Genomic DNA, 57671 nt, shown 5'->3' with positions numbered 1-57671 from the left:
CTGGCGTTTGCCGACAGTTATATGGCTGTCCTGATCTCCGTCATCTTCGTCGGGCTTGGTTCGGCAGCTTTTCACCCGGAAGGTTCCCGGGTATCCCATATGGCCGCAGGACCTCGGCGGGGTCTCGCTCAATCCATCTTCCAGGTGGGCGGCAATGCCGGACAGTCTCTTGCTCCGCTCTTGACGAGATGGATTTTCATTCCGTTTGGCTTGTTCGGCGCCATTGGATTCACCGGCATTGCAGCCATGGGGATTGCCGTACAGATCTATATTGCACGCTGGTACGGCCGCATGCTGCAATCGGGAGGTTATCTTCGCAAACAGGCGGCAGCCCGTCGTGCTCCAAATCCCGCACTTCGCAAAAAGATCGCTGCTGCCATCACGATTCTGATTTTGCTCGTCTTTGTTCGTTCATGGTATGTCGCTTCCATCGGCAGCTTCTATGCGTTTAATCTGAAGGAATTGTTCAGCCTCTCCACAGAGGATGCACAGATCTACATCTTCCTGTTCCTGGCCGCTGGCGCACTTGGCACGTTCTTCGGAGGTCCACTCGCAGATCGCTTCGGCAAACGCAACATGATCTTTCTGTCGATGGCCGGAGCCGCTCCACTGGCGCTGCTGCTGCCATATGCCAATCTGTTCTGGACCGGGGTGCTGCTGACCATTATCGGATTCATCATGCTATCCAGCTTCTCCGTGACCGTGGTTTATGCTCAAATGCTCATTCCCGGCAAAATCGGAACCGTCTCCGGTCTGATCACCGGGCTCGCATTCGGTATGGGAGGACTCGGCGCACTTGTCCTGGGAAACTGGATCGACGTGTTCGGTGTATCTCCAGTCATGCAAATGTGCAGCTTCCTGCCGCTGATCGGCATATTCACCTTCCTGCTGCCTTCGGATAAGGTACTGAAACGCTGGGCAGATGAAAACGGCAGTGAGGAATAAAAAAAATACTGATACTACGCTTATGTAACCTTCATAAACGCCAAAAAGGGTTCCCGCTTCAATCTGGTATACAGATTAGCGGGAGCCCTTTTATTTATTGAATGGTTTATTACTTCAAGCGCTGAAGAATCAGCCTTTTTTTGTATAACATTTTACCCGCTTCGGCAACATCCCGAATCGTATTTTTGTTGCTTACCGAACCAAACACCATGCCGGCAATCGGGATAAGCTGGAACAGCTTTTTCCAGCCGAAGGATTCACTATAGGAATTGAAAACCTCACGCCAGCCCTGCATTTGCGAAACGACCTGCACTTGCTTGTCCGGATTATCGTACTCGGCCAGTTCATCGATAATCGCCTTCTTGCCTACGATGTCGGCCGAGGAGAATTGCAGGCACTTCACAATGAATATCCGTTCCTGGGGATCGTCGGGATCATATCCGTAACATAAGGCCATCTCTTGCAGCACCTTCAGGGAAAGCCCCATCACCATCGGGATATCCGCTGCGATCGTTACAATGCCGCCAATTCCTGTTGCGGCACCTTGTGCTGCGGCAAATTTGGTTCTGCTCTCCGTAATGTTGTCAGCAACGCGGTCCAACACTTCAAGCGGTAGATTCTCCACACTATGAATTTTGGCGGTCCCTTCTGCTTCGGCATCCTCTTCCAGGCGATAGGTATGGTCCGCCATGGAGTAACCCGATTTCTCCGCTTCTTCTTGAAGCAGCTTGGCTACCTTCTTTTTCTGAACGAGAAATTTGCCGCCGTTCTGTACATACTGCCCAACTTCGTTCAGGGCATCGCCAATTTTCTGTTTGATCGCTTTTGGCATGACTTTATCCAGCATCGCAAATGGCAAACGCCCGATTTTATCCCATATGAACAGATCCTTCTGTTCCTTTTCCCACTTTAAAATCTGCTCAAGCTCCTGATCCAATGTTTCACGTGAATCCATATGTGATCCTCCTGTATGTTCGATTAATTCTTCAGCTAAGGATTGTATACGTTGAAAAAAGGTTCTGGTTACTAATCGTTATGATTTTGTCTGTATACCTTAGGGGAGACTCCATAGGCCTTTCGGAACTGACGGGTGAAGTAGTTGCTATCGTTAAACCCACATTCATAGGAGATCTGGGTTATGGTCAGACTGCTGTGTTTCAACAAGCTGCATGCTCTCTCCAGCCGGAGGGTCAACATGTATGCAATTGGCGTCATCTGATAATAGGAGCGAAAGATCCGATTCAGGTGTCTTACCGAGATATTGGATTTACCTGCGATCTCCTCCAGTGTCAGCGGCTCCAAATAATGATCTTCCATATAGGATATGGCATTGGCCAAGTGCATCAGATGGTTGCCCTCCATCCCCTTTTCCTGCGTGTCATAATGTCTCGACAGATAGACGACCAGCTCCGTGAACCGGGATAGCAGCATCGTCTGATACCCCTGCAGCTGGCCATGATACTCCTCAATCATGACCGCAATCAGCGATTCCACATACTCCAGACTGGGAATGGGAAGCGCCAGCTTACCAGGATAGGACTGAATATTACGATAGTAGGGTTCCAAGACAAATAACGCCTGAAACCCATTCGATTTCTTCAGATCAGGTCCAATGGATGCAAGCATCTCCGGTCTGAACATAATATTGCAGATTTTAAAATCATGAGGGTCCTTGTAAGCATGAGGTGTGGAGCCGTTAATGACAAAGGCATTCCCCTTTTTAATAAAATACTCCTCCGTATTTACGACATGCGTGGCATTACCGTTCAGCACAATCACGAGCTCCGAAAAATCAACGTGCTGATGCAGTTCAGTATCCTCCTCATGCCCACCGTACTGAATATAAAATGGAAATTGCAAGTCAGATGTAAACCAGTTCAGATACGTGCTGCTCAATCGTTTCTCCTCCACGATTCCGGTTGAATTGATGTCTATATCATGCTACTCCAGGACCGAAAAATCAAGGTTTCCACTGTACTCCCCCGATATAATTCATCATGTAGAGACGCCAGTGGATGACGAATGGAGGAGGTGTATACGATCAGAAACACATGATCATGATTCTGCTCTACGGGCAGTATGATCTTTTTTTAAAACCACAATTGTAAACGCATTCAAAAAAAAAAAAACAAAAATATCTCAGGGGGTTAGCATGGTTAAATCGATAAGAAACATGCCCAAATGGTCAGTCGCGCTCACACTCTCGTTAAGCTTGCTTGCAGGATGCAGCAGTGAAGGTTCAACAAATGGCAGCTCCAGCGGTGATGAAACCGCTCCTGTAACCTTCACTTTCTTCGGTGCAGATGCCAATCCGAATTGGAGCAACATGCAGGATGATGTCGGAAAGGAAATTACCAAACAAACAGGCGTAACCCTGAATGCGGAGTTCGCCATGTCGGATCCATCCCAGCGTTTGGCACTGATCGCAGCAAGCGGTGATTACCCGGATCTGATCAGTCCCAAAGGAGATCTGGACAAATTAATCGATGCCGGGGCCATGCTTGATCTAACTGATCTGATTGAAGAGCATGCGCCCAACCTCAAAAAACTGTTTGGGGATGAAATGAAGCGACTTCGCTACAGCAACGATGATCCCTCCATTTACGTCATTCCGACATACTCTGCCATTGATGGGGTCAACTTCGTCGCAGGTGGCGGCTTCCAGCTTCAGCATCGAGCCGTGAAGGAAGCTGGATATCCTGAGATCAAAACGTTACAGGATTACGAGAATGTCATCCGCAATTATCTGGAGAAACATCCTACCGATGAAAATGGCAACCCAAACATCGGCATGACGCTGAATGCGGACGACTGGCACATTCAGATTACCGTAACAAACCAGGCTGCCGAAACGACCGGCAAATCAGGCGACGGTGAATACTACATCGATCCGGAAACCTATGAGGCTTCTTATCATTTCCGCACCGAAGGTGAAAAGGAATATTTCCAGTGGCTGAACCACATGTACAATACCGGTTTGCTGGATAAGGAGTCCTTTGTGCAAAAGAATGACCAATATCTGTCCAAAGTCGCTTCTGGCCGGGTCATCGGCCTGACCGATGTGGACTGGGGCTATGCTGACGGAGAAAAGGCATTGAAAGCTGCGGGGAAAAATGACCAGACTTACGGACACTATTCCGTCATGTTGTCGGATCAATACAAGGATAACCGTTATCAATCGACGGGCTTTATGGCTGGCTGGGGTGTAGGTATTACCGTAGACTGCGAAGATCCGGTCCGGGCGATCAAGTTCCTGGACTACCTTGCTTCAGAAGAAGCCCAAGTACTGAACAATTGGGGGATTGAAGGCAAGCATTATGAAGTCAAGGATGGCACCCGTGTTGTCCCCTCTGAAGTACAGGAACGTATCGTAAATGATAACATTGCGTTCAGCAGAGAATCGGGAGTCGGCTTTTACACAAACCTTGGTGCTCATTATGGAGACGGCGCCAAAGACTCTACCGGCAATTATTACACCAAGAACTTCCCGGAACAGATTGTAGAAAATTATACGGATGCCGACAAGGAAACACTCAAGGCCTATGGTGCCACCACATGGATGGATTTGTTCCCGAATGAAAAGGACTTTCCGGCAAAACCTTGGGGAGCCGTATGGAACATCTCCGTACCGAGCGAGGACGAGATCAACATAATCTCTAGTAAGGTTAAGGACATCACATGGAAACAGATCCCACAGGCCATCATGGCCAAACCGGAGGATTTTGAGACCATCTGGAATGACTATCAGCAGATGCTGATCAACGCTGGAGTTGAGAAAATGGAACAGGGATTTACCAAGTACGTACAGGACCGCGTTAAACTTTGGAATGAATAGGAGCAATACATGATGAAATACAGCAATCCCGTGATACCGGGCTTTTATCCTGATCCGAGTATCTGCCGAGTAGATGAAGATTATTATCTGGTGACCAGTACCTTCGAATACTCTCCAGGAGTACCCATATTCCACAGCCGAGATCTGGTCCACTGGCGGCAGATTGGCCATGTGCTAACCTCTGACCAACAGATTCTACTGGGAAATGCATGGGTTTCTGGAGGAATCTATGCGCCAACCCTTCGGCATCATGACGGCTGGTTCTATATGATTACTACTAATGTAAGTGCAGGTGGCAACCTGTATGTACGCAGCCGTCAGCCTGAAGGTCCTTGGTCGGAACCCATTTATGTCGATCAGAAAGGTATTGATCCCTCCCTTTTGTTCGATGAACATGACCGGGTATACTTCCAATCTGCCTGTAACGGTGCAGAAGGTGAAGGCATCTATCAGTGCGAGATCGATATCGAAACAGGAGAACGTTTAAACGAAAGCCGGTTAATCTGGAAAGGAACAGGAGGAGCCGCGCCTGAGGCACCCCATCTGTACAAAGTAAACGGCATGTATTATCTGATGATTGCTGAAGGTGGCACGGAATATGGTCATATGGTGACCATTGCCCGCAGCAACGATCCCTATGGTCCATATGAAGCATGTCCCTCCAACCCCATCTTGTCCAATCGAAGCATGAAGACCACCATCCATGCTACAGGGCATGCAGACCTTATCCAGATTCAGGATGGAAGCTGGTGGGCGGTCTGCCTCGGCATTCGTCCTGCTTCCTATCCACTGCGCCATCACCTGGGACGCGAAACGTTCCTCGCCCCAGTCACATGGACTGAAGACGGGTGGCCAGTCATCGGTCATAACGGACATATGGAACCTGTCATGAATGGACCACAGCTGCCGGAGACTCCGTGGCCTTCGCCAGCAGTTCGGGATCATTTTGACCTGCCCACGCTGGGACTGGACTGGGTGTTCCTGCGAAATCCTGCTCCCGGCAGCTGGTCACTAACTACGAATCCGGGTCACTTGACCTTATGTGGTAACCCCTTCTCCCTTCATGATCAGGGGAATCCCGCATTTGTTGGGCGGCGCTTAAGTCATTTCCAATGCAGCATCGCTGCCGGGCTGGACTATGAGCCCCTACAGGAAGAAGAAGAAGCCGGATTAACGGTCTTCATGAATGGAAAATATCATTATGATCTGGCGATTAAGCAGATGAATGGACAGAAGAGAGTTATTTTCCGCCGAACCGTAGGTTCATTACAAACCGAACAGGTTCACGAATGTGGAACAGGCCCAGTCAGATTAAAAATTCGGACAGATCGCAATCAATTCACGTTTTTCCTGCAGCAAGGCATGGGGGAGGACCTCCTGATTGGTTCTGGTGAAACCCATCTGCTCTCTACCGAAGTGGCAGGCGGGTTCACCGGAGTCATCATCGCCATGTACGCCCATGCTCCATCCGGAGCAGGTACGCCAGCTCATTTCGATTGGTTCGACTATGAACCGCAAGAGGAAACACAGGACTAATCATTGGTAAATATGTATCCAAACACACCAAAAACCCACCGTCCAATCTGGCCACGGTGGGTTTTAAGTTTAGTACAGCAATGAAGTTATTTCTTACAACATCAAACTTACTAGGTTCATTTCATTCCGAAAATGATTGGTCTTACTTCCCGGAAGGCTGTGCTTCAGCAGTATACCCAGCTGGAATGTCCGTCTCTGCCGTAACTTCCGTGATAACCATCGGATACATCATGTCTGGATCCGGCTGAACGATGGAATACAGCACGATGGCACGTCCATCCTTCTCCAGTTTGACGTCATCAATCTTCAAACCGTAGCCAGGATGAGGCATTTCAGCAGTGAGCTTCACCTTGGTTGTTTTGTCATCAACCTTTGTTGTAGTCACTTCTGGTACGATGGCTTGCTGGCCTTCGCCCGGAGTCTCTGGAGCAGGCTCAGCCGAGCCACCATTGCCGTGCCTATCCACAAATTCAAGTGCATTGAAGATCATGCTTGCAGCCTCCATACGGGTAAGCGACTGATCTGGACGGAAATTACCGTCCTTATCCAGTTCAATGATGTTCATGTTCAACAGGTTCTGGACTGCAGATATGGCGTCCTTACCGATTTTATTTTCGTCCTTAACAAGATTATACTTCATGATGACCGGATAATTCCCGGTTGTGTTAATACCCTCATGAAGCAAAATAATAAACTGCTCGCGTGTCATCTTGCCTTGTGGATTCAATTCTACCGGAATGGACAGACCATTCTGGGTTGCAGCCTGTACAGCATCTGCATACCAGGTATCCGGACTGATTTTATTTTGGGCGGATGCCGCAGCAAATTCATTTTTCAGTCCAAATGCCTTCACGATCAGTTGAACGCCCTGTGGCTCCGACAATGCCTGATCCGGACGGAACAGATCCGCCGTTACCCCGCTGACAACCCCTTTGGACTTCAGGGAATCCACAATCGTTTTTTGTCCTTCATCTGTTACGTCCGAGAAAGCGAAAACAGAAGCACCTCCTGCCGTCAGAGAAACGCAAAGCGCGAGTGTTGCAGCCAATCCTTTTTTATGTTTCATTTCCTGGCACCTCCTAAGTTTAGTAAACCCTATTTTTGGTTTCTTCAATCCTACAGACGGGATACCTTCAGAAAATGTTTCAGAGAATTCGACATTAGGGTAATCTTGTGCAAAAAACTACATATACATGTCTGCATGGCCTGCGAACTTTCACTTTCATGCCCTTCTTCCCGGCTTCGTTGACAATGATTCGAATTAGCGCAAAAATAAGAAAAGAAGAAATCATTCATTGACGGATAAATAGCAAACTGGATCGCATAAAGTAAGAGGGCACGACGCGCTAATTTCAGGTGTCGGCCCTTTTCTTGCCTCCGTACCTTACCTAACTTCCACCTGAACAAAGGAGAACCCGAGATATGTCCAAGACAGGATTGCTTCGAAGCTATGTCGTCACCAACTGGCCCGTGTATCTGACTGCCGTTGTGCTGATCATTGCCTCCAATGTCGGTCAGGCCTCTTTGCCCCGTATTCTGGGCAGTTTCACGGACCAGCTCATGCAGAATACGCTCCAAATGAATACGGTCATCCGTTACAGCCTGTGGCTTCTGGCCATAGCCATCGCCTACAATCTTCTCTTCGGAACAGGACAGTTCATGATTATGCGACTTGGACGTCGCTTCGAATTCATGACGCGCGAACGCATTTTCGGCAAGTTTTCCGAATTAAGCGAGCACTATTTTTCCAAGCAGGGAAACGGGAAACTGCTCAGCTATGTGATGAATGACGTTACCTCCGTACGCGAAGCCATTTCCAACGGGGTGACGATGATGACAAATGCCACATTCCTGCTGATCTCCTGTATCGTCATGATGCTGCTTAGCGGAATTCCAATGAGCCTGATTCTAATCAGTATCGTCCCCCTGCTGGCCATACCCTTTCTGGTTGTGTTTTTTGGCCCACGCATTCGCAAGCGCTCTCGTGATGTACAGGACGCTCTTGCGAGCATGACCGAATCTGCGGAAGAGCAGCTCGGCGGAATTCGCGTGACGAAGACGTTTGCCATTGAAGACGGTGCCCGTGCACGATTCGGCGCAACTGTAGATGCCATTAAGGAAAAGCAATTGCGACTCGTTCGCCTCTCTTCCCTGTTTCAAGCGCTGCTGCCATTGCTTGGAGCCATATCGCTCGTTGTTTCCCTGCTTGTCGGCGGTATTCTGACGATGCAAAATTCAATTACACTCGGAAGCTTTGTCGCGTTGACGCTATATTTGCGAATCATCATGGGACCCCTTCAGCAGATTGGCAATGTCATTAATACCATGCAGCGATCGGGAGCGTCCCTCGAACGGGTTAATGATCTGCTGACAGAAAAACCGGATGTAAGGGAAGTTCCCGGGGCCAAAACACTGAATGCCGTGAATGACATTACCATTGAAGACTTGTCCTTCTCCTACCCCGGGAGCTCAGCTTCTGCACTTAAGCACATCAGTCTGAAGATTGGGGCAGGACAGACCGTCGGCATCGTGGGCAAAACCGGCTCAGGCAAAAGCACCCTGGTCAAACTGCTGCTTCGTACATATGAACCGCCTGAAGGCACGATTCGTATGAATGGCACAGACATTCGGCAGCTGTCGCTGGAAAGTCTTCGTTCCCGCATTGCCTATGTCCCGCAGGATGGTTTCCTGTTCAGCACCACCATTCGTGACAACATCGCATTCAGTGACCGGGAAGTACCGCTGGATACCGTGGAACGCAGTGCAAGGCAGGCGATGATCTACGATAACATTATTCGCTTCCCGGATCAGTTCGACACACTGCTCGGTGAACGTGGACTAACATTGTCCGGCGGTCAGCGTCAGCGAACCAGCCTGGCTCGGGGACTGATCAAAAAGGCTCAGGTCCTCATTCTCGACGACAGTATGAGTGCAGTTGATGCTGTCACGGAAAGCGGCATTCTGCGAAGCCTGAGGGAGATTGGCAAAGGCAAAACTACCCTGATTATCTCCCATCGCATCAGCGCCGTCCGTCACGCGGATGAAATTATTGTGCTGGATGAGGGATATATCGCTGAACAAGGCACGCACTCGCAATTGATGGCCGCAGAGGGCCTGTATGCTGCGACCTACCGTTTGCAGGAGGAGGGATTGCATCATGAAGGATCATAAGACTGGCGCCCATACCGAAGCGAACCCCGTACCTCAGACCTCATCCGGGAACAATACTGGTTCGGGCACAGAGCAAGAACTCAGCAAGCGTTCATCGTTTAAAGCGATGATGAGCTACGCCAAACCTCATCGATTTGCTTTTTTGGGCATCTTTTTATGCTCCTTGCTCGGGATCTCCGCCGACCTGCTCCAGCCGTATCTGGTCAAAATCGCCATTGATGATCATCTGGCGATCGGCCAGACCAGCGTGGGATTTCTTGTAAAGCTGGCTGCCGTTTATCTGGCACTGGCTGTAATCAGCTTTATTTTTACCTATATACAAAACAACTTGCTGCAGCATGTCGGTCAGAACATCGTCTCCCGCATTCGCAAAGATCTCTTCCGGCACATCTCCAAAATGTCCATGTCCTTCTTCGACCGCTTCCATATCGGGAGTCTGGTCACGAATGTGTCCAGCGATACGGAGACGATCAGCAGTTTCTTCACCCAGGTTCTGCTCAGTCTGATTCGGGATGGCATGATGCTGGTGCTCATTATCTTCTTCATGTTCCAGCTTGATCCGGTGCTCGCAGGTTACTCGCTGATTGTACTGCCCGTTATCGCCATTGTGGCGATCCTGTTTCGCAGCAAGCTGCGCCAGGCCTATCAAAATGCACGTACCCGTCTCTCCCGCCTGATTGCCTTTACCGCAGAAAACCTGTCCGGCATGTTTCTGATTCAGGCTTTTCACCAGGAGGAAGAGCAGAAGAAACGCTTTACAGAGCAAAACAAGTTACATTTGAAGGCCAACATTACACAGGCCCGTTCCAATGTCATCTTCAACCGGACGTTTGACATTCTGGGTAACGCCGCCCTGGTGATGATGGTATGGCTTGGCGGACGCGCCGTGCTGGGTGAATCGCTGCAGGTCGGTGTGCTTTATGCGTTTATCAGCTACATCCGCCAGTTCTTCCAGCCGATCAACCAGATTACGATGCAATGGAATACGTTCCAGTCCACTACCGTATCCATGGATCGGATCTGGAACATTCTGAATACCAAACCCGAGGTCGCAGATCCAAAAGCAGAGACCGCCTCTTCACTTAACCCCCGGGACGTGATGGGACAAATTGATTTTAACGATGTGTCATTCGGCTACAGAGCAGACCGTCCACTCATTCAGCATCTGAATCTGCACCTCTATCCAGGGGAAATGGTCGGCATTGTGGGTACAACGGGAGCTGGCAAAAGCACACTGATCTCCCTGCTCAATCGGTTCTACGATGTCAATCAAGGCAGCATTGAAATCGACGGCACGGATATCAGACAGCTGCCTCAGGCCAAGCTGCACCGTATTGTGGGGCTTATTCAGCAGGAACCTTTTCTGTTCTCAGGCTCCATTATTGACAATGTCCGCATGTTTCGGGAGGATATTACGAGAGAACAGGCAATCGAAGCCTGCCGTTTTGTCGGGGCACATGCCATGATCTCACGACTGCCGCAGGGATACGATACCCGCCTCTCGGAACGCGGTAGCGGTCTGTCTGCCGGGGAACGTCAGTTAATCTCTTTTGCCCGCATTGTCGTATCCCAGCCCCGTATACTCATTCTAGATGAGGCAACCGCCAATCTGGATTCCCATACCGAGCAGCTGGTGCAGCAGGCACTGGAAACGGTATCTCAGGGTCGAACCACGATTGTCATTGCACATCGCCTGTCTACCGTCATGCACGCAGACCGGATTCTGGTCATGGAACATGGCGAAATTGTCGAGGAAGGTTCGCATCAGCATCTGATCGAAGCCGAAGGCATCTACGCCGATCTGTACGCCCATGCACGGGAGACCGGTGGGGACACGGCAATTTCGGGGTAATGAATGCCAATATGTGCCGCCTGCGCTGCAGTGCGGCATGATTTGTTTTTGGAGCAGATGATAATAAGGAGGAGTGACATTTGCAACGTGAACCAGCTGAGTTTGGTGATCAGCATTTATGCTATCGCCGGAGCACTGTGCTCTGGAAAAGCGCATTGTGTCTTATATTTCTAATGTTATGTGTAGCTCTACTCTGGATCAATTATGTTGAATACGCAGGGAAATTGCAGACATTGCCCTACACGATTGCTGCCATTATTGGCATGTGGATCGTGGGTCCACTATTTTTCCAGTTTGTATCTGGATTAACCAGACGATCCACCGTGTTATTATCATGGAATGATGAAGCGCTCGTTACACAGGGAAGGACCGTTTCTTGGCATAAAATTCATCATATAGAACTTGCATCATTCGGGGCCAGCAGTTGGATGTTGTCCCCCGGCCCCATGCTCGCCCTGCATCTGAAGGATGGTAAACGGCTTCACATCCGGACCGGCCATTTACTTACCTCCAAAGAATTGCTCCGAGCCGAAATTCTGCTGCAATTGAACCTGCGCGAAAACCAACAACGAGATACTTGAAGCTTACTTCTCTCATTCTGTTCTTCATTATGCGTGTTATTTAACGCAAAAACGGGTTGTATACCATATAGGAGAATATATACCTATCTTGAAGGAGTGCAGATGCAATGAAAATTCAATTGATTCGTCATGCCACCCTGTGGCTTGAATATGCCGATCTGAATATCCTGGTTGATCCAATGTTGATGGATCCTGAAGAGATGCCTGCTTTTCCCAACACACCTAATGATCTACGTAATCCGAGAGTTGCCTTGCCGGAAACAGAGACCGATTACACCAATCCGGATGTGGTGATTGTTACCCATACCCACATCGATCACTGGGATGCAGCCGCAGCGGAACGGCTCCGCAAGGATGTGCCTTTGCTGTGTCAGCCTGGTGATGAGAACGTATTTATAGAAGCCGGTTTTACGAGCGTTCATGCGGTGGATGAGAAATATGAGTTCCATTCCGTGCGTTTTGCACGAACTTCAGGCCAGCATGGCACAGGGGAAATCGTAGAACGGATGGGCAAGGTGTCCGGTTTTGTACTTGAGGCCGATGCTGAACCCGTATCGTATATTGCCGGGGACACGATCTGGTGCGAAGAACCCGCCGAGGCTATAGAGCGATATCAACCGGAAGTGATCGTTGTGAACGCAGGGGGTGCCCGTTTTAATCAGGGGGATCCCATCACCATGAACGGACCGGATGTAGCTGCAGTGAAACGGCATGCACCGGATGCACATGTTATCGCCGTTCATATGGATGCCATTAATCATTGCATGATGTCCCGCACAGATCTGGCCAGTTATCTGGCTTCCGAACATTTGGACTGGCAGGTTCTCATTCCCCGGGATGGCGAAAGTTTCGTATTTGATTCAAAATCGGAGCTGGTGTAACAAGCGTTAATGTGAATAGTAGAAAAAGGATGTTCCCGTCACGTAATGGCGGAAACATCCTTTTCTTCAATTACACTTATTTTTATTGAATTTTCAAACGAATCACGTTCCAGGACGCCTTCGCCAGACTTGCAGTAACCAGCGTGCCCGACACTTCTGCCCCGCCGCGGTTATGTGGAGCCACCCGATTCGGTTGTGCAGCCGTATTTACGGCTTTGAGGTCATCACTTTCCAGTACGATATGCTCCAGCAGGCTGCATTGTCCGAAGCTGCGCAGATCGACTTCAAGCTGGAGAGAATCCTCCAGATGACGGTTCACGGCAAATACAGTTACTTCACCCTGCTCTTCATTATGTACCGCAATCCCTTCCAGGTACGGCACATCCGTAATTTGTTTTGTATCGTATTTCGCTGATTGAATCAATGGCACAAGTGCTGTTCCACGTCCAAAAACGGAAGCGTGCATGAATGGATAGAAAATGGTCTGTCTCCAGGCAGCACCACCTGTGTCCGTCATGATCGGCGCGATAACGTTGACCAATTGTGCGAGGCAGGCCATCTTCACGCGATCCGCATGCTTCAGCATGCTAATCAGCATACAGCCCACAAGCAACGCATCTTCATGATTGTATACATCCTCAAGCTGTGGAGGTGCAATCTGCCACGGGTCCAGCTTTCTATCACTTTCATTGGAATGGTACCATACGTTCCACTCATCGAAGGACAGATACATTGTTTTCTTGCTGCGCTTCTTCGCTTTGATATAATCACAGGTTGCCATGACGGTCTCAATAAACTGATCCATCTCCAGCGAACGCGCCAGGAACGTAGGTGTATCATCATCCGCGTTGCCATAATACTGATGGAGTGACAAGTATTCTACGTGATCATAGGTATGATCCAGCACAGTTGCTTCCCATTCCGGGAACGTTGGCATGCCCAGTGACGAACTTCCGCAGGCAACCAGCTCAATGGTTGGATCAGTCCATTTCATGACTTTCGCTGCTTCCAGGGCAACCCGTCCATACTCTTCTGCCGTTTTGTGACCGATCTGCCATGGGCCGTCCATTTCGTTACCGAGGCACCATGTTTTGACCGCATGCGGCTCCTTGTAACCATGCTTGATCCGCAGATCACTATAATACGAACCTTCCGGATGGTTGCTGTACTCCACGATGTTCCGGGCTGCATCTACGCCCCGTGTCCCCAAATTGACGGCCATCATGACTTCGGAATTGGCAAGTTTGGACCAATCCACGAACTCGTTGAAACCGAATTCATTGGTCTCAATGGTTCTCCAAGCCAGCTCAAGTCTGCGTTTACGTTCTGCCACGGGTCCTACGGAATCTTCCCAATTGTAACCGGATACAAAGTTCCCCCCAGGATAGCGCACAATCGGCACTTGCAGCTCCTTGACCATCTCCAGCACATCCGTACGGAATCCCGCTTCGTTCGCAGAGGAATGCCCCGGCTCATAAATACCACCGTATACGGCGCGTCCCAGATGCTCAATGAATGAACCGTATAAACGTTTATCGACTACACCAATCGTGAAATCCTTGTCTACCGTCATTTTCGCTTTTACCATCGTGAAGTTCAGCTCCTTAAGATTAATATAAAAATTAATTTATAATCTATGGATCAACGTTCATATTTATATTAAAATCGATTATAGCCCTAATTTCAACCTGAATTTTTAAAAATGTTATTCTTTTTGATGGATTTATGTTTAACTTAATTCTATATTCTATAATGGAGGAACCAAAGTGATTAGAGCAAATACGGATACCGAATGGCTACCCTTATATGAAGCACTTGCCAGTGAAGTGCGCTTGCAGATTATACGACTTGTTGCCGAGAACCCGATGAACGTAAAAGATATCGCCGCCTCACTTGGACTAAGCAGTGCCATCGTAACGATGCACGTTCGCAAGCTGCAGGATGTCGGCATCATTCAATCCAAGATGGTCCGTAAGGACGGCGGTACCCACAAAATGAACAGCCTTGCGATTGACTGGATCGGCATCTCCATGCCGCAGGAAACCGGTACGTCGAGCAAGGTGCATGAGGTTGCTGTGCCCGTCGGGCACTATACCCACTTTGACGTCTATCCCACCTGCGGCCTGGCTACAGTCAATCATGTGATCGGGCAATATGATGACCCGCGGTACTTCCTGGATCCTGAGCGGATGCATGCCAATATTCTCTGGTTCGGGCGCGGATTTGTGGAATACAAAATTCCAAATTACCTCTTGTCGGGACAACAGATCAACTCGATTGAATTATCGCTGGAGATCGGTTCAGAGGCGCCTTCGGTCAATCCGAATTGGCCCTCCGATATTACCTTTATGCTCAACGGAATACAGGTCGGTGAATGGACTAGCCCAGGTGATTCGGGGAACGGCCGCGGTGTATTTACGCCAGACTGGTGGAGTGAAAGTGTCAATCAGTACGGCATGCTGAAAGTGCTGCGGATCACACAGGAAGGTACGTTTATTGATGGACAGCGCGTCTCTGAAGTAACACTCGCGGATATTCCGGTCGAGCGCAATCAATGGACATTGCGGTTGTCGGTAGAAGAAGATGCCCAGCATGTAGGAGGTCTTACCTTATACGGTGAGGGATTCGGCAATTATAATCAGGATATACTGTTCCGTCTCTACTACCAGGATTAGAGCTCTTAAAATAAAAAAACCAAAAACCTTCCATCTGCCTATTCGGCGATGATGGAAGGTCTTTTTGTTGTATCCAGGTTTCCCGTCACTCGGTTTATTCGAATTCGAATTGAGCCCAGTAACTATAATGAATAACAAGCTTTACAGTGCACTTCCGCCATACAGGAAGCGATATTCCCAGTGCTTGCCTGAGATGTCACTGGTCGTTACTCCGCCACCAGCATTGGAATAGGTGTGCAATATTTTTCCGTCGCCAAGATAGATTCCGACATGCGTAATTCTTGCCGTAGACTTGTTAACTCCAGCATAAGAGGAAGCTTTCGTACCTTTATACGACATAAAGAACATCAAATCCCCACGCTTGAGTTTTTTCCAATCCGTCTGAACGGTACCTTTGCCTTTTACATAAGTCCCCTGCTGACGTGAATCTGCAGGAAGCTTGATCCCGAGTGCATCGATAAATGACTGGCGGACAAAGCTGGAGCAGTCAAACGTAGCCGTACTGTTTCTGCTCGCTCCGAACTCATAAGGCGTTCCCCAATATTTCATGCCAGCAGCAATAACTTTCTCCACAGCTGCGCTGCCTGTTACAGAAGTGCTGCTGGAACCCGATGTCGTTGTGCTGCCGCTAACGGCTTTTGTGTATTTAGAAGAAGAGGATATGTATCCTGTCCGGTTGCTGGAATCTTTTACTTTATACCATGCTGATCCAGATTTCTGAAGTACGGTAATGGTTTCCCCTTTGCCCACCATACGAACAACACTCGCAGAAGATGATGGTGAAGTACGCATGTTAACTCCCCAGATCACTTTCAGTTTGGCGTTTTCGGCCGTTGCTGCGGATACCGGTGCCGTTAGTGCTCCTGTCGTCAGACTTCCCATCAGCATCGTTGCTGTTAGACTCGCGGTAATGATTTTACTTTTCCAGTTCATGATGTCGTGTTCCCCCTGATGTTACAGAATTTTAACCTGGCTTCGTTCTCTCCGGGCTTGCCCCATTGTAAACGGGCTGTCCATCGTGATCATCAGACCAAAGTCCTGTATTCACCTCAGGCTTATTGAGTACTAAGGATCAGGAGTTAAACCGGCATCAACTTGAAAAACAGCATGAATATTAAGCATGTTCTAAAGGTTAAAATATTGTAACTATTTGATACCACCTCGTTTCCAGCTATTACAGTCCTATAGATTCACCAAATCAGGTAATAGGTCATTAGACCTACAATTAAAATCACATATTCCATAAGTGGTAAACATTACTACCTGTTAAAAAAGCAAGAATCAGCTTCAATTCGCCTATTTTGTACCAAGTGGTTTCAAATGATCGCCCCCTCTGCCTTACTTTTAACAAGGCATGTCCAGCCCAGAGTACAAAAAAAAGACTGTTACTTCTGACGCTGCTCGCGCCTGAAGTAACAGTCTCTCGAATGTTCTATACTTTGAATTTATTGATCTGTTCTTGCAACTCTTCTGCCATTTTGGAGAGAGAACCAGCCGAGGATGCAATCTCTTCCATGGAAGCCAGCTGTTCTTCGGTTGCCGCAGATACATTGTGTACCCCGCCTGATGCTTCTTCCGCAATATTGGAGATTTGATCCACATATCGAACCACTTCATCCGTGCTTGCTGACATTTCTTCCGATCCGGCAGATACTTCCTGAATTTCACCAGCGACCTTGTTCACTGCTTCTGAGATTTGCTCAAAGGCTTGTCCTGCCGCAGTTACCATCTCTATTCCGGCTTCGGTTTCACTGCTGTTCACTTTCACTGCCTGTACCGCATGGTTCGTGTCATTCTGAATGAGCTGCACCAGGTCCGTGATTTTCTGTGCGGATTCCGATGATTCTTCGGCCAATTTACGAACTTCTCCGGCAACAACGGCGAAACCTCGTCCGTGTTCACCTGCACGTGCAGCCTCAATCGCAGCATTCAAAGCGAGAAGGTTGGTTTGACGAGCGATATTGTTAATGACTTCCGTGATGCTGCCAATCTCTGCAGAACGTTCTCCAAGCCCGGTTACGAGCTCCGTAAGTGAAGCAATGGAAGTACGAACCGATCCCATTTGATCCACAGCCTGCTGGATAATCATATTCCCTTCAGCCGATTGATTCGCTGCATCTACAGCAGATACGGATACACTCTGAGCAAGCTCTGCAATCTGTTCTGAACCAATGGCCATTTCGCTCATTGCCTGGGAAGAACGTTTCACGATATTCACCTGGTCAGATGTGCCCACAGCCAGCTGTTCTACGGTTGCGGAGATTTGCTCCGATGCTTGCGTATTTTGCTCGGCACTCGCCAGCAGTTCTTCCGAAGAAGCAGCTACCTGCTCGGAAGTCACAGATACGGACTGAATCATCGCACGCAAGTTGCCCGTCATGGTATTGAAGGAAGCAGCCAGCGTGCCAAGCTCATCCTTGTTTTTCAGCGTGATCATTTCGCCCGTTAGATCACCGTTTGCAATCAACATTGCCGATTCGTTCATCTTCTTAATTGGTCTCGAGATGATGCTTGCAATGAAGAAAGCAATAAAGAGTGCAATCAGGAAGGCAATAATCGTTACCACCAAAATGATAATAAATGCGCTATTTGCTTCTTCCAGCGACTCAGCTGTCGCTTGTCCTGCTAATTCATTACTCATCGTAATCAGCTGCGCAATGGTATCATTGGCTGTATCCCATAATGGAAATGCCTCTGAATGTAGCCTGCTGGCTTCATCAAAGTCGTTAGCCATACCCCGTTCGACAAACTCAGGCATTTTGGCCAAGTATGAATCGTAGTTTGTGCTGAATTTATCATACAGTGCCATCGCTTCGTCACTACCCTTAATAAGCTCTAGCAGTTGTTTTCGCTCATCCTCAATCTTGACCTGAAGCTGCTCTAAAGATTCACTTATCTCTGCGATTGAATTCTCATCCGTCTCAACAATGGCAGCAAGAGCCTGACGCTCCACGTCTGAAACGTCACCATTCATCATCCCGAGAAGGCTAACGCTCGGCATCCACGACTGGTCGATCTCTTCCGAAGTATTGGACATATCATAGATTTGAATCAAGGCGTAACTACTTACAAAGGCAAGCATTGCTACCACAATCATAAACCCCGTCAACAATTTCATGCGAATCGTCAACTTTAATTTCCCCAACGCGTTTCCCCGCGTGCTTTTCATATTCCCCACTCCCAACTTGGCCATTAACCAATACGTATGAATAATATATCGACACCTATCGACACGAATTGTAGATATTCGAAATTTAATTTTCATCAATTTCATGTAACTTCGATATAAAAACAAAAAAAAGCCTCAAGTCTTTGGCACAGCCAAAAACTCAAGACTTTCATGTATATATCGTCTAATCCTCGTCCCCACATCATAAGTGCTATTCTAACGGAAAACTCTCCGATGGATATGGATAAAGAAATCAGGAACTGACTTCGTATAGTTACGCGTTGTGATCAGAATGACACTGACCAGACTGCCCAAAATGAATCCACCAAGAATATCTCCCGGATAATGAACTCCTACATATACACGCGATACCCCAGTCAGCACGGCAAGCAGCAGCATCCACCATCCGAAACGACGTCCGATGAAAAACGAAGCGGCAGCAAGTGCAAAGACAAACGAAGCATGCTTGCTTGGAAAAGATGGATCCGGTACATGCGGCACCAGCTGATGTACGTTCCCATCCACAAATGGTCTTGGATGACCAACGGCTGGAGAAATGCCCCACTTGGCAAGGACAAGAGCCACAATAGATGCTACACATGCATAAAAAACAATACGCTGCTTGGCCGGATTACCCAGGAACCATACAATAACCAGAAGGGCAATCATAATCCACACGGCATATTCTGCTGAAGTGATCATAAACCAGTCCAGAAGCGGAACCCGGTCCGCAAACTGGTTGATCCAGTTAAAAACAGATTGATTCATAATTGCGTTAATACCTCCATGACATAAAACGTGATTCGTTTTTACACTATAATACCCACCAACTATTTGTCAAACAATGCACCGACTGACCGAATATTCGAAATCAAAGGGGACATTCTCCTTACTTTTTGTTAAAATAGTCTGGGTTACATATCAGTTCAACAATAGAAAGGTGAAGATTATGCTTAAAAAATGGTTGTGGGGGACAACCCTGACCCTGGCACTTGCCGTAACAGGCGTCCTCGTATATTACGGATATTCCATTGTACACTTTGCCAATAGCATCTCAACCGCTTCAGGTACCTCCTCATCGTCCACATCCAATTCTCAAGCAGACCTTGGTACGGACACTACAACAACACCAATTCCCAAGTGGGAAGGCAAGGAACGCGTTAACATCCTGCTTCTCGGGGGTGACTCCAGAGGGGATGATGCAGGGCGCTCAGATTCGGTCATGGTGGCTTCCATTGATCCTGTGTCCAAACGGGCGCATTTATTCTCTGTCCTGCGAGATACATATGTGGATATCCCTGGGCATGGCAAAAGCCGGCTTAACGCAGCTTTTTCCTACGGGGGCGCTGAATTGACCAAACAAACGGTAAGCAATCTGCTTGGCATTCCGATTCAGCATTACGTATATACGGACTTCATCGGCTTCATGGCCCTTGTCGATGCTGTAGGCGGCATTGATATTGATGTGGAAAAAGACATGTACTACACCAGCAAAGCTGACAAACATATGTATGACATTGATCTCAAAAAGGGACTTCAGCACATGGACGGCAAAACGGCCCTCCAATATGTTCGTTTCCGGCATGATGCCACATCCGATTTCACACGCACCGAACGGCAGCGTATCTTCATGACCGAGCTTGCCAAGAAGCTGCAAAGCACCACCTCCCTCTTCAAAATTCCGGAGATCCTGGAGGCGGTTGCCCCATATATTGAGACAGACCTCAGCCCTACACAGATGCTGAAGCTGGCCTCGCTCGGGTTTGACATTAATGTCAATGAAGTGGACAAACAGCAGATTCCACCTAATAAATTGTTAACCAACGAGCTTGCAGGTTCTGCTCAGGTTCTGGGCGTGGACAAAAATAAACTCCAGGCATTTATTCAAAATCTTTTCGAGGAAGATGCTCAGGCAGAGCAACAATAAATAGAAAAGCGGCGGCCTTTAGGGCCGCCGTTTTTTTATCCTATTTTCACCATTTAATCTCCTCTTAATGTTGAAATAGTACCCTTTAATGATGTTGTGTATTGGAAGGAGGCGGGCCATCTTGGGAAAACCGCGTATAGAAGAGTGGACGCAGCTGCGTGGGATCGCGTTTCTCGCCATCGTCATGCAGCATAATATTGCGGAATATATCTATCGTTCAGATATCGAACAGCCGGATTCCGTCATGCTGACCATGATCTATCATCTCACCCGGTTCGGAACGCCGACCTTTGTCTTTTTGTCCGGTGTGATGCTTTTTTATCATCATCGTCAGGTGAAGCCGGAATACCGTCCATTCATCCGAAAACGATTTGGTGATATTTATGTGCCCTTTATTCTCTGGACACTGATCTACTGGCTGTCTGTTCGCATTTTCACACCTGCATTTTGGCTCTCGGGCACGCCGGATGTACGCAGCCTGATCCGCGAGCTTTTCATCCCTCAGACAGGATATCATCTCTGGTTTGTCATCATGATTTTTCAGTTTTACGTGTTATTTCCTTTGTTCAGGCTCGGTGTGCAATTCGTGAACAGCCAGCTTACCAAAATCACCAAAATAACACGCATGCAATCCGTTCTATTGCTTGTTCTGCTTGCAGCGGGAATGTATAGCTTGCTGATGAAGTGGTCCTATTACGACATGGCCAGCTGGACAGCGGCACTTGCGAAGCCCTGGTCGACATTGCTGGAGTATCGTTCCTACTCCTGGGTGATGTACTGGTTCTACTTTTTTCTCGGGGCAGTTTGCGCTTGGGCTGTAGACACTTGGAGAAACTGGACCATTCGTGCGCTCCCATGGATGATCAGTCTTTTCATTGGCATGTACTTCTGGCTGGGTTACGATGTGCTTAGAGGGTCTGGGGATGTTGTCAATCTTAATATATCGACATATCTGAAGCCGACAACGTTCATTATTATTATGGCGCAGATGTTCATGTTATATGGATTCCTTGTCCTGTTACGAGGCAAAACAACGAAGTTCCTGGGCGCGCTCACCTGGATCGGCCGCTATTCGTTCGGCGGTTATCTAGTGCATGCTCTGGTTATCTATGCGATCGCCTACTTCACCAGACCACTCCAGCTTGGCGGCTGGCATCTGCCGGTAACCTTGCTGTCATTTCTGGTGACAACTGCCACAGCACTGGCCATTAGCTATGGACTATCCCGATTACCGGGTTCCCGTTATACGGTTGGTTTACAGCGTAAGCGGAGCCGGAACTCGTCTGTTCAAGGTTCGGATACTGTAGAGCCTCGGATTAAAGCCGGACCTGTTACACCGCTGAGTGCAAGTGCAAGCCGTTCTTCCGAAACAAGCTAGAAGGGTTGATCACATAGCATAGACTAGTAAAAGTAAACCTCAGTCAACCTCGTTGTACATCTATGTTTACGAGAAACAGGGCGCCTTTCTTCCAAGGAAGATAAGGCGCCCTGCATATACATAGATTAATCTGACTCAGTTGAGGCCGGGTGCCCTGGTGCATGTTCCCGTGGAATGGAATGTGCCCCTCCCTTATGGTTCACAAGTCGCTGCAGATCACCCGTCAACTCTTCCTTCAGCTTGTCAATGAGTTGTGTTTCACTAATTCCATGTGCTTTGGCAACTTCAGCAAGAGACTTGCCACTTTTCAACTGCTCATGAAGCTGTTCCGGCGTAATGCCGATAAATTGGGCAATCGCCTTGTGGTTCAAGGAAGGATGTTTTCTTCCATGACTTGCAAACTCCCTACGCAGCTCTCTAAGCGGGGTATTGATGACCTTTTTCAACTTTTCATCCATGCCAGCCTTGGCTGCTGAGACCTGCTCCTTGGTTAAGCAGCCTTCTGCAGCAGCTTGATCCAGACGTTTCACAAGGGATGGTTTAAGCTTCTGCAGCAGCTGCTCTTCGCTTAGCCCTTTGCGCTCTTTGGCAATCTGGGTCAATGTCTTGCCTAGCTCCATCTGCTCCTTCAGGTCTCTGAGTCCAATGCCGAGCAGATCGGCAGTTTCACCAATCATAAATAATCCATGGCTTGCCTGCATACAAGGATGTTTGTCACTCTGGGAAGCTGCCGGAGTCGTCATTCCGGCGCCTTCAGGCTCCTCTGCCGCACTGGCTGAGGCAGCATTTCCCGTTGCTGCTAATATGAGCATGGCTGCCAAACTGCTTGCAAGCCATGTTTTCCATTGGTGTTTCATTTCTCTTCCGCCTTTCGTATGTCGAAATACTGTGGTCTACCCCTAGTTTGAGCCTAATCCACCCATTTTTATCCCATAAAAATACAAAAAGTCATCATATATTTCACAATTCATCACAAAAGATCCTATTTTTTTCAATTCATATCCGCTATACTGGGTATAACTCCATGATCTAGTCGAATAGTCCTTAATTATTTTATTGCGGGAAGGGCGTAAGGAAACGATGTGGAGAGAATGGCTTGATCCGTTTAGATCCGATTTGGAGGTGGTGTTCGCTGCTGCCGAGCAGCTGGTTCAGAACTATCCTGAATCCCTGTCAGAACATGCACTGGAACAACTTCACTCTATTAATCCCCTGTTACGCGATTCAGGTCACAGTTATATTGGCTACATTATTCCGCTCTGGATGCAGATTTCAGACGGACTCTCCCCACAGACTGCACACAAGTTAAGCACGGCCTGTCTGATTCATATGTTGTATTTTCTCAATCAGGATGAAGTGATGGATGAACGTCCTGACGACAGCACATTGAAGTTATCCTTGGGTAATTTATACTACATGGATGCTCTGCATATCTACTCGGACTTATTTAGCCCGACTTCCCTGTTTTGGACGTATTTCAGACAATATGTAACGGACTGGGCTGTTAGTGTTAACGGCGAGAAGTCTCTGGATTACTTCAAGGAAAACCCGCTTCTGATCGCCCAAAAGGCAGCCCCCCTTCAACTTGGAGCTGCAGGTGCTCTTCTTTTCCTTGAACAAAAAGACCGAGTTATTGCCGTATGTTCTGCTGTTAACATCGCACTTATGACCCTCCAGATGACAGATGATTTCAATGACATGGATCAAGATGCGGCACAGGGAAATTACAACAGTTTCCTTTCTCATATTTCTTCTGCTCTACAACTAGCTTATCCTTTACAGCCGCTAAGCGAGCGTATCCGGGATAATATGTACAGCACGCCAATCATGAACTCTTATGTAGACATTGCTTACCGATATCAAGACATCCTGGCATCGTCTAACTTAGGAATTCCGCACCTCTTGACCTTTAATACGCACTTATGCCAAACACTTGTACAAGCTGTCGAGGCAATCAAGCAGCACAAAAAAATGCTTCATCAAGGCGGGTTTCATTACTGGATCAGTGAACATGGCTTAAACCCACAGGGGAAGTCATGAAACTGTGACAGTTCATATTCCATATAAGAAGGGATTGTTGAACGATGATGGTATCTGAGAGAACACTGCATGAGGATATTATTGAAAAGGCCTGGACCGATGAACATTTCAGACAGCAGCTGCATTCCAATCCAAAACAGGCACTTCGCGATGCATTCGGTATTGATATTCCGGACAACGTCAAGATCCGTACAGTAGAAGAACAGCAGAATGATTATGTTCTTGTCATTCCGCCCAATCCCTCCAAGGTGAATTATGACGTGAATTGCGGACCTTGGAGAACCTAAACACCCAAATTAGCGGCTCGGGCCGTCATTACAGGTAAAGGGGTAGAGGACAAAAAAGCTGTTGTATCTTCTGCCAGTCCGTCAATCGACGAACTCGGCAAAAGATACAACAGCTTCCGTTCCTACCCCTTTTGTGCTTGTAAATGATATCTCGCCATGCATCGCTTCCACAATTCGGAAGGTTACCATCATGCCAAGTCCTGTTCCCTTGATTTTGTTGGAGAAGTAAGGCTCTCCCAGGCGGACCAAAGCTTCCTCATCCATGCCTTCCCCATTATCCCTAACGTGAACTTTAATGATTCCATCTTGGGCATATGCCCATATATCAATCTGGCCCTGACCTTGCAAAGCTTCAATACTGTTTTTAATAATATTAATAAAGGCCTGTTTGAACTTGGAGGAGTTGCCACGAATCCAGAGATCTGGCGGAATATCCGTTGTTATTTTACCGCCTTCCAGATTGGCCATCGGCACCAGAATCCCTTCAATATGCGTAAACTCTTCAGCAATATTAAGAGAAGCGATATGATCAAACTCCGGTTTGGCAAACGTCAGAAAGTCCGTAATGATCCCTGATGCCCGGTCTAGCTCCTCGAGGGCAATTCGCACATACCCCTTGTTTTTGTTGTCTTCCTGTTCGGTCATCAGCTGTAGGAATCCTCTTGTCACCTGTAGTGGATTTCGAACTTCATGGGCAACCGAAGCGGCCAGCTCACTAATAATCTCCATCTTCTCGGATCGCTGCAATTCATTGTTGAACAGCTCCAGTTCCTTGGAGTATTCAATGACCTGTCTATGCTTTTCCGCAAAACGACTGCCCAGAATGGCAATAAGCGCTATGATAAAAGCAACCATCGACCACTTCCACCATATCAGATGATACGTGCCATTACGCTGATAGTACCACAACAATTCCGCTACGCTGATCAGCGCAAACGTGCTGTATCCTGCAGCCAGCAGTATCGCTTCTTTGTTTCTTCTAAGTGCTTGAGATATGGTGCCTATCATCAATAATGTCAGCAGAATAACCAAAATGACGCCGATTGCCTTTTGAACAAGAAATACATAAAGTACGTCCCATTGACCACTCGAGATGAAATACAGGAGCAGTGCCATGATTGCAATACCGGAATACACGAGCTGGAATTTTCTTAACTTCGTGAAGATTCCATAAGGACCCGCCCCAATAATCTGTTCGAAAAAATAACATAGTGCAGGCATTCCCGCCAGCATCGCCATATCGAACAATATGGAGTATAGATCCCCGTAAATCTGGTAGAACGTATACAGAAATTGTGAATACGTAATGATCATCGTTCCGATGGAACCCATGACAACACATAGCGAGATCCATAATCCCTTATGGAATTTGCCAAAGAAGAATGTGCAGCTTAGCATGGTCATGGCTGTGAACAGAAAGGTTGCCCCTAAGATGACATCCAACAAGCCATTATGAATGTATCTCTCCTGCAGATTAGTATATCTGCCTACCTCAATCGTCCCGAAGATTCCGAGTCGGCCGTTGGTATTTTCAGTCCATATATACAGTTGCTCATCTGAATTTTCAATGGATAGAGGCAATAATACCGCGTTGTTGTCGTAATTATAATGATAGTTCTCATACACCTTGCGATCCTTAAGATAGATCACAATATGTTGACCTTTAATATTTTCAAAACGAATGGCGGAATTATCCTCACTCAGTTGTGGAATGGTCAAGCGAGTCCATAGTGACTCCGTAGAAGGATTAACCGTGGTATAATCCGGCTTCTCCAACCCTTGCCGCTCCCAAACTTCATCGGGTCTTCCCACTTCGCTGATAAACCCCTGATCGTGCGCATTTCCCCATTTTACTTCCCATGTCGTAATGGGGACAGGACTGTTATCTTCCTGTACACTTGCCGCGCCTACTCCCTGCGGCCAATACATGATGAATAACAGGCTGATCCATAGGACAATGATAGCTTTGGGCACATTTTTCATTCACAGCACCTCAAAGTTCATATTTTGAGCATTTAGCAACCCTCGAATGATGCCAAATGCTGAATCTATCCCCTAACTCTATCATTTATGATTCGCCATGATTTAACGTGTCACCTTCTAATGGCAAACGAAAAAAATCACATTTTAGTTCAACTATATATTTATTTCCATTTTATAACGAAGGAATCCAGTTATCACTTGTTTTACTCGCGTAAATCTTCGAACTGGTTCTCTATCATTTCGCGTTCCGTCCGTTCATAGGCATTCCGAAACTTCAGCCACTGCTCCGTTTCCTCATCCTCATAGATCGTCCATATATCCGAAAAAAGAAAATCACGCAGCTGGACAACTTGTCCTGCCCATATGCCACCAACCCAGAACAAACCGTCCGGTCTGCGAATGACTGTACGCGAAAAGCCGGGCGTAGATGCCTTTTGTCCAATTCGGATTCGACTGATCATATTGCCAAGTGTATACCATTCCAACTGGAATCCCTCCCTGTTTCATCATGCTCCATCATAACATAGGCCTTGCTTGAAAGCTGTACCAGCTGCTCTACGATTCAATTCGCTTCTATGGGTGTAATGGTTCCTCAAAGAAACCACTCACCTATTAAGGAGATGATTGAAATGAATGAGCCACACAAAACGGTAGAAGTAGAACGGAAAGATATCCAGCAAAAATCGGATTCCAGCATGGTCGCCTCCACTTTTATTAAATATGCGGCTTATGTAATCATTTTTTTCGGCTTCCTGTACTTTCTCGTCAAATATGTATTCCCTAAATTTTAATCATTCATATTCGGTGCACCCCAGGGAATGCTAAAACGTGCACGATTACAACGATTGCGGTTTGGGTAACTACGGGGTAAGAACCTTTGAAGATATCAACACAAAAATACATGCAGTCAAACACATTTAATTCCTGAAAGGAGCTGCTACTTATGACAGACAGACCGATTAGTAATGACGAAAGCGACCGTTATTATGACCGATATCAGAGATCCCGTGATATTCCGCCCGAAACGGAAGTGCCCGAGGGCGATATGGATACATTTGACGAAGTGTCCGGAAGACGAATTGAAACCGATGAGACGGACCTGCCTCCTGTAGCTGCAACGACAGTAGAGGATGAGGAGCTCGAATCACGGCTGGCAGAACCTGCACTGGAATCTGTACCTGATGCCGATCTCCTGCAGCCAAATAGCCCAGTTGACCCAGCTGCACCTGATCCGGACGCCCTTCATGGTACCGATCTGCTCAATGGTGCAGGAGCCGATGCCAAACCGCAGGATGATATTCTTCCAAGACGTTAAGATTGGCAAACTCCCCTTGCATGAATTAGGAGGTGCAGCATAATGAAGGATGATCACCATAAGCATGTCGAGACGCCGGATAATCTGGTGACCGAACGGGACATCGATCCTGATTTTGGACTATTTACGGAAGATTCATTTCCGGATGCTCTGGAGAAAGAGGATCAACGTGATGCTGTTGAGCATGCTATTCCTAAGGAGAAATCCGACTCTGAAGAATGATACAACTGTGCCATGTAATTCATCAGGCTGAACAATAGGGAAATCTCTCATGAAGAGGTTTCCCTTTTTAATGTATATTACTTGCCCACATATATAGTCACATCAAAAAGATGGCTGCTGTATTGCTACAGCGCCATCTCTCCCCTTAAGATCCATCTATCGATCTGCTGTTACCGCTTTCTCCGATGCTGATTTTCCTGAACCCGGAAGCTTATGCTCCAGACCCGACCATTTGGCTACAATCGCTGTGATTAACAGTGCCAGTCCGTTGATGATAAAAATCCAGCGAATAGGCAGCCATCCACCAAGAATACCACCAATGATGGGTCCTGCCATCGTACCGATCTGGGACGCCGACTGATTCAGGCTAAAGGCCCTGCCTCGGAAACCCGGGTCCGTCGCCTGCACAATCATGGCATTGATGGCCGGGAACACGGCCGCGAAGAACAACCCATATACAAACCGCAAAACACCAAAACCAATATAACCTGTCGTGAAAAATTGCAGCAGATTTCCCACTGCCCCGCCGATGAGTCCAATGATCAATACTTTGCCGTAACCGATGCGCTGACCTATCTTCCCCCATCTCGGTGCCATAATGACGGTAGCTATACCTACCGCTGAGAAAATAATACCTGAGCTGAGTGATGCCCGGTCCGGCTGAATACCCATCTCCATGACATAGACCGTGAGCAGCGGCTCAAGAATCATGACGGAGAAGGTACAGATGCCCATCATGCCAAGCACGGTAATAAACAGACGATTCGCTCTGGCTTCACGAATATCATCCATGACATGGGAACGCGGCTTGTTGCGATTGAAATTCTCCTCTTTTACCCAGAAGGTTGCGATCACCGCAGAGACGAGCACCACAATGGCTGAAAATAAAAAAGCATTCCGGTTGCCATAGTAGTGGCTCACCACACCGCCAATTAGCGGGCCAATGATCCCGCCTGTAGCTCCAGCCGTGGACATGATACCCAGCGCATATCCTGTCTTTGCTTCAGGCGTGTTCGTACCCACAAGGGCAATGGCAGCCGGAACGAAACCAGCCAGCAATCCCTGAAACAGCCGGACTACGATGAGTGAATATGGGTCCTGTACAAAGTAGTTGATCAAATACAAAACCGCAAGGCTGTATCCCGACCGGATCAGCATTGGCTTGCGTCCGTATTTGTCTGCCAGGGAACCCCAGAACGGAGACACCAGTGCACTGGCCAGAAACGTGATGCCAAAGGCCAGCCCAGACCAAAACTCCAGGTGATCACGAACGCCGAGATCGCCACTCAGAAACAAGGGCAAAAACGGGATGGAGATTGAATAAGCGGTGCTGCAAAAAAATACACCAATCCACAAAATCACCAGATTACGCTTCCACGAGAAGTTCATATACCCGCACGTCCTTTCCGTTTACTGACGCCCGGGACTGCCGTGGTTTGGAGCGGACGGAACAGACCCGTACGTCCCTGCTGCGGAAGCATTTTCCTTATTTTACACCTATGCTTCCATGAAGGCCATCCCTGGTACCTGCAAAAGTAAAGCCTGGATTGCCTTCCTGTCCCAAAAAACGGTATGATAGTTGATGGATTATCCCAAAATAATTCCGATGAAACACATTAAGCAGAGATGCAAGGGGGAACATTCTCATGTCTTTACGATGGAAAAAAACAACTGCTGCATCGCTGATCATGGCGCTGCTGCTTATTGTTATTAGCGGCTGCGGACGCCCTTCGAGCGGCGCCACGGAACCCGTTCCGGCTCCGCCTGAAGGTGAAAACCCGGTAGCCACGATTGAAATGCAGGACGGGCAAAAAATCGTGATCGAACTCTATCCGGAAATTGCGCCCAACACGGTTTACAATTTCATCTCACTGGCCAATCAGGGTTTCTATGATGGCCTCATCTTTCACCGCGTCATTCCAGGCTTCATGATTCAAGGTGGAGACCCAGCTGGTGATGGTTCAGGCGGCCCCGGATATGCCATTAAAGGTGAATTCACATCCAACGGGCACAAAAACCATTTGAATCATACTCGCGGGGTTATTTCCATGGCTCGTCAATCTGATAACCTAGACTCGGCCGGTTCCCAGTTTTTCATTATGTTAGCTGATGCGGATTACCTGGATAATGCTTATGCAACCTTTGGCAAAGTCACAGAGGGTATGGACGTAGTCGATGGAATCGCAGCTACGGAAATAGGTGCAGGTGACAAACCGGTCACCGATCAAGTCATGAAAAAAGTGACCGTGGACACGCATGGACTGGAATATCCTGAACCTGTTAAAATGCCAGAGTAATAAAGGCTTCAGGTACATCACAAACAAAAGCTCTGTCTTGCGATAATACGCAAGGCAGAGCTTTATTCAATGATAGCGTTTACATAGGAGGATTAAAAAAAAGCCCTCTACGCACATATATACACAGCAGCTCTGCAACCCGCTGATCTCACAACATCCACCCCAACAAACGGAACCAGCCAATAATCGCAATCCATAGCGGGCAGCTGAAGGCAACCCCCCATGCAAGCCCTTTCAACAAGCTGCGGTCAACTTCCACGAACAACGACTCCTTTCTCCAGGGAATAGTCGCAGTATCGGTAATACTATATGATTTTATACCCGTTTTCATTCGTCACGGAACAGCTGATTTCCTTCTTTTCTTGACTCGTTTCATGGAATGGATTCGGGGAACCTGATATACTATGACTACGGATCGAAACAGGGAACCTGATTTACGTTTGAGAGGAGAATTTTCCATGGCAAAATCCAAAAAACAACCTGCTGCTCCCAAAGCAGCTCAGGATAAACCAACGACGCTGAAGGATCTGCTCAGCAGCGAAGTACTGGAGAAGCTGAAGGCTCAGGCTGATGAAGCCAAGGCTGCCGAAGCCCAGCGCAAGGAAGAGGAACGACAGCAGGCGGAAGAAGCTCGCAAAGCGGAACAGAAGCGTCGGGATAATGACTTCGAGTATTTATTGAATAACAGCTCGCTGGACTGGAAGAAACATAAATAACATTCCTGCATGCGATTCGCATATTGACGTCATTTCATATTCAAACTCAGATTCAGGACCGATTCTCGGTCCTGTTTTTTTGGGTTGGACAAGTATGAAGGAATCTGATTCACCTCCCTTGTGCCGGGTATGTAGAGATAGAGAGTAACACTGAAATCTTATGGACGTGGAGGGATCAGGATGAGTGAACAGCGTTTAAAAGGAAAAGTGGCGATTGTAACCGGCGGTGGTTCCGGTATTGGGCAGGCTACCGCGATTCGTTTTGCAGAGCATGGAGCCAAAGTCTACATGCTGGACCGTACGCCAGAGAAAGCGGAAGAAACGAAGCAGACCATTGAGAAGGCCGGCGGTGAGGCTTATGTAATCGAATGTGATATCTCCAAACCAGACCATGTGCAAAAAGCGATTAATCAGGCTGCGGCTGAAGCCGGCAAACTGGATATTGTATTCGCCAATGCCGGGATCAACGGCACAATGGCTCCGATTGAAACAATGGAACCGGAAGACTGGGATCAAACGATGGAGATTAATATGCGCGGTACGTTTGCAACCGTCAAATACGCCATCCCCCATCTGAAAGACCGCGGAGGCAGCATCATCATCACCAGTTCGATTAACGGTAACCGGGTATTCTCAGGTATCGGGTTCTCTGCATACGCTTCCAGCAAAGCCGGGCAAACCGCTTTTACGAAGATGGCTGCGCTCGAACTGGCGCGTTACAAGATTCGTGTCAACGCCGTCTGTCCTGGTGCCATCGATACCAACATCGATGACAACACTTATCCTTCAGATGATCTGAAGGATGTACAGATTCCCGTGGAATTCCCGGAAGGTCATGAGCATCCGCTCAAGGGTGAACCTGGCACATCAGAACAGGTAGCCAACCTGGTGCTTTTCCTGGCTTCCGACGAATCTTCCCATGTCACAGGTACACGGATCTACGTGGATGGTGCAGAATCCCTCCTTCGAGGATAAGTTATCCGTCCCATCGTAGCGAATTCAATAAACCAAACATCCCGCATGTCTCCTGAGCCTCAGGATACTGCGGGATTTTCATTGTTCTCCTTTTGCCAATCACACCGCAGAACTTCTCTCCTTCTTCACCCGGTTCTTCACTCGCTCCGGAATGGCAAAGAACAGCACGTACATTAGTGAAAACAATACGGATGCCAGTACTTCCTCCCCAAGAATATATAACGGGTAAGGTCCCAGAAGATCCAGTACAGATGCCGTCTCCGGTTTATGACGAAGAAACATATAGTTGGCTTCCAAAAGCACATCCATTCCATATACAATCAGCGCAGCCACATTAACAAAAACCATTGAACCCACAACCGATCTCCAGCTTGGACGAAGCTGTTCTACCCAGGTCATATAGAGCAGCGCAAGTATAATACAGGCATGAGCCGTAAAAAATTGAATAAAACGAAAATGTGGAACGGTATAACCCAGGTTGGGAGTTACGATCGCCATCAGTGCTCCTGCAATCCCTGCAAATAATAACGCCGAATGCAGTAAACGACTGCGTGTTAACAACAGCACGGCTGACAACAAAAGGGACAGACTGCACAGTTCCAGTGGCAATGATGTTCTTACACTCCACACACCGCCGTAGACATACCATAACTGAAGCAGACCTTCACAACCGATCATGAAGATGGCTAAAGCGAATCGCAGCAGCCTCCGTGTGCGTTCCGGCCATGATCTCAAGTGGTTTCTAAACAGATACAGCAAGATAATCACCATTGCCGTGCAGCCCATCGCCCATATATGTGGATTCGAAAACATGATAAAAGGCCGTTCATCATAAGGGTCAAGCCACTGGGGATATCCCATGTTCTTCTCCTTCCCATTACCGACAGTCACATCTTGAAATGTAATATTTTTCATTTTGGCATTAATCGAAGCGAAAGTCTATCCGTTTAATGTTACAGATATGTATTGCTTTATAATTATCTTTATGTTAAGATAAATGCAGAACAAAACAAACAAAAAGTTAGCAACTTAATAAAAGTAAAAATCAATCTCACACATAATTAGAATACCTCAAATCCCAATTACCCAGGAGGAATTAACAATGCAAATCAAAGGACTTCACCACGTATCCGCACTGACCGCACATGCCGCTGAAAACTATCGCTTTTATACCGATGTCATGGGCCTTCGCCTGATCAAAAAAACAGTAAATCAGGATGACGTTTCCGTATACCATCTCTTCTATGGAGATGAAAAAGGTAATCCCGGCACCGAGCTAACCTTCTTCGAAATTCCGATGGCTGGACAGACACGCGAAGGCGTGAACAGCATCTCTGCTACTTCGCTGCGCGTTCCTAGTGATGCTGCCCTCCAGTATTGGATCAAACGTTTTGACGAGTACGAAGTACCTCATGGTGAAATTATGGATCGTGGCGGCCGCGCAACACTCTCATTTACTGATTTTGAGAACCAGCGTCTGATCTTAGTGTCTGATGAAAACAACACAGGTGTACCTGGAGGCAAACCATGGGATCAGAGCCCGGTACCGGCTGAATACGGTATTGTTGGTCTTGGTCCTGTACACCTCACCGTTCAGGATGCATCGTTGACGGCGACAGTTCTCACAGAGCTGCTTGGATTCCGTCAAAATGGAACCTACCCTGCTTTTGTTGCAGGACAACCGGATGTACTTGTATTCGAATCCGGTGAAGGAGGCAGTGGTTCCGAGGTCCACGTGGAGGAGCGTAATGACCTGCCGATCGAAAGACCAGGACGTGGCAGCGTACACCATGTTGCCTTCCGGGTGGATAATGAGGAAGAATTAAAACAATGGGTGGAACGTGTTCGCAACTTCAGCTTCCCTAATTCCGGCTTCGTCGATCGCTTTTACTTCCGGTCCTTGTACTTCCGTGAAGCAAACGGCATCCTGTTTGAACTCGCGACGGATGGTCCTGGTTTTGATACGGACGAAGAACTTGCTCATCTGGGAGAATCGCTCGCTTTGCCTCCATTCCTGGAAGGCCGCCGGGCAGAGATCGAAGCCAATCTCAAACCTCTCGATACCGTAATTCGTTAAGCAGCTCATAACTTTAGATCATTTCTCTCAAACCAAAAACGATTATTGCATGCGCCGGTGGTTCAGGCTGAACCGTCTAACGCAATGACAATAATCGTTTTTTTATAAACAATAAAATATTATTTAGTCAGATACGAAGTAGTCAATGGAACGAACAGAGAAGAGCCGGGTTCTTCGTCAACGATCTCCACAAAAACAAAATCAGCCTCGGAAACATCAACATCTACACTCTGCAATCCACGATCTGCTGCAACAGTGAGTGTTTTCAGCGTTGTATTATTATGATCTATAATTCTGATCTCGTGGGTACCCGCAATGGCTGCCAGTTCCAGATGTAACTTGGAATACTTTTTTTGTGTCATGATCTGGAAGCTTTCGCCTTGTTTTACGGAGTCCGTATGAAGATATACATCTTTGTAGTCTTTCCCTTTATACGATGTGTCGCCCGGATCCTTGGTGTGCCACGCGGATGTTCCAAGCGCAGTTGCTCCAAGTGAACTCAATGTTAACTTATTCTCTTCGGGTGCATTAGATCCGTTGCTATTGCCGATCAGAATCGAAGAGGTTGCACTGTCATAAGTAATTTCCGTACCGAGTAATGTCCCCACTGCTCGCACAGGTAAATACGTTGTTCCATTGTAGGTTATTGGCAGTACCGTCTTGCCATTGGCATCCTTGGCTGTCACTGTTGCTCCATTCATTTTCAGAGAAATCTTGCTGTTCAGATAGGCCTTAATTGGTTCAAGCCCTGTTGCTGCCAGTGCCCCTGTACCAATACCGAGTGTCAGTGTGCCCACCATCAGTCCGATTACGGCTTTTTTCTTCACTGTAAATCCCTCCCATACACAAATTGTTTGTCCTTTATACATTTAAACGACTAAAGTGGTAATGTCAACCACTTTAATTCAATATTATGGAAATATTTCTGTATAAGGACAGCACAAAGCGAGGCTGAGTATCCCCGTTTTTTTTCAGCCCCACCATTCCTGCCCTCGCCTAATAAGGCAGAAGCATAAGTTATTCTTTTATGACAAGCATCGATCCCTTAAATCTTCTACTCCGTGAATTCAATCAAACGATTCATAATACTCGTCTTCATACGCTTCTGTGCTGTATTCAACATTCTCGGCCTTCCATTCGCCATCCTGGTATGCATAGGCAAATGTCAGATCTCCGTCGTACCCAGCCGGTCCATAAGCACCGGATGCCGTGACTTCCAACTTACCGTTCTCCACACTGTAATACACGACATCGCCGAATTGAAGTTCATCATTATAGGCCATGCCATCCGTTTCTTCCTCAATCTGAGAAGGTTCTAACTCCACCCCATCCAACGCTACGTCAATGGTCACTTTCCCAGGCGTTACGTTTATTTTGGACTTCATGTGCTGCTTTACAACCTCATCCAAAGGCTGCATATTCATCTCTTCCAGCGTATCCGGATCTATAATGTGTGCCTGACCCAAATAAATACCCGTCCCGTGTCCGGCGGTGAACAGCACGATAATCTCCTTTTTGCCATCCCCATTCAGATCTATTTCATGTATTTCAGGTTTGTAAGAACCGCCTTCTCCCTGCCAGTTGCTGAATTCACGTGTCTGTCCATTCACTTCAAGAATCATGCCGTTATAAATATAACCCGAACCCTCCACTTGCAACGGGTATAATCTGACCTTTTCATTTTCCGGAGCAACGGAAACGTTCTCTTTTTTTACAGGAGTTTTCTCTATTGAGGTAAAGGATGTTTCATTGGTTTCTATATTGGATGCCACGACCCCATCGGTCTGGCTGGATTGATCATCTATGTTAAGCTGTTTTTGTTCATTGGATGTTCTGGCAGCTGAAGTTGTACTAATCGTAACAACCGCCAAAACGATCATCAGCAGGATACCTGTCCAAGTTTTCAATATACTGGGCTCCTTCTTTTAAAAATGGAATACTACAACTATTATATCGTCATTTATCGCCCAGTCGTTGCGAATTTGTTAATGTTTCATAAAAAAAACTTTACAAACCTCAAATTTTGCGAAAGAATGTTCGGGTTTATCCATATTAAGAAAAAAAGCACTCCGGACACAGCTCAAGGCTGCATCCGAAATGCTTTTGTTTTATCCATCAAACGATCCGTTAATTGTCTCAATTCTTCAGCGGAAGATGAGATTTCCTCCATGATTGCCGTCTCCTCATGAGCGGCATCCATAATCCGTCTGGCCTCGTCCGAGAACGAGCCGGCTTTTCCTTGAATCTGTTTCACGTGACCATGTGTTCGTTCAACCCGAACGGTCTGCTCAGCAATTTTGGAGCCGATCTCATGAGCGCCCTTCATGAACACCTCAACCGTTCCCGTCAGCTCCTGCAGCGTCTGATCGACGTTAATGGTGCGCTGGGACTCATTCACGACAAGCCCGTGCTGCTCATGAATCAGCTGTGCCGTATCGCGAATACGCTGCTGAACACGACTGATCAATTCGTTAATCCGGTGAACCGATTGTGTACTCTCGTCCGACAGCTTGCGAATCTGCTGGGCAACTACAGCAAAACCTGCTCCCTCTTCACCGGCACGCGCTGCCTCAATGGATGCGTTAAGGGCCAGAAGCGCTGTCTCTTCGGCGATGTTTTTGACCGATTGCGTAATGGCTTCAATATCTGAAGCTTCCTTCTCCAGAAGCACCATGATGTCGCGGGAACGATTATGCGATACGGTCAGCTCGTCCATTCCTTTCATCAGATACGAGAATGTCTGCTTCGTATGATCCACCGACCGTTCCATCTGCCCTGACATCTCTGTCATTCCGATCGATTGGGTATGCATGCGCTGAAAATCATTCAACATCTCATCTGCTGTAATCAGAGAATGTTGTGAGGTCTCTTTTTGTTCCTCTACCCCTACGGCAATGTGATCCACCGCTTCTGACATCATTTCGATCTGTTCGGCTGCCTGGGTAATGGCTTCACTCAGCGATTGCGCATTCTGTGAGGTCGTACGTGTACTGTCCGAAATATCGTTTACAATGCTTCTTAGATTAACGACCATCGCACGAAACGCATCATATAAAACAGCAAGCTCGTCCTGCGTACGGCGCTGCGGAATTTCAGCTGTCAAATCTCCTGACGAAACTTGCTGAGCTGCTTTGGATAAGTGAACAATAGGGCGTGTCAGCCAGCGTGAGGCAAACCATCCCAGAATTCCGTTCCAGCACACCCCTAGGATCAATACTAAGGTGATATACAACCAGCTCGGCATGGAGAAAGAGAGCCAGTCCTGGAGGAAAAATATAAAAAAGCCGCTAGTTCCGTATGTAATAATCGAAATTAGTACCAGACCTGCGACTGTCTTTGCGCCTAAAGTCCATTTCATGTTCACACCTCGTAGTCCTTTTTTCCTATTTTACCAATCATCAACCAAATATCATGTGATCTACATCACTGAAAGCGCTAAATCAGGAACCCATCTTGTCCCGCACGAATACCTTTTCATCCTTGTGGTGCATAATTTATAAGATAAGTTTGTGACACTTCGATTCACCCAGTACCAAGCCAGGTTAAAACCCCTAATTTTAATTATTATCGGCAACTTGGGTAAAATCATTTAGCCTGGCATCCATTTTGCTTAAGTGATATACTGAGTGCGCTTCGGCATCGCCGGAGCTGACCTATTTTTGGATGCCACTGGAGGCGAAAGAAATGTCTACAATGTCCACACGGACGGAGAAAGATTTTATTGGTGAAAAAGAAATTCCTGCTTATGCCTATTACGGTATACAGACGGTGCGGGCCGTGGAAAACTTCCCGATTACCGGCGTACCCGTGCATCGGGAGCTGATTACAGCCCTTGCTGCCGTGAAGAAGGCTGCCGCAGTCACGAATATGGAGCTGAAAATGCTGCCGCCGAAAATTGGCGATGTCATCGTGATGGCCGCTGAAGAAATGATGAAAGGTCATCATCTGGATCATTTTATAGTTGACTCCATTCAGGGCGGTGCAGGCACCTCCATGAATATGAATATGAATGAAATTTTGGCCAATCGCGGACTGGAACTGCTGCTGCAAAACAAAGGGGACTACTTCCACTGCAATCCCAACAACCATGTGAATATGTCCCAATCGACCAATGATGTCATTCCAACGGCACTGCGGATTTCTGCGTATCAGTTGTCTGAAACACTGCTTGATACCATGCAGCGTCTGAAAGATGCTTTTCTAAAAAAAGAACTGGAGTTCAATGATGTTGTCAAAGTAGGACGCACCCATCTCCAGGATGCCGTGCCAATCCGTTTGGGACAAGAATTCGGTGCCTATGCTCGGGTACTGGGACGCGATATGGAGCGTCTTGAATTCGCGAATCGCCGCCTGCTGACGATCAACCTCGGAGCTACGGCAGTAGGAACAGGGCTCAATGCCAAACCGGAGTACATCGTTAAGGTCACTGAACATTTGTCCAATGTTACCGGACTGAAGCTGCAAACGGCTGATGATCTCGTGGATGCTACTCAGAATACAGATGCATATATGGAGCTGTCTGCTGCCCTCAAGGTATGCGCAGTCAACCTGTCCAAGATCTGTAATGATATTCGAATGATGGCTTCCGGACCACGGGCAGGATTCAATGAGCTTCGTCTTCCGGCTCGTCAGCCCGGTTCCTCCATCATGCCAGGGAAGGTCAATCCGGTTATGGCCGAGGTGATCAACCAGGTCTCCTTCCAGGTCATGGGGAACGATCATACCATCTGCATGGCGTGTGAAGCCGGGCAATTCGAATTGAATGTCATGGGTCCTGTCATCGCGTTCAACCTGCTGCAATCCCTGAAAATCATGAATAACGGCATTGACGTGTTCACCCGTTATGCGGTGGAGGAAATGGAAGCAAACCGTGAACGCTGTGCACTGATCATGAAGCAAAGCTTCAGCGTCATTACGGCACTCAACCCGCATCTGGGCTATGACGTGGCAGCATCCATTGTGAAGGAAGCTCTGAAAACCGGTGCTTCGCTCCAAGAAATCATTCTGGAACGCGGATTGCTCACCATAGAGGAGCTCGAAGAAATCATGCATCCGGAACAGATGACTACACCAGGCATTGCTGGTGAGCGTTTCCTGCACAATATGTAATGAGGTTTGACTGACTTGAATTCATTATGATTATTGATCAAAACAGAAAGCCCCTGCACACCGTTAATCCGGGTGAGCAGGGGCTTTCTGGTATCATAACGCTACTGCTATAAGAAGGAATGCATTAGGGCATTAAGGTTTGTTTACCTCCAGCGCCTGCGCTCAAATGAAGGCAGAATCTGCAGCTCCTCCCTGTACTTTGCCACCGTTCTGCGGGAGATCCTGATTCCCTCCTCGGCGAGCAGCTCTGTCAATTGGCTGTCCGAATACGGCCGGCTAACCTGCTCCGTACGGATGAGTTCCTTCAATCGAAGTTTAACCACTGATGCAGAAGTGGGATCTCCACATGCTGTCTCAATGCCTGTCGTAAAAAAGGACTTTAATTCAAATATCCCATGAGGGGTCTGAATATATTTCCCGCTAACGGCACGGCTCACCGTGGACTCATGCATGTCAATCCTCTCGGCAACGTTTGCCAGACTGAGCGGTTTCAGACCAGCGGGTCCTTCATGCAAAAAATGTACCTGTTCACTCATCACTGCCGTGAGAACACGCATCAAGGTTCTACGCCTTAGCTGCACACTGCGAACAATGGCTCTCGCCTCCGCTGCGCGCGATGACCAGACTTCATCTGGAGCTCCATGCCTGATCCAATGGGAACATTGTTCATTCATGGATACACGAAGGTTCCCTGCCGAATGGAGTCCCATATAAATCTCGCCATGCCTCAGTTCCACCATGGCATCCGGAATAATGTAATGGGGACGCTCATGGCATCCAATGGAACGACAGGGTTTAGGGTCAAGCCGAGTAATGTAATTATACGCAGCTTGTGCCTCACTTGAGGATATACCGAGCCTAGTTCCCGCTTTCCCCGGATGGAAGGGTACGAGCTCCCCCAGCCCGGCCTGAACCATTCGCTCTGCATGGAGAGCGGCTAACGGATCCCGGCGGATCTGAAGCAGCAAGCACTCATGTAAGCTGCGTGCCCCAACGCCTGCGGGATCCAGCGACTGAAGGATATTCAATCCTGCTTGCAGCCCATCCACAGAGATACCGGATACCGATGACAATTCAACCAATTCTATCGTCAGATAACCGTCACTATTGACACATCCCGCCAAATATTCGGCTGCTGCCTCCAGCACAGGCGGAAGACTCAGCAAGCGAATCTGAGCAGACAGCAGCTGCTCAAGCGTTGGCTCAGCACTTTTCGCCTGCAGCAACGGGTCGTAGGAAGCGAACGTTCTCTGATTTCCTTTCCGCGGGAGGCGGACCAGAGGTACAGCGTGCTCCTCCACTTCAAGTACTGGATTCTCTTCCGCTGCTTCCTGCAGATAACGAATCAAGTCCTGTCCGGACAACGTCAGCAAATGAATGGACTGTTTCATCTCTGGCGTCATGGTCAGCCGAACACGCTGTTCCTGAACCAGCTGCATCTCCAGCATGATTCTCCCTCCTTCTGCGCGGAATGGAATTTGATTTATATTTTCCGGAAAAAGAGTACAAAAGTAAATGCTTGACTACAAGCATCAGCCCCTATTCGCCTCAATACTTTTCGGAGACCAGCTTCGCTTGTGTAAAGAGCAGCAGGTAGTCTCTTCCGCCCGCTTTGGAGTCGGTGCCTGACATGTTGAATCCACCAAACGGATGCGTGCCAACCAACGCACCTGTGCATTTCCGGTTAAAATACAAATTGCCAGCAAAAAACTCCCGTCTTGCCAGTTCCAGATGTGCACGATTCCGTGAAATGACTGCACCTGTCAAGCCATAATCGGTGTTGTTCGCAATATGAAGAGCTTCCTCAAACGTATCTGCCTTGATAAACGCGAGTACAGGTCCGAAAATCTCCTCCTGCGCAATGCGGGCCAGCGGGTCAACATCCGCGATAATTGTCGGTTCAATGAAATAGCCTTCGGCATCTCCTGTACCTCCCCCCAATACAAGTCTTCCTTCGCCCTTGCCCACCTCGATGTATTCATTAATCTTGGCATATGCCTTGTCATCAATTACTGGCCCTACATGACTGCCTACCTCGAGCGGACTGCCCATCGTGAGCTTCTTCGTACGCTCAATGACCTTCTGTAATACCTCATCATATACATCCTTATGAATAATGGCGCGGGAACACGCGGAACATTTCTGTCCGGAGAATCCAAATGCCGAAGCGGTAATGGAGTCCGCAGCCAGTTCCAGATCACTCTCGCTGTCCACAACAATGGAATCTTTACCGCCCATTTCTGCAATCACCCGTTTGATCCACTTTTGCCCTGGAGCTGTGTGAGCTGCCCGTTCATTGATCCGCAGACCCACATCTCTTGAACCGGTGAAGCTGATAAAGCGAGTCAGCGCATGATCCACCAAATAATCACCCACTTCGCTGCCCGGACCTGGCAAATAGTTCACTACGCCATCCGGTACTCCTGCTTCAGCCAGCAGTTCCATGAATTTGGCGGCGATTACCGGTGTCGTGCTGGCCGGCTTCAAGACAACTGTATTACCCGATACAAGCGCGGCAGAAGTCATGCCAGCCATAATGGCCAGTGGGAAGTTCCAAGGTGGAATGACAACCCCCACACCAAGCGGGATATAAGTCAGTTCATTATCCTCGCCTGCAATCCGGGTCAAGGGCTGAGGTTCACTGAGACGCTGCATTTCCCTCGCATAGAATTCCATAAAATCAATAGCTTCCGCTGTATCTGCATCTGCCTCCGGCCATGTTTTGCCTGCTTCATACACCATCCATGCAGAGAATTCATGCTTGCGCAGTCGCATAAGCGCAGCTGCTTTGTACAAATATCGTGCACGTTCGTTCGGATCTGTATGTTTCCAGGTGCGGAATGTTTCTGCCGCTGTCTGAATCGCCTGCTCTGCCAGCTCCTGATCTGCCTGGAAAATGGTACCTATCACCTGTTCCTTAGCCGCCGGGTTAACGGAGGTTGAGGTGCGATTGCTCGTTACTTTCTGCCCGCCAATAATCATGGAATATTCCTGTCCGAGCTCAGATTCCACCTTGCGAAGTGCGCTCTCAAAGGCTTCCTTGTTCGCTGGTACTGCAAAGGGCGTAAATGGTTCGTTAACAAAAGGGATATTCATGAATAATTCCTCCTTCAGGATGTTGGGATCGCTGGCTGCTCGCCTGATTTACCATGCTATTTCACTCTCACCAATATATGTAGCAAGATCCGTGCCAACTCCGATTAAGAATGAATATTTTAATAAAATAAATGATCTGGCACGATTCTTGCTTCATTAAAGGGCTATAAGAAGCATGATCCCTAAGGAGGAAACTGGCGTGAGTATTGGAACGGAAATGTACCGCAAAACACTGCTGACCGTTGCAGGCAATAAAGCTGTGGAGAATCTGTCCATCAAATACGGCAAAAAGCTGGCAGGCAAGTTTATTGCTGGCAGCACACTGGAGGAGGCACTGGAGGAGATTCGGGTCCTTAACAACAAAGGCATTATGGCCACACTGGATCATCTCGGGGAAGGCATCACAAGGTTGAGGGAGGCTGCCCAGTATCGTGATGAATATATAAGACTCGTGGAAGGCATAGCTCGCCAAGGGGCAGACTCTAACGTATCCCTGAAGCCAACCCAGATGGGCCTTGCGCTCGATCCGGAGGAGGGTTACCGGAATATCCGATCCGTGGCAGCGCAGGCGAAGCTGCACGACCTGTTTGTCCGAATTGATATGGAGGACAGCCCGTTCACCCAGGCTACGCTGGATATTGTCCGCCGCCTGCATGCAGAAGGACTTGATAACACGGGAACGGTACTGCAAGCCTATCTTCATCGTACCGAACAGGATACACGGGACATGATTCGTGAAGGCATTCGGCTTCGTCTCGTCAAAGGCGCTTACAAAGAGCCCGCAGCCGTAGCATATCAGAATGCTTCCGAAGTCATTGATCAATTCAAGTCCATGATCCGCCAGCATCTGGATCAGGGTGTATACACAGCGGTAGCTTCGCATGATGACCACATTATCTCGTGGACCAAACAGTATGCCAGAGACCGGGGCATCTCCCCTGATGCGTTTGAATTCCAGATGCTGTACGGACTGCGCATGAGCGAACAGGAACGACTGGCAAGGGAAGGTTATCGCATTCGCTGTTACGTGCCCTATGGAACGATGTGGTACCCGTATTACACTCGCCGCCTTGCCGAGAAGCCGGCCAATCTCTGGATGGTCGTCAAAAACATGTTTAGATAATCCGACTTCCCTATTCATATGGAACCATGTGATCCCTGTTTTCTCAGGTCGCATGGTTTTTTTATCCCCTCTCTCATGCCCCCCCCTTCTACACTGCAATGTCTAAAAAATAAGAAACCCCAAATTGAAATGTCTAATATTTAAGACACTGATGAATGGTCTACAAATAAAAACCACCCATTTTCGTGTTATATAACTTCACCTCTCTATAGCTTTAAGTGCTCAGTCTACTCAGGAACAGCTAACTAGAGAAGCAAAACATTAATATGTAAGCGTATACCAAAATAAAAATTTTAACTATTATTTAATCCCCTCTATAACACCTACACCTCATGTCAAAAAATATATACACAACTTATTTGTGCCGCTATAATAGGTCTAACCATTCTTTCTCGTTAAGATCAATTTATTGATGCGCAACGTTTCGTTTTAAACGTAGTGGCACATTATTGTCGTTCCTGATCATCATGCTCGAACCCGAGGTGAAACGGATGAAACATTTACTTCCAGATGTGATGTCCCTTCTGCGGACAGACCTGAATATTCTTAAAGATAGTGCGCACATGCCTGTTATTTCTTCGACCACTGCACTGCCTGAGGTCATTCCCTATTTTAGCGAAAGCCCTCACCTGTTGATCCAGGATGAAGGCTCCCCTATTGGATACATCGAAGTAACTGATGTTTTGCAATCCATGCTGCAAGCCTACCGTCTCATGGAGGCTTATTTTGAAACTACAATTGAAACGGCAGGTACAGCACTTACCCTGATTAATGAAGAAGCCACGGTGGCTTACTGGACAACGGATGCAGAGCGTGTTTTTTCCATTAACAAAGAAGAGATTATCGGACAGCCGGCAGCAGACTTCTTCCCGCCTGATCGGCTTCAATCGCTCAAGACGTTGTACACGGGCGACACGGTCTACCGCAAACAGCACCAGCCCCGTCCGGATCTGTTCGCTCTCATCAATGCACGTCCAGTCTTACTTGATGGACGTATCGTGGGTGCGGTAGCTGCCGAAGTCGATATAACAACTGAAATCCGCCTGCATCAGGAACTGTTACATATGACATCCAAAGTCCAGCACTTGGAGAAGGCCGTAGCGCGGCTGCGTCCGGATTCCGATCCATTCGCGAGGATCAAAGGCAGTAGTCCGGTCATTAAGCAGTGTCTCGAGACCATACGCAAGATTAGTACTACTTCAGCCACAGTGCTCATACTTGGTGAGAGTGGAACAGGCAAGGAGTTGTTTGCCAAAGCCATTCATGACCTGCGCGAGTCGCCATCCGCGCCTTTTATCGCCATCAACTGCGGTGCCATTCCTGCTTCATTGTTCGAAAGTGAATTGTTTGGTTATGAAAAAGGTGCATTTTCAGGTGCTGATCCCAAAGGAAAAAAGGGGAAAATTGAACTGGCCGAAGGCGGTACGCTCTTCCTGGATGAGATCGGCGAAATGCCTCTCGAATTGCAGGTAAAGCTGCTGCGCGTCCTTCAGGAAAAAAGCTACTTCCCCGTTGGCGGAACACGCATGAAACAGGCAAATTGCCGAATTATCGCGGCAACCAACCAGAATCTGATGGGCATGATTGCCAAGAATCAGTTTCGGGAAGATCTATACTATCGCCTGAATGTCATTAATCTCATCATCCCTCCTTTGCGCATGCGCAAGGAAGATATATATGAATTGACTCAGACGTTCCTTCAGGAGTTCTCCCTGACGTATAACCGTCACATTGAACTTGTTCCTCCCGAGGTATTCAAGCTGCTGTTCAGCTACGGATGGCCAGGCAACGTACGGGAGCTGCGTAATGTCATTGAACGGATTACCATTCTTACAACGGATGGTGAGGTTAAGCCGGAATATCTGCCGGAATCCCTCACCTCATTCATGCAGCCCAACTCCTCCACAGCGGATGAGACTTCCTTACTGCACCCCATGCCGGAACGACTCACGCTCTCTTCAACCCGTGAATCCCTGGACACCATTCCAAAAGGAAATGAGAGTGAGTCCTTCGAAGTCTCCCCTCTGTCTTATCAGGAAAGGCTGGATTCATATGAAGCGAAGCTCCTGCGTCAGTGTCTGATCTCGGCAGGTGGCAATAAACGCACACTCGCCAGGCAGCTAGGCATCTCCAGAGCCACGCTCTATAACCGAATGAAGAGGCTTGGTCTATGACCAGCCTCTTCTGTATTTCATGATCCGTATCCGGTTATAACACTCGCGCCAGCCGAATCAGTGCGGTTCGCAAATGACGGTAAAACGTGGCTCGGCTCATCGAGCAGGCCTGGGCTGCGGCGGTTGGATTACCCGCATGAGTCCAGTAGGCTGCGTAGAGGAGCATCTGATCCTGCTGGGAAATTCCATGAGTGCGGCCCTCCAGAAGATCCAGCACATGCATCTGCAGCTGCATTCCGTCTTTCACACCACTCACCCGCGCAGCATACGTATGTAGTTCACCTGGGGAGTGCAAATGCGCCAGCATTTTTCGCAAATCCGACTCAGACCACGGAATCCGCTCTATCCCTTCACTCGTCGCTTCATACGGCAACCTGCTCCCTTGTTTCTCGGGATTCAGCAACGACATTACCCATTCTCCAAATAAACCATTACGCAAATCCAGGTCCATTACATCAGCCTGATCCTCATATCGGTCACAGATACGTGTATGCGTTCTTCTCATCCGAAACCCGATGCTCTGTAAAAACAGCTTCAGATTCGGATTGGTTGCCACCAGCATGACTCTTGCTCCATCACCCAGAAGGGACAGCCTGTCCAGCGACATGTAGCCCACGAGCTCTTCGCGTCTGTATCCGGGTACGTTATCACGGGCAGCAGCCAGCACGGCAAAATGAGTATCCGTCTGATCTGGATCACACGCCAGTTCCTGTGGGCTAAAGCATTCTTCCATTTCCGCCGGGAAATATTTTAACAGCATTTCACTGCTCTCCCGGTGGACAAGTACGGTAATAAACATGGCAATAGGCTCGCCGTTCTGAGCACGCATCAGCACAATTCCTTCAGGATAACGCTGTGCCAGCTCATCCAAAAATGGGCGATAAGGCTCAGCCTGCCACGGCTCCACGCTGTATTCACACCATTCCTCCAATAAACTGTGCAGCAAGGGCAGGTCTCCTTCCCGCATGACCTCCAGCGGTGAAAAGAGGACCTCGGTGGATACATCCGCATATTTGCGATGCTGAAGCATGGATTCCTGACAGAGCAGGAGCATTCTCCGGGCAATCTGCCGCTGTTCATGCGGTCCGGCCTGTGCATGCAGAGGCACTAACAAGCCCGCGATACGTACCCGCATGGCTTGCAGCCGCTGCGGTTCGCGCTGACGAAAGTCCCGAAGCAGATGCACCCTGGCTAGGTCATGCAGCGCCAGGCCATCCGGAACGGATCGAATGAACGACATCCGCTTCAGCGCCAGGTATTCGCCGAGCGTCACTTCCGTTTGCAGAACCGAGGATAACAATTCCTGATTGGCGGTTTCGAGCAGTGTGAGCACCTCAATCATGGGATGCAGACTTGGAAGCGTCAATTCGAGCAATAAGCGAGCACTGATCATATAGGACAGCTCAGCCCACTCCGCAAGAGGTACGTTTCGCCGATGATCGGCAGCTTCCACCGCGAGGGCAAGTCCAAACGGATGCCCGTCCGTCATGCGTGCAATCGTGCCTGCCATGCTGATATTCACGAGTCCTGCACCAGCAATGTACTCCGATACTTCTTCATTCGTGAAATGCTGAAGCGGCATCTGCACCAGATTCTGCCTCAAGCGGGGATGCGTTCGCCATGCCGTAGCCGGTTCGGATCGTGAGGCCAAGATGATCAACACCCCGCTGGAGGAGAGTTTATTGACGAAAACCTCCATAAACCAACTTTCCAGCAAAGCAAGTTCTTCATAGTTATCCACCGCAATAACCAGTCTCTTGTGAACCGACGTCTCAGTCAGTCGGCTAAGTGGCCGGAGATGCCCCTCACTCCCCATCGTTTCCAGTCCCAATGTCGAGGACAGATACTCCAGAAAGACCGAGGGAGTTGAACCACAGGATCTGCCATCCATCCATATGGACGTAGCCCCCCGATTACGGGATACCGACAACATCTCCGAGAGCAGGGAGGATTTCCCGATCCCTCCCATTCCCGTTACCGAAAAAATGGTCAAAGGCGCTTCCGGATGGTCAAACCAGCGATCCAGAATCATTAATTCCTTGACTCGTCCTACAAAACGTTTGCCACGATCATAGTGTCTATCGCTTTGTACCTCACTACTGTTTCCCATTTGTGCCCTCCGTACTAGATACTGGTACTTTTATTCTAATATAAGCTATTCGCTTACAAATTTGAGACTATATTGAGACGCGCACTAACCTATGAAATGATAAAATCTTGAAGAAAGCCAAATTATGGATAGGTTCCGAACAGTATCATGCAAACGTTTAACACGGGATACATGCACTTCATATTCTATAATCTCTTACCATCACTCAAACATGTTTAACCGTTCCGTCTATCGAGCACACCAATCTAGTCGCATTTGCCTATACCAGATGCTGAAGTACATAAGCACTTACCGATCTCAAACTTCTTGCTTACCTTCCAAAACCATAATGACTCCAGGAAAGGCGGATTTGTGTGAGAAAAGAACTCGATATCTGTAATCTGAGCGGACAACTCGGAATCCAACATGAAAAGCTTGCTGATTGGTTGAAGGAACACGGATTTCTTTCCCATGAGGTTGAGACAGAGGGCCGCACTGATCGAACGTCGTCTCCGTACCGACTGGCTGCCCCCACATCATTATCACTTGCTCCCTCAACGGGTCAACCCAAACTCTTTCGCGGCAGGCGTTCCTTGTCTGGTCGTTCGATACTGCCACAGCTGCGTCCATCCCGCCGTATCGGCAAAAACTACTAAACCACACTCCGATGCTCCCCGTCATCAAGAACGATGAGTCTGTTCATCCTCCATCATCGCGTAAGCAAGCAGCGCCATTTCCAGGCATATTCTTCTCTCCTGGTCCATAAAACCAGGTCCCATCAGCTCTTCCAACTTCTCCAATCTGTTGTACAACGTCTGACGATGTATAAACAATTGGGCAGCAGCTTCACGCTTGCAACCAAAGTTCTTCAAGTAGGCATCAAGCGTCTCCACAAGCTGGAGATGATGTGTACGATCATATTCGATCAGCACACCAAGATGGTCTTCCACGAAGGGCTGAAGGAAAGATTGAGGCAGTGCCTTCAACATTTGATATATACCCATACGTTCATAAAAGTAGATATGTTCCATCCGATTCACTGAACGTGAAACTTCAATAACCTGATACGCCTCTTGAAGACTGTCCGGCATGCTGGTCAAGCGGTTGCGAATTTTGCCAAACCCGGCATGAATCGCAACCTGCTTCAGGTTGCGGCTTGCAAAGCGTTTTACATCTCCAACAATGCTTTCGAGGGACCTAACCAGCTTATCGGAGGTAGATGCAGCACTCTCTTCCTTGGCACAGCACAGGTAGACTTGGTTATTTTTCAGCATGATCAGGCTCGGCAGATTGTTCTTCTTCAGCAAGGATCTTAGCAAAACCAGAATATCCTGATGGTTCGCCTCCATCCGTTCACGTCCGGTCCCCCTCCGCTGATGTTCAATCTCCATCACTCCTCCTGCAAACCAGTACTGTCCCTTCACCAGCAGTCGAAGTCCCATCCGGGTCTGTGCTTGTTCTTCCTGATGGATATGACCATTCATCAAATCCTGAATTAATTCATTCTGATTGCGTACCATTTTCTCTTCAAGAAATTGGGAACGAAGCGTCAGTGCGGCTGCTGCCTTCGCCGTGTAATCAAGCAGCAATTTGAGATATTCCACCGGGGCAGAGGGATGCACCACCATGCCTACAGCGGAGAACACCTGACCAAAGCAGACCACCGGATGACACAGCAGCATATGCTGTTCATCAATGCGAAACCATAGTTCGGTATCCGAATCGTTCAGATCCAAATGCTCTACTTCCTGTTCATACCAGGTATAAATGGCCTGTTCCATCTCCGGGGGAAGACCCGGGACAAAGCTACCTGGCTCCATGGACGAAATATAGACAACCGGTTTGGCCGCATATTCATGAAGCAGATCGAGCACGGCAGACATGTCCGTGCTCTGCAATGTCCGCTGCTGCAGCTGACGGGAGTATGCCTCCAGACTCTTCAGCAGCTGGTGCTGATGATTAATGAGCAGAGCATGAATATCCTGCGTAATCTCAACAAACCTTACTGGCTGTTCGAATACAATGAGTGGAAACTGATGTCGATCTGCCAGTTCAATTAATTGTTCGGGGATGCCATGAATGCTGGTACCAAACTCCACACACAATCCCGCCGCTTCACTATGAATCAGTTGCAGCAGATATTCCTCACGCCCCTCTTCCGATTGAAGCCACAGCCCTGTGGATAAAATAAGATCATGGGGGCTGACAAACGGAGAGACATTGGTAATCTCCAACACATGAACCCATCCGACCTGACGGAATGTTCCCCCACTTCCTGCAACCAGACGCGCTCTGGCAAAGACAGGGCGTGCCAAAAGATCCTTTATCGTAAACACACGATCATTTCTCAATATCGATCCCTCGTAGTGTTATTTTTTCTTACATTATAATTCATGGACAAATGTCCTGAACAGCCCTTTTCGACATTATGTTGATTGAATCTCTTGAAACATAGACATTAAGTAAGGTGCAAAACGGTTGCTCAGGTCATAAACTTGTAGTATAAGTTGACAACCAATAAATGGACGAGGTGCATGGGCATGAGAATCGGTATCCCAAAAGAAATCAAAAACAATGAAAACCGTGTAGCCATAACCCCTGCCGGAACAGCTGATTTTGTCAGAGCGGGGCATCAAGTGATGATTGAGCAGGGCGCAGGATTGGGCAGCGGATTCACAGACAGCGAGTATGAGGCTGCCGGAGCAGTCATTCAGACTCAAGCCCAATCCGTTTGGTCGGAAGCCGACATGATTATCAAGGTCAAAGAACCTCTGGCGAGTGAATATAGCTATTTTCGTCCCGGACTGATTCTCTTCACTTATCTGCACTTGGCTGCAGAACCTGCATTGGCCCAAGCCCTCATTGAAAGCCGGGTGACTGCCATTGCGTATGAGACCCTGGAGGTTAACGGTGCCCTTCCCTTGCTGACGCCAATGAGCGAAGTTGCCGGACGGATGTCGGCTCAGATCGGAGCACAGCTGCTGGAGAAAACGGAAGGTGGCAAAGGCATTCTGTTATCTGGCGTGCCTGGCGTCAGCCGCGGCAAGGTGGCCATTATCGGAGGAGGCACCGTTGGCACCAACGCGGCAAAAATTTCCATTGGTCTCGGAGCGGACGTAACCATCCTCGACCTGAATCTGAATCGTCTGCGCCAGCTGGATAACATATTCGGCAACCAGATCCATACGCTGGTATCCAGCGCATCCAACATTGCAGCTGCGGTCGCTGAAGCGGATCTGCTGATCTGTGCGGTGCTGATTCCCGGCGCCAAGGCGCCCAAACTTGTCAGCGAGCAGATGGTCACGACCATGGCACCCGGCTCGGTCATTGTGGATGTCGCCATTGATCAGGGCGGAATTGTGGAGACCATTGATCATATTACGACCCACGATGAACCGACTTATGTGAAACATGGTGTCGTGCATTACGCGGTAGCGAACATGCCTGGCGCGGTGCCGCGCACATCCACGGTGGCGCTGACCAACGCCACCATGCCTTATGCGCTGCAGCTGGCCAACCATGGTGCAGCCTCCGCGATTCGCGGCAGTGCATCCATTCGCAGCGCGGTCAACGTGCTGAATGGACATATCACGTACGAGGCAGTGGCCCGGGATCTCGGGCATGCCTATGTTCCTGCAGGACAGGCGCTGGAGCATCCCGCCGCTGTCCAGTAATCTGTAGCTGATCGTTCCACCCGGCGCCTTACCTTACCGGCCTGTGGAACGAACAGAAGCGCCAGTCCGGGCATATGCTGTCCGGGCTGGCGCTTCTCGGTTTATTTTTGCATGAAATAAGTTCTACTAGGGTTATAAGTTCTGGCTTCTGGGGTATTCCAGTGGTTCAAACCGCCCGCTCGCTGCACACCTCGCGAAAATTGCAATCCCTGCACGCACGACGTGAAGGCATCGGAGTAAAGTATGACATGTCCTTCGGACGATTATGATACTCATCTGCCACGCAGGAACGCATCTCCTCGATGTATCTTCCCACATTATCTTCCACCTTCTGCAGCTCTTCTTCGGTTGGCGTAAACTCGCGATGCGTCCCGGTCAACAGGTATTCCACTCGCAGCTCAATCTGCTCCAGCGGCACCCGGTAATGGTCCCTGACATACGCGGCGTACAGCATGAGCTGATCCGTGAAATCATCCTCCTTGCCCGTCTTCCAGTCCACAATCACAATGTTGCCGTTGCTGCGACGATACAACAAGTCCATCTTCACGTATACTCGCGTATCATGCAGAATCATGGTGTCCCATTTCTCAATCTCCAAAATATCCGTACTCGCCCTGGACAGATCTTCCCAGGTAAGTGTCTGATACATATGGCTCACACACGCCGAAGCTCGCTCCTTAATCGTTGCAATTCGGTCATTCAGCGTGTCATCTCCGTAGTAGATCTCGGATAGCATCACACGGTTCTTCGGGTCGAGACGCCACTGATCCTGATCCATCGATTCCACATAGGCCTGATTAAGCAGCTTTCGCATCGTTTGTTCCAGAAAAGATTCACGAGGCTTGTCTTTGCCTTCCTCCCTGCTTCGGACTGCTGACTCACACATCCGGTGTGCGAGGTCACCAAAGACAAGATACAGATTGCTGAGCTGTTTCAATCGGTACAGACGGACCTGCATCTCATCAGCCGATTCTGTCTTCCAACCGTTATGAGCTCCGTAATAATGATAATAATATTTGCGCAGGCACTCATCGAACATGCTTGCCCGCGACTGCGAATACGACCACTGCGGGTATTGTGCCATAAGCTGTTCTGCCTTTCTGTATACCGGATCTGTATGAGATCCCTTGATGCTCACAGTATATAGGATGGGGTGAAAATGCTGCAAGCTGTCCTACTATTTTGTACTGAACGCAACCGTTTCCGATTCGAATCGTAACGTTTATATAGTATCATCACCAAAAGATGAAATGGCGAAGCAAAACGCATAATATACTCAATAAAGGACAGGATGTTGCAGTTATATAAGATGTATCTAAAAATTTACACGATTACGAAGAGGGCAGAATAAATCTGGAAAAGCGGAGCGTTCGCATTTATCACCGGATTTCTCCTTTTAAAAGGGATAGAAAAAATCTGGGGATAACAGCGATTGGAAGATTGTTCTGAACGCGGAGTAGACTTGTGTAATCTAATCGATTCATCTTATATGGAAAATCATGTACAGGCATATCCTAAAAGGAGGCACCACCCATGAATCGACCGGATTGGTTCCAGGCGGAAATGGCTTTGCAACAGATCCAGGTCATTGGCAGCGACCGGAATGAGCTGGTGAATATCATCGGCCATGCAGAAGGAATCCATTGCATCGGAACAGGTACGGATGCGGCTGTTTTTACGTATGACGGCTTGCCCCAATATGCCTTCAAAGTGTATTCGGATCACGCCCTGGAGAAACTGGAGAACGAGAAGCGGGTCTATGAACAGCTCCGTGGATTACCCTACTTCCCCACCTATTACGGCTGTGGCCGAAATATTCTGGTCATCAGTTATGAACCGGGAGATACATTGCTGGAGTGTCTGGAAAAAGGAATTCCGGTTCCCGAACAGGTGATGATCGATGTAGACGAAGCGCGGTCAGCTGTACGCAGCCGGGGCCTCAACCCACGGGATATTCACCTCAAAAATGTACTTCTTCAGAACGGACGCGCGAAGGTTCTGGATGTATCGGAGTACATTAAGGAAGGCAATGACAACCGGTGGGAACATCTCGTCTGGGCGTATCACAACATTTATCCACGAATCAAAGGCACGCCTATTTCCCCGCGTATGCTGCAAACGATCAAATGGGGCTACAATCAGCTGGACCAGGCCAACCTCAAGATGGACGACCTATCCAAGAAAGCAAATCGTCTGTTCGCCAGGTTTATGAAATAAAGCAGCAGGGGTTGATTACCTTCCCCGCCTCAGCGTATGAATAATCAAACCCGGATTATTGCCAGAGATGGCAGATGTCCGGGTTTTCTCGTTTCTGCAAGGTAGTTTAGTGGAGGCCAGCACTCTCCTTCTTCAACCGTCCTTCAGAAGGGGTCATTCCTTTATACTGTTTATACAGCTTCGTAAAATAATTGGCATTGTCGCACCCCACCCTGGCGGCAATCTCGGTTATGGTCAGATTGCTGCTTCGCAGCAGATGTTCGGCTTCGGTCATCCGGCATCCGTTCACGTATTCGACGAAGGTGCGGCCTGTCAATTTCTTGAACATTTTGCAAAAGTGATATGTATTCAGCCCCACCTGACTGGCCGCTTCGGTTACGGATATCTTCTCCGCCGCATTGGCTTCAATCTGCTCGATCAGTTGTTTGAACCGCTCGCGGTTCGGGAAATACGAACCTGTTGTTTTTCCCGGCAGCTGCTGGGGCATAAAGGTACGGGCCAGCATGGTAAACAGGGCGTGCAGCTTGGACTTGGCCACGAGCTGGTAGGCAGGTGGCTGCATAACCATCTCCTCAATTGCATCATGGATTAGGGAGTAGTAGTTCAGGCAGATTTTGTCCTGCTCCGCCGGCTTCACCGGAAAGCGAATCCGCCCCTCCAGATAGGGAGCCACGTACTGCAGATGCAGCGGATCATGTGTAAAGTCATGGAATAACGCCGCATTGACGACAACCGAATCATACTCCACATCCCCCTCTTCCAGAGCATAACCCACATGTAGCGTCCCTCCCGGAATAACCAGCACCTCGCCCGGCCCAGCCGTATAAGGCCTGCTGTCGATATGAAATACGGCGTGGCCCTTGCGCATGGCAATTAGCTCAAAGTGTTCATGCCAGTGCAAATACATGATACACTCCTCTGTTCTCATATCTGAGCAACGATTTTGAAACAGTTGAAATGGATGTGATTTATGGTCAATTCGGGTATTTTCGTGAAGCGCTTTCAGATCCAGCACGATCTCTTCCCCCTCCTCACAAAATCGGACTAATATTGCACAAGATTGTATAGAGCCATGCAGCAGATGCGCGGCTATAATGAGTGTGTCACGAAGTACTATAAGCCAATATTGGAGTGAAATACAACCATGAAAAATCAATTACGCATCGGTACCCTCGTGGGTGGAGCGGACGCTGTCCGCGTGATCCCTCAGATCATGAAACACGGTTTCGAGTCGTTCAATCTGACCTTTTGGCAAACCACGGGTGAACTGAATCTCGCCGAAACAGCCAAGCGTGTGCGCGAGCTGGTAGACGAACATGACATTAAAATCTCTGCACTCAGTGTTTTCGGCAACCCACTCACCGGGTCTGGAGACAATGCAGACACACTAGCGAGCTGGGAACGGGTCATTGATCATGCCCAGCTGTTCGGCGCAGACATCGTATCGGGTTTCACGGGACGACTAACGAATCAGCCCATTGACGAGTCCATCCCGCGGTTCAAGGAGGTCTTTGGGGAACTGGCACGCCGGGCGGCGGACCGTGGAGTACGAATTGCTTTTGAAAACTGTGATATGGGTGGAACTTGGCAAACGGGCGACTGGAATATTGCACATAATCCGACGGCTTGGGAAATGATGTTCAATGCTGTTCCGGAAGAAAACATCGGCCTGGAATGGGAGCCTTGCCATCAGATGTCCAGCCTCATCGATCCGATACCTCAGCTTCGCAAATGGGCGCACAAAGTATTCCACGTGCATGGCAAAGACGCAACCATTGCCTGGGATATCGTCAAGGAATATGGGGTTCATGGTCCGCATGAATATGTCTGGCATCGTACGCCCGGCTTCGGAGATACCAATTGGTCCGACATTATCACCATTCTGCGGCAAAACGGCTACCAGGGAACGATTGACATCGAAGGCTGGCATGATCCGGTATACAAAGATGAATTGGAAATGACAGGGCAGGTGCATGCTCTGCGCTATCTGAAACAATGCCGCGGCGGGGATTTTGTGCCCAATCCGGAATAAGGAGATGATCGAGTGAGTCAGCAACATCGAGTGCTTGTCGCCGGCTGCGGTGCCATGGCCAACACCTGGGTCGATTACGCCATGCAAAGAACGGACACGGAGATCGTAGGGCTTGTCGATCTGCAAGAACAAAATGCTATGGCCCTGGCTGCACGCCATGGTCTCTCCTGTCCTACATATACGGATATCGCTGAGGCCATCCAAGCTACAAAAGCCAACATCGTATTCGATGTCACGATACCTGCAAGTCATTATGGCATTGCCATGACAGCCTTGCAGCAAGGCTGCCATGTGTTTGGCGAAAAGCCGCTGGCAGAAACCTTCGCGGAGTGCGGGGATATCGTCCAGACTGCACGCAAAACCGGCCGCATCCAGGCCGTGATGCAGAATCGCCGCTTCGACCCTCGAATCCGCGCCTTTCGGGAGCTCATTGCCGGCGGCACCATTGGTAAGGTGGGTTATGCTGGGGCAGACTTCTTTCTCGGACCCCACTTTGGCGGATTCCGGGATATCATGGACAGTCCACTGCTGCTGGACATGGCGATTCATACATTTGATCAGGCCAGACTTATTCTTGGAGCCAATCCGGTATCCGTCTATTGCCACGAATTCAATCCTCCAGGCTCCTGGTACACAGGCAATGCCATGGCGCTATGTATCTTCGAAATGTCTGACGGCTCCGTATTCAATTACCGCGGGTCCTGGTGCGCAGAAGGTGCCCCAACCTCGTGGGAAGCGTCATGGCGTGTAACCGGGGTAAAAGGCACGGCCATCTGGGATGGACATGATGAGATTTATGCAGATGTCGTTGCTGCAGAGCACCTGGATGCAAGCGGCAAGCCTTCCTTCTTCCAGCCTTCAGAGCGAATCGAAGGACAGCTGCCTGTCATGGAGAAAAGTGGACATCACGGCTGCCTCGAAGACATGTTCGCCGCGCTGGAATCCGGGCGATTGCCCGAAACGGATTGCAGCGACAATCAATTTAGTATGGCGATGGTGCTCGCTTCCCTCGAGAGTGCCCGCACTGGACAGAAAGTGCTCATCGCTGATCTGATGCAAGCATAGCTTCATAAACAAACCAAGCCCAACCCGCATAGATTTGCGGGTTGGGCTTGCTTGGTCCTCTATAAAATTCCTTTTTGCATGGCTTTGTACACGAGCTGCGAGAACAGGCTGTTGGACCAGGCAAACCAAGGTCTTGTAAATGTATCGGGATCATCTGCATGAAAGCCTTCATGCATGAAGCCGGTCCCTGCATCCGTCTTTTCCAAAAGTTCTATCATCTCCAGCATTTCCTCGTCATTATCCGCGGTCAGTCCCTGCATGGACAGTGCCATATGCCAGATGTATCCCGGTGGGGTATGCGGGCTTCCGATCCCTTTGGCTGCTTGGCCCTCATAATAGAACGGATTCTCCTTACTCAAAATAAACCTGCGCGTATTCTGATACACGGTATCCTCGACGGGTGCATATTCCAAATACGGAATGGACATCAGTCCAGGCGTACCCGCATCATCCATCAGGCAATGATTGCCGTATCCGTCTGTTTCGTAGGCATAGATTCGTCCATAGACCGGATGATTGTATATGCCGTAGAGAGAAATTCCATGACGAATCTCCTCTTCAAGCCGTGCCATCTCACTAACCAGTTGTTCGTCCCGGAATACCCATTTGGCGATCTCCCCCATCTGGCGTAGGGTCACCGCAGCGAACATATTCGCGGGGATATTATAGTGGAAATCACAGGCATCGTCACTCGGACGGAAACCGGACCAGATCATTCCGGTATAGTTCACAGGCATTCCCATTCCCGCATTACGCATCGTATCATGGGGTGGACAATTGCGGCGCATAAACCGATATGGCGATTGCTCGGCGTGGTGCTGCTCCGTTTGCCAGAGATGGACTACACTCTCCATCACCCTTTTGAAGCGTTCATCAAAAATATCCGTCAATTCCGTCTCACGCCAGTACGCGTAGGCCAGCTTCATCGAGAAGCAAAGGGAATCCAGTTCAAATTTACGTTCCCATACCCATGGCGACATCTCTGTCTCATCATTGGCATCCCAGTGCCAGCCATTAGCTGTTTCGTTGAATGCATTGGCATACACATCAATGTCAGCGTAAAACATATGCCGCTTGATCAGTCCGCCGATCATCCGTTGTAATGCTTCATCGTCCTTCGCAAGTGGCACATAATGCATGACTTGCTCCACGGAATCACGCAGCCACATGGCTGGGATATCACCTGTAATGACAAACGTTGTCCCGTCATCAAGCAGTTTGGTCGTCGTC

The 57671-nt window shown here is 48.5% G+C and carries 50 protein-coding genes (2 of these 50 cut by a window edge); 27 read left to right on the top strand and 23 right to left on the bottom strand.

Translation table 11 applies throughout. The features are described 5' to 3' along the window. On the top strand, positions 1-945 hold the 3' portion of the coding sequence (locus MH144_RS18275) for an MFS transporter (RefSeq protein WP_239302698.1). It extends 330 nt beyond the left edge of the window; only the last 945 of its 1275 coding nucleotides appear in the window; its start codon lies beyond the left edge, outside the window; the stop codon is at positions 943-945. Positions 946-1054: 109 nt separating this feature from the next. Here the strand turns inward: MH144_RS18275 and MH144_RS18270 are convergent, their stop codons facing one another. Next, positions 1055-1900 carry an EcsC family protein gene (locus MH144_RS18270; RefSeq protein WP_239302697.1) on the bottom strand — a complete coding sequence of 282 codons (846 nt, stop codon included), beginning with the start codon at positions 1898-1900 and terminating at the stop codon, positions 1055-1057. Between the two features lie 71 nt (positions 1901-1971). Next, positions 1972-2841 (bottom strand): helix-turn-helix domain-containing protein, encoded by an 870-nt coding sequence (locus tag MH144_RS18265; RefSeq protein ID WP_239302696.1) that lies wholly within the window; start codon positions 2839-2841, stop codon positions 1972-1974. Between the two features lie 256 nt (positions 2842-3097). Here MH144_RS18265 and MH144_RS18260 point away from each other — a divergent pair, with 256 nt between their 5' ends. Together MH144_RS18260 and MH144_RS18255 are read left to right on the top strand one after the other, a co-directional pair. Further along, a complete protein-coding gene (locus MH144_RS18260) occupies positions 3098-4780 on the top strand; it encodes an ABC transporter substrate-binding protein (RefSeq protein ID WP_239302695.1) in 1683 nt (560 codons plus the stop codon). 12 nt (positions 4781-4792) lie between these two features. After that, positions 4793-6316 carry a glycoside hydrolase family 43 protein gene (locus MH144_RS18255; protein WP_239302694.1) on the top strand — a complete coding sequence of 508 codons (1524 nt, stop codon included), beginning with the start codon at positions 4793-4795 and terminating at the stop codon, positions 6314-6316. A gap of 142 nt (positions 6317-6458) precedes the next feature. Here the strand turns inward: MH144_RS18255 and MH144_RS18250 are convergent, their stop codons facing one another. After that, positions 6459-7382, bottom strand: a complete 924-nt coding sequence (locus tag MH144_RS18250) for an S-layer homology domain-containing protein (RefSeq protein WP_239302693.1) — start codon at positions 7380-7382, stop codon at positions 6459-6461. 356 nt (positions 7383-7738) lie between these two features. Between MH144_RS18250 and MH144_RS18245 the strand changes: the two genes are divergently transcribed. The 4 genes from MH144_RS18245 (at position 7739) to MH144_RS18230 (ending at position 12801) form a co-directional block, all read left to right on the top strand. Further along, positions 7739-9487, top strand: coding sequence for an ABC transporter ATP-binding protein (locus MH144_RS18245; protein WP_239302692.1), 1749 nt, complete (start codon positions 7739-7741; stop codon positions 9485-9487). Beyond that, positions 9474-11339 carry an ABC transporter ATP-binding protein gene (locus MH144_RS18240; protein WP_481857373.1) on the top strand — a complete coding sequence of 622 codons (1866 nt, stop codon included), beginning with the start codon at positions 9474-9476 and terminating at the stop codon, positions 11337-11339. Before MH144_RS18245 ends, MH144_RS18240 begins: the two co-directional genes overlap by 14 nt. 80 nt (positions 11340-11419) lie before the next feature. Then, positions 11420-11920, top strand: coding sequence for a hypothetical protein (locus MH144_RS18235; RefSeq protein ID WP_239302691.1), 501 nt, complete (start codon positions 11420-11422; stop codon positions 11918-11920). Between the two features lie 107 nt (positions 11921-12027). Beyond that, complete coding sequence (locus tag MH144_RS18230; RefSeq protein WP_239302690.1) at positions 12028-12801, top strand: MBL fold metallo-hydrolase; 774 nt, start codon at positions 12028-12030, stop codon at positions 12799-12801. An 82-nt stretch (positions 12802-12883) separates the two neighbouring features. On the opposite strand, the gene arfA is transcribed toward MH144_RS18230, so the two are convergent. After that, a complete protein-coding gene (gene arfA, locus MH144_RS18225; RefSeq protein ID WP_239302689.1) occupies positions 12884-14389 on the bottom strand; it encodes an arabinosylfuranosidase ArfA in 1506 nt (501 codons plus the stop codon). A 181-nt stretch (positions 14390-14570) separates the two neighbouring features. On the opposite strand from arfA, the gene MH144_RS18220 reads away from it, so the two are divergent. Beyond that, positions 14571-15476: an ArsR/SmtB family transcription factor gene (locus tag MH144_RS18220; protein WP_481857374.1), complete on the top strand. Its 906-nt coding sequence runs from the start codon at positions 14571-14573 to the stop codon at positions 15474-15476. 141 nt (positions 15477-15617) lie between these two features. Here the strand turns inward: MH144_RS18220 and MH144_RS18215 are convergent, their stop codons facing one another. The 3 genes from MH144_RS18215 to MH144_RS18205 all read right to left on the bottom strand — a co-directional run bounded on the left by MH144_RS18215 (position 15618) and on the right by MH144_RS18205 (position 19413). Beyond that, positions 15618-16409 carry a C40 family peptidase gene (locus MH144_RS18215; RefSeq protein WP_239302687.1) on the bottom strand — a complete coding sequence of 264 codons (792 nt, stop codon included), beginning with the start codon at positions 16407-16409 and terminating at the stop codon, positions 15618-15620. Between the two features lie 499 nt (positions 16410-16908). Further along, a complete protein-coding gene (locus tag MH144_RS18210) occupies positions 16909-18645 on the bottom strand; it encodes a methyl-accepting chemotaxis protein (protein WP_275440166.1) in 1737 nt (578 codons plus the stop codon). 216 nt (positions 18646-18861) lie between these two features. Further along, positions 18862-19413 (bottom strand): undecaprenyl-diphosphatase, encoded by a 552-nt coding sequence (locus MH144_RS18205; protein WP_239302685.1) that lies wholly within the window; start codon positions 19411-19413, stop codon positions 18862-18864. A gap of 181 nt (positions 19414-19594) precedes the next feature. Here MH144_RS18205 and MH144_RS18200 point away from each other — a divergent pair, with 181 nt between their 5' ends. Together MH144_RS18200 and MH144_RS18195 are read left to right on the top strand one after the other, a co-directional pair. Further along, complete coding sequence (locus MH144_RS18200) at positions 19595-20572, top strand: LCP family protein (protein WP_239302684.1); 978 nt, start codon at positions 19595-19597, stop codon at positions 20570-20572. A 121-nt stretch (positions 20573-20693) separates the two neighbouring features. Continuing rightward, positions 20694-21950, top strand: coding sequence for an acyltransferase (locus tag MH144_RS18195; protein ID WP_239302683.1), 1257 nt, complete (start codon positions 20694-20696; stop codon positions 21948-21950). Positions 21951-22075: 125 nt separating this feature from the next. Here MH144_RS18195 and MH144_RS18190 read toward each other — a convergent pair whose 3' ends face one another. Then, on the bottom strand, positions 22076-22807 hold the full coding sequence (locus tag MH144_RS18190; protein ID WP_239302682.1) for a hypothetical protein: 732 nt from the start codon (positions 22805-22807) through the stop codon (positions 22076-22078). A gap of 223 nt (positions 22808-23030) precedes the next feature. Between MH144_RS18190 and MH144_RS18185 the strand changes: the two genes are divergently transcribed. Together MH144_RS18185 and MH144_RS18180 are read left to right on the top strand one after the other, a co-directional pair. Next, on the top strand, positions 23031-23990 hold the full coding sequence (locus MH144_RS18185; RefSeq protein ID WP_239302681.1) for a hypothetical protein: 960 nt from the start codon (positions 23031-23033) through the stop codon (positions 23988-23990). A gap of 44 nt (positions 23991-24034) precedes the next feature. Next, positions 24035-24277, top strand: a complete 243-nt coding sequence (locus MH144_RS18180) for an NHLP leader peptide family RiPP precursor (protein WP_239302680.1) — start codon at positions 24035-24037, stop codon at positions 24275-24277. 81 nt (positions 24278-24358) lie between these two features. On the opposite strand, the gene MH144_RS18175 is transcribed toward MH144_RS18180, so the two are convergent. Then, positions 24359-26260 (bottom strand): sensor histidine kinase, encoded by a 1902-nt coding sequence (locus tag MH144_RS18175; RefSeq protein ID WP_239302679.1) that lies wholly within the window; start codon positions 26258-26260, stop codon positions 24359-24361. 203 nt (positions 26261-26463) lie between these two features. Beyond that, the gene (locus MH144_RS18170; protein WP_239302678.1) at positions 26464-26745 is read right to left on the bottom strand and encodes a hypothetical protein; all 282 of its coding nucleotides are present in this window, start codon (positions 26743-26745) and stop codon (positions 26464-26466) included. A gap of 144 nt (positions 26746-26889) precedes the next feature. Between MH144_RS18170 and MH144_RS18165 the strand changes: the two genes are divergently transcribed. From MH144_RS18165 to MH144_RS18155, 3 genes are all read left to right on the top strand, one after another. Beyond that, a complete protein-coding gene (locus tag MH144_RS18165; RefSeq protein WP_239302677.1) occupies positions 26890-27051 on the top strand; it encodes a hypothetical protein in 162 nt (53 codons plus the stop codon). Positions 27052-27203: 152 nt separating this feature from the next. Then, positions 27204-27575, top strand: a complete 372-nt coding sequence (locus MH144_RS18160; RefSeq protein WP_239302676.1) for a hypothetical protein — start codon at positions 27204-27206, stop codon at positions 27573-27575. 42 nt (positions 27576-27617) lie between these two features. Next, positions 27618-27797: a hypothetical protein gene (locus MH144_RS18155; protein ID WP_183522581.1), complete on the top strand. Its 180-nt coding sequence runs from the start codon at positions 27618-27620 to the stop codon at positions 27795-27797. A 156-nt stretch (positions 27798-27953) separates the two neighbouring features. Here MH144_RS18155 and MH144_RS18150 read toward each other — a convergent pair whose 3' ends face one another. Further along, positions 27954-29186, bottom strand: a complete 1233-nt coding sequence (locus MH144_RS18150; protein WP_239302675.1) for an MFS transporter — start codon at positions 29184-29186, stop codon at positions 27954-27956. 257 nt (positions 29187-29443) lie between these two features. Here MH144_RS18150 and MH144_RS18145 point away from each other — a divergent pair, with 257 nt between their 5' ends. Continuing rightward, positions 29444-30094, top strand: a complete 651-nt coding sequence (locus MH144_RS18145) for a peptidylprolyl isomerase (protein WP_239302674.1) — start codon at positions 29444-29446, stop codon at positions 30092-30094. A 148-nt stretch (positions 30095-30242) separates the two neighbouring features. Here the strand turns inward: MH144_RS18145 and MH144_RS18140 are convergent, their stop codons facing one another. Beyond that, positions 30243-30425 (bottom strand): hypothetical protein, encoded by a 183-nt coding sequence (locus tag MH144_RS18140; RefSeq protein WP_239302673.1) that lies wholly within the window; start codon positions 30423-30425, stop codon positions 30243-30245. A 127-nt stretch (positions 30426-30552) separates the two neighbouring features. On the opposite strand from MH144_RS18140, the gene MH144_RS18135 reads away from it, so the two are divergent. Together MH144_RS18135 and MH144_RS18130 are read left to right on the top strand one after the other, a co-directional pair. Further along, complete coding sequence (locus MH144_RS18135) at positions 30553-30810, top strand: YqkE family protein (RefSeq protein ID WP_239302672.1); 258 nt, start codon at positions 30553-30555, stop codon at positions 30808-30810. Positions 30811-30990: 180 nt separating this feature from the next. Next, the gene (locus tag MH144_RS18130; RefSeq protein ID WP_127538047.1) at positions 30991-31785 is read left to right on the top strand and encodes an SDR family oxidoreductase; all 795 of its coding nucleotides are present in this window, start codon (positions 30991-30993) and stop codon (positions 31783-31785) included. Positions 31786-31884: 99 nt separating this feature from the next. Here the strand turns inward: MH144_RS18130 and MH144_RS18125 are convergent, their stop codons facing one another. Next, a complete protein-coding gene (locus MH144_RS18125; protein WP_239302671.1) occupies positions 31885-32700 on the bottom strand; it encodes a YwaF family protein in 816 nt (271 codons plus the stop codon). A 187-nt stretch (positions 32701-32887) separates the two neighbouring features. On the opposite strand from MH144_RS18125, the gene MH144_RS18120 reads away from it, so the two are divergent. Then, a complete protein-coding gene (locus MH144_RS18120) occupies positions 32888-33862 on the top strand; it encodes a ring-cleaving dioxygenase (RefSeq protein ID WP_239302670.1) in 975 nt (324 codons plus the stop codon). Positions 33863-33981: 119 nt separating this feature from the next. Here the strand turns inward: MH144_RS18120 and MH144_RS18115 are convergent, their stop codons facing one another. From MH144_RS18115 to MH144_RS18105, 3 genes are all read right to left on the bottom strand, one after another. Then, the gene (locus tag MH144_RS18115) at positions 33982-34689 is read right to left on the bottom strand and encodes a copper amine oxidase N-terminal domain-containing protein (protein WP_239302669.1); all 708 of its coding nucleotides are present in this window, start codon (positions 34687-34689) and stop codon (positions 33982-33984) included. A gap of 240 nt (positions 34690-34929) precedes the next feature. Next, on the bottom strand, positions 34930-35769 hold the full coding sequence (locus tag MH144_RS18110; protein ID WP_239302668.1) for a hypothetical protein: 840 nt from the start codon (positions 35767-35769) through the stop codon (positions 34930-34932). A 173-nt stretch (positions 35770-35942) separates the two neighbouring features. After that, entirely contained in the window at positions 35943-37220 is a 1278-nt protein-coding gene (locus MH144_RS18105) for a methyl-accepting chemotaxis protein (protein WP_239302667.1), read from the bottom strand. A gap of 326 nt (positions 37221-37546) precedes the next feature. On the opposite strand from MH144_RS18105, the gene MH144_RS18100 reads away from it, so the two are divergent. Continuing rightward, positions 37547-38971 (top strand): aspartate ammonia-lyase, encoded by a 1425-nt coding sequence (locus MH144_RS18100; RefSeq protein ID WP_239302666.1) that lies wholly within the window; start codon positions 37547-37549, stop codon positions 38969-38971. A gap of 143 nt (positions 38972-39114) precedes the next feature. Here MH144_RS18100 and rpoN read toward each other — a convergent pair whose 3' ends face one another. Beyond that, entirely contained in the window at positions 39115-40419 is a 1305-nt protein-coding gene (gene rpoN, locus MH144_RS18095; protein ID WP_239302665.1) for an RNA polymerase factor sigma-54, read from the bottom strand. Positions 40420-40519: 100 nt separating this feature from the next. After that, complete coding sequence (gene pruA / locus MH144_RS18090) at positions 40520-42067, bottom strand: L-glutamate gamma-semialdehyde dehydrogenase (protein WP_239302664.1); 1548 nt, start codon at positions 42065-42067, stop codon at positions 40520-40522. 199 nt (positions 42068-42266) lie between these two features. Here pruA and MH144_RS18085 point away from each other — a divergent pair, with 199 nt between their 5' ends. Both MH144_RS18085 and MH144_RS18080 read left to right on the top strand, forming a co-directional pair. Continuing rightward, positions 42267-43190 (top strand): proline dehydrogenase family protein, encoded by a 924-nt coding sequence (locus tag MH144_RS18085; protein ID WP_239302663.1) that lies wholly within the window; start codon positions 42267-42269, stop codon positions 43188-43190. A 491-nt stretch (positions 43191-43681) separates the two neighbouring features. Further along, entirely contained in the window at positions 43682-45364 is a 1683-nt protein-coding gene (locus MH144_RS18080; protein WP_239302662.1) for a sigma-54 interaction domain-containing protein, read from the top strand. Positions 45365-45398: 34 nt separating this feature from the next. Here MH144_RS18080 and MH144_RS18075 read toward each other — a convergent pair whose 3' ends face one another. Next, positions 45399-47474: an nSTAND1 domain-containing NTPase gene (locus MH144_RS18075; RefSeq protein WP_239302661.1), complete on the bottom strand. Its 2076-nt coding sequence runs from the start codon at positions 47472-47474 to the stop codon at positions 45399-45401. Positions 47475-47827: 353 nt separating this feature from the next. On the opposite strand from MH144_RS18075, the gene MH144_RS18070 reads away from it, so the two are divergent. After that, the gene (locus tag MH144_RS18070; protein ID WP_239302660.1) at positions 47828-48109 is read left to right on the top strand and encodes a hypothetical protein; all 282 of its coding nucleotides are present in this window, start codon (positions 47828-47830) and stop codon (positions 48107-48109) included. A gap of 24 nt (positions 48110-48133) precedes the next feature. Here the strand turns inward: MH144_RS18070 and MH144_RS18065 are convergent, their stop codons facing one another. Continuing rightward, positions 48134-49804 carry a PucR family transcriptional regulator gene (locus tag MH144_RS18065; protein WP_239302659.1) on the bottom strand — a complete coding sequence of 557 codons (1671 nt, stop codon included), beginning with the start codon at positions 49802-49804 and terminating at the stop codon, positions 48134-48136. A 189-nt stretch (positions 49805-49993) separates the two neighbouring features. Here MH144_RS18065 and ald point away from each other — a divergent pair, with 189 nt between their 5' ends. Further along, positions 49994-51127, top strand: coding sequence for an alanine dehydrogenase (gene ald / locus MH144_RS18060; RefSeq protein WP_239302658.1), 1134 nt, complete (start codon positions 49994-49996; stop codon positions 51125-51127). Positions 51128-51293: 166 nt separating this feature from the next. On the opposite strand, the gene MH144_RS18055 is transcribed toward ald, so the two are convergent. Continuing rightward, positions 51294-52211 carry a PD-(D/E)XK nuclease family protein gene (locus MH144_RS18055; RefSeq protein ID WP_095289115.1) on the bottom strand — a complete coding sequence of 306 codons (918 nt, stop codon included), beginning with the start codon at positions 52209-52211 and terminating at the stop codon, positions 51294-51296. 449 nt (positions 52212-52660) lie between these two features. On the opposite strand from MH144_RS18055, the gene MH144_RS18050 reads away from it, so the two are divergent. Then, complete coding sequence (locus tag MH144_RS18050) at positions 52661-53344, top strand: serine/threonine-protein kinase (RefSeq protein WP_095288876.1); 684 nt, start codon at positions 52661-52663, stop codon at positions 53342-53344. 106 nt (positions 53345-53450) lie between these two features. Here the strand turns inward: MH144_RS18050 and MH144_RS18045 are convergent, their stop codons facing one another. Continuing rightward, entirely contained in the window at positions 53451-54359 is a 909-nt protein-coding gene (locus tag MH144_RS18045; protein ID WP_239302656.1) for a helix-turn-helix transcriptional regulator, read from the bottom strand. A 129-nt stretch (positions 54360-54488) separates the two neighbouring features. On the opposite strand from MH144_RS18045, the gene MH144_RS18040 reads away from it, so the two are divergent. Both MH144_RS18040 and MH144_RS18035 read left to right on the top strand, forming a co-directional pair. Further along, positions 54489-55376, top strand: a complete 888-nt coding sequence (locus tag MH144_RS18040; protein WP_239302655.1) for a sugar phosphate isomerase/epimerase family protein — start codon at positions 54489-54491, stop codon at positions 55374-55376. A 12-nt stretch (positions 55377-55388) separates the two neighbouring features. Further along, a complete protein-coding gene (locus MH144_RS18035) occupies positions 55389-56441 on the top strand; it encodes a Gfo/Idh/MocA family protein (protein WP_239302654.1) in 1053 nt (350 codons plus the stop codon). 59 nt (positions 56442-56500) lie between these two features. Here the strand turns inward: MH144_RS18035 and MH144_RS18030 are convergent, their stop codons facing one another. Then, positions 56501-57671, bottom strand: partial view of a glycoside hydrolase family 125 protein gene (locus tag MH144_RS18030; RefSeq protein WP_239302653.1) — the 3' portion only. Its footprint extends 149 nt past the window's final position; the window shows 1171 of its 1320 coding nt (coding positions 150-1320); its start codon lies off the right edge, out of view — the gene reads right to left on this strand; the stop codon is at positions 56501-56503.

The organism is Paenibacillus sp. ACRRY (assembly GCF_022346995.1).
In the GTDB taxonomy this organism is placed as follows: Bacteria; Bacillota; Bacilli; order Paenibacillales; family Paenibacillaceae; genus Paenibacillus.
Note: the sequence above shows the minus strand (reverse complement) of the source record. Positions and strands in the feature narration are given on the sequence as shown.

Bases quoted from the DNA above. Each gene is read 5' to 3' on its own strand.
- MH144_RS18255 (WP_239302694.1), top strand. From the start codon at position 4,793: ATGAAATACAGCAATCCCGTGATACCGGGCTTTTATCCTGATCCGAGT.
- MH144_RS18270 (WP_239302697.1), bottom strand. From the start codon at position 1,900: ATGGATTCACGTGAAACATTGGATCAGGAGCTTGAGCAGATTTTAAAG.
- MH144_RS18230 (WP_239302690.1), top strand. From the start codon at position 12,028: ATGAAAATTCAATTGATTCGTCATGCCACCCTGTGGCTTGAATATGCC.
- MH144_RS18125 (WP_239302671.1), bottom strand. From the start codon at position 32,700: ATGAAAAATATTACATTTCAAGATGTGACTGTCGGTAATGGGAAGGAG.
- MH144_RS18250 (WP_239302693.1), bottom strand. From the start codon at position 7,382: ATGAAACATAAAAAAGGATTGGCTGCAACACTCGCGCTTTGCGTTTCT.
- MH144_RS18160 (WP_239302676.1), top strand. From the start codon at position 27,204: ATGACAGACAGACCGATTAGTAATGACGAAAGCGACCGTTATTATGAC.
- MH144_RS18155 (WP_183522581.1), top strand. From the start codon at position 27,618: ATGAAGGATGATCACCATAAGCATGTCGAGACGCCGGATAATCTGGTG.
- MH144_RS18140 (WP_239302673.1), bottom strand. From the start codon at position 30,425: ATGAAAACGGGTATAAAATCATATAGTATTACCGATACTGCGACTATT.
- MH144_RS18180 (WP_239302680.1), top strand. From the start codon at position 24,035: ATGATGGTATCTGAGAGAACACTGCATGAGGATATTATTGAAAAGGCC.
- MH144_RS18130 (WP_127538047.1), top strand. From the start codon at position 30,991: ATGAGTGAACAGCGTTTAAAAGGAAAAGTGGCGATTGTAACCGGCGGT.
- MH144_RS18050 (WP_095288876.1), top strand. From the start codon at position 52,661: ATGAATCGACCGGATTGGTTCCAGGCGGAAATGGCTTTGCAACAGATC.
- rpoN (WP_239302665.1), bottom strand. From the start codon at position 40,419: ATGCTGGAGATGCAGCTGGTTCAGGAACAGCGTGTTCGGCTGACCATG.
- MH144_RS18120 (WP_239302670.1), top strand. From the start codon at position 32,888: ATGCAAATCAAAGGACTTCACCACGTATCCGCACTGACCGCACATGCC.
- MH144_RS18100 (WP_239302666.1), top strand. From the start codon at position 37,547: ATGTCTACAATGTCCACACGGACGGAGAAAGATTTTATTGGTGAAAAA.
- MH144_RS18145 (WP_239302674.1), top strand. From the start codon at position 29,444: ATGTCTTTACGATGGAAAAAAACAACTGCTGCATCGCTGATCATGGCG.
- MH144_RS18215 (WP_239302687.1), bottom strand. From the start codon at position 16,409: ATGAACTGGAAAAGTAAAATCATTACCGCGAGTCTAACAGCAACGATG.
- pruA (WP_239302664.1), bottom strand. From the start codon at position 42,067: ATGAATATCCCTTTTGTTAACGAACCATTTACGCCCTTTGCAGTACCA.
- arfA (WP_239302689.1), bottom strand. From the start codon at position 14,389: ATGGTAAAAGCGAAAATGACGGTAGACAAGGATTTCACGATTGGTGTA.
- MH144_RS18245 (WP_239302692.1), top strand. From the start codon at position 7,739: ATGTCCAAGACAGGATTGCTTCGAAGCTATGTCGTCACCAACTGGCCC.
- MH144_RS18240 (WP_481857373.1), top strand. From the start codon at position 9,474: ATGAAGGATCATAAGACTGGCGCCCATACCGAAGCGAACCCCGTACCT.
- MH144_RS18185 (WP_239302681.1), top strand. From the start codon at position 23,031: ATGTGGAGAGAATGGCTTGATCCGTTTAGATCCGATTTGGAGGTGGTG.
- MH144_RS18040 (WP_239302655.1), top strand. From the start codon at position 54,489: ATGAAAAATCAATTACGCATCGGTACCCTCGTGGGTGGAGCGGACGCT.
- MH144_RS18165 (WP_239302677.1), top strand. From the start codon at position 26,890: ATGAATGAGCCACACAAAACGGTAGAAGTAGAACGGAAAGATATCCAG.
- MH144_RS18260 (WP_239302695.1), top strand. From the start codon at position 3,098: ATGGTTAAATCGATAAGAAACATGCCCAAATGGTCAGTCGCGCTCACA.
- MH144_RS18200 (WP_239302684.1), top strand. From the start codon at position 19,595: ATGCTTAAAAAATGGTTGTGGGGGACAACCCTGACCCTGGCACTTGCC.
- MH144_RS18150 (WP_239302675.1), bottom strand. From the start codon at position 29,186: ATGAACTTCTCGTGGAAGCGTAATCTGGTGATTTTGTGGATTGGTGTA.
- MH144_RS18080 (WP_239302662.1), top strand. From the start codon at position 43,682: ATGAAACATTTACTTCCAGATGTGATGTCCCTTCTGCGGACAGACCTG.
- MH144_RS18075 (WP_239302661.1), bottom strand. From the start codon at position 47,474: ATGGGAAACAGTAGTGAGGTACAAAGCGATAGACACTATGATCGTGGC.
- MH144_RS18210 (WP_275440166.1), bottom strand. From the start codon at position 18,645: ATGAAAAGCACGCGGGGAAACGCGTTGGGGAAATTAAAGTTGACGATT.
- MH144_RS18205 (WP_239302685.1), bottom strand. From the start codon at position 19,413: ATGAATCAATCTGTTTTTAACTGGATCAACCAGTTTGCGGACCGGGTT.
- MH144_RS18175 (WP_239302679.1), bottom strand. From the start codon at position 26,260: ATGAAAAATGTGCCCAAAGCTATCATTGTCCTATGGATCAGCCTGTTA.
- ald (WP_239302658.1), top strand. From the start codon at position 49,994: ATGAGAATCGGTATCCCAAAAGAAATCAAAAACAATGAAAACCGTGTA.
- MH144_RS18135 (WP_239302672.1), top strand. From the start codon at position 30,553: ATGGCAAAATCCAAAAAACAACCTGCTGCTCCCAAAGCAGCTCAGGAT.
- MH144_RS18055 (WP_095289115.1), bottom strand. From the start codon at position 52,211: ATGGCACAATACCCGCAGTGGTCGTATTCGCAGTCGCGGGCAAGCATG.
- MH144_RS18190 (WP_239302682.1), bottom strand. From the start codon at position 22,807: ATGAAACACCAATGGAAAACATGGCTTGCAAGCAGTTTGGCAGCCATG.
- MH144_RS18105 (WP_239302667.1), bottom strand. From the start codon at position 37,220: ATGAAATGGACTTTAGGCGCAAAGACAGTCGCAGGTCTGGTACTAATT.